This is a genomic window from Roseiflexus sp., assembly GCF_057785375.1.
Genome location: NZ_JBYNRX010000079.1, coordinates 57,672 through 105,711, shown reverse-complemented (window position 1 = coordinate 105,711; position 48,040 = coordinate 57,672). Strand labels below are relative to the sequence as shown.

Below are 48,040 nucleotides of genomic sequence, written 5' to 3'. Positions count from 1 at the left end.
CAGTTCCCCGTCGTTCAGGCGCTGGAGCAGGGCGCTGATCCGGCCCGGCAGCGCGCCGACGACGACGCGCATCTCGTCCAGTTCGCGGAGGACGCGCCGCATCTGCGCGTCGGGGCGGTTCAGTTCCGCCAGAGCGCGCATAGCGTATGGTCGGGCAATGCCGAACACATCGAGCTGCGGATCGATCTGCACGCCGATGCCTTCCATCATGATGATCGACTTCAACAGCAGCGCCAGCGGCGCCGGCAGACGCAGGCGATGACGTTGCAGGAGCGCCAGCAGTTCTTCGCCCATCTCACGCGCCGACAGTTCCTCCAGTGAACGGTCAACGACATGTTCAACGAAACGGTGCATATCCCGCCGCAGCGCTGGCGAGAGTTCATGCTGCGTCAGCATGCTGAGCTGCTGCAACACCCGCAGCGCGCCGTCAGCGTCGCGCTCCAGCAACGCCACCAGGAGCAACAAAAGATTCCCGGTGGTCTCACGGTCGAGGGTGATCGCTTGCCCGAAATCCACTGCGCCGATGACCTCGCCGGGCAACGCAAACAGATTGCCAGGGTGCGGGTCGCCCTGGAAGTATCCATCAACAAAGATTTCCTGAAGGATGAGTTCCAGACTGTGCCGCGCCAGGCGCTTGCGGTCCATACCTGCGGCGTCCATGCCTGCAATGTCGGTGATCTTGATGCCAAAGAGCCGCTCGGTTGTCAGCACACGCGCGCTGGTGTGGCTCCAGAAGACGCGCGGGATGCAGACGTGCGGATTCCCGGCAAAGTTGGCGCGAAATCGGTCTGCATTCCGCCCTTCACGGCGATAGTCAAGTTCAGCGCGCAGTGTCATGCCGAACTCCCACGCCAGTTCGACGAGGTCGTACTGTTCGCCGAAGGACGTATTGTGCTGCGCCAGCGCCGCCAACTCCGACAGGATCGCCAGGTCGATTGCCACGAGTCGTTGGATGTCGGGACGCTGTACCTTGACGACTACCGGTGTGCCGTCGGGGAGTTCGGCGCCGTGCACCTGACCGAGCGATGCCGCCGCCAGCGGTTCGCGTTCGAAGCAGCGAAAAAGGGCGTCAATCGGCTGATGGAGTTCCACCTCGATCGTTGCAATGGCGACATCGGCGGGAAACGGGGGAACGGTATCCTGAAGTTTATTCAGTTCTTCGATCCAGGTCGGCGGCAGCAGGTCCGGGCGTGTGCTCAACGTCTGCCCCAATTTGACGAACGTCGGGCCGAGGTCGGTCAGCGCCAGACGCAGGCGCTCCGGTCCGCTGATCGGATCGAGCGCCGGTTGGCGAACAATGCGGCGCGGCAGCGAAAGAAGCGTCGTCAAGCCTAGCTGGTCGAGCAGATAGCCGAAACCGTACTGCCAGAATACCTGAGCAATCTGGCGGTAGCGACCAAGATAACGTGCCTGACGGACAAGTGGCCACATATAAGAACCGAGAACTGAGAACTGAGAACCGAGAACTGAGAACTGAGAACTGAGAACTGAGAACTGAGAACTGAGAACTGAGAACTGAGAACCGAGAACCAGATGTGAGGGATCAAAGGTAGCGATTTAGGAGATAGAAAAACTCCCCTACTTTCAATCTGCAACCTGTTCACCTTTTCCAGCACCCCCGTTTGTGACCGTCACCGCCCGCACGACACGCTGCACTTGGCCGATTCGCCGCGCGGCACGCGAGCCGACTGATGGCCTGGTTTCAGTTGGTGACGGTCACCTCTGCTGCTACCTCGCCGCCTGCGCGCATCCCCGTTTGTGACCGTCACTGCCCGCACGACACGCTGCACCTGGCAGATTCGCCGCGCGGCACGCGAGCCGACTGATGGCCTGGTTTCAGTTGGTGACGGTCACCTCTGCTGCTACCTCGCCGCCTGCGCGCATCCCCGTTTGTGACCGTCACCGCCCGCACGACACGCTGCACTTGGCCGATTCGCCGCGCGGCACGCGAGCCGACTGATGGCCTGGTTTCAGTTGGTGACGGTCACCTCTGCTCTGCTGCTACCTCGCCGCTTACGCGCATCCCCGTTTGTGACCGTCACCGCCCGCACGACACGCTGCACCTGGCCGATTCGCCGCGCGGCACGCGAGCCGACTGAAGGCCTGGTTTCAGTTGGTGACGGTCACCTCTGCTGCGCCCCTACGTTGCCTCCCGCGCACCCGTGGGCGCCCACAGGGAGCGCCTCTACGTTGGCGATCCCACATTCACCGTGCAACGCGACCATTTGCACAGGTTCACATTCGTGTACCTCTCGCCTTTCTTTCCATGTGCGACGCTTTGGAGACGTTGCGGTGCAACATCTCTCCTTTCGCCGTCTCATCTGCAACCTTCAACCAAACCTTAACCTTCAACCTTCACCCTGACCAACCATTGTACCCGTTCTTCCCCAATCGCCGCGGCGACATGCTGCGCCAGACGGTCGAACGGGTCAATCGACGGGTGCGATTCCTCCCCCGGATGCCAGCCGAGGCGCTGTAACCATGCGCGTCGAAAATCGTCGTTGGCGAAGATGCCGTGCAGGTAACACCCCCATACGCGCCCATCTTCGCTGATATGTCCATCGCCTTCTTCCACTGCGTCGGCGCTGCGCTGCGTAATGGCAATGAGCGGGCGATCCGCGCCGGTGCTGCGTGTTCGCCCCATGTGGATTTCGTACCCCTGCAGATGCGCTCCCGGCGCCCACGGCGCGCGCGAGATGGCGCTTGCCTGCCCGGTACGTTTCTCTGCGCTGAACATCGTTTCAACCGGCAACAACCCCAGACCGGGTTCATCGCCTCCCTGACCTTCGACGCCGAGCGGATCGCTGATCCGTTCGCCGAGTAACTGATAGCCGCCGCAGATGCCCACGATGGCGCCTGAGAACCGGTGCAGCGCCGCATCAAACCCCCGCTCGCGCAACCAGCGCCGCGCCGCCAGCGTGTGTTTCGTGCCGGGAAGAATCACCGCAGCCGCGCCGGTCAGTTCGGCGGGATGGGTGACGTAACGCACCGTAACGCCTGGTTCACGCGCCAGCGGGTCGAAATCGTCGAAATTGGCGATTGCAGGCAGGTGGATGACTGCAATCGTCAGACCGCCATCCCTGGCGTGATTGCCGCGCTCCAGCGCAACCGCGTCTTCCTCCGGCAGGCGCACATCCTCGATCCACGGAATGACCCCCAGCACCGGCAGACCGCTGCGCTGCTCCAGGATACGCACCCCATCCTCAAAGAGCGCCGGGTCGCCGCGGAAACGATTGACGATCAGCCCCCTGATCAACGCGCGCTCCTCCGGTTCGAGCAGCATCAGGGTGCCAAGCAACTGCGCAAAAATTCCGCCGGTGTCGATGTCGCCCACGAGCACGCAGCGCGCCTGCGCATACCTGGCAACCCGCATATTGACGATGTCGCCCGCCTTGAGGTTCAGTTCCACCGGGCTGCCCGCTCCCTCGGCGATGATCAGGTCGTAGCGTGCGCGCAAAGCGTCGAGGTTGCGGGTGACGACCTCCCACAGCATTTCTTTGCGCTGCCAGAAATCGAGCGCGTCCAGAGTGCGCCAGGGACGCCCTTCGACAATGATCTGGCTGCGGCGCTGTCCCTCCGGCTTGATCAGGATCGGGTTCATTTCGACGGTCGGCTCGATCTGCGCCGCCGCCGCCTGTACTGCGGTGCTGCGCGCGATCTCGCCGCCATCGGCAGTCACCGCAGCGTTGTTGCTCATGTTCTGCGCCTTGAACGGCGCAACCCGCAACCCGTGTCGCCGCGCAATACGGCAGAGCGCCGTTACCAGGACGCTCTTGCCGACCGATGACGCCGTACCGAGCACCATGATCACCGGCGCAGTCATAGGATCTCCTTCCAGGCAGCAATCAGTCGCGCGTTCTCCGATGAGCGGCGTGGCGCGACCCGCACCCATTCCGGCAACCCGAACGATGCGCAATCGCGCACAACATGGCCGCGTTGAAGCAACCTTGCCCGCACTGCTGCGCCATCCCCGCAGCGCACGAGCATGAACGGCAGCGTCGCGCGCCAGACATGCAGCCCCAACCGGCACAACCCGGCAAAGAGGTCGTCGCTGGCGCTCCACAGAAGTGGCAGTGTCGTGGGAAGGAAGGCGGCATCGGCAAGTGCGGCGAGACCTGCCGCCTGCGCCGCGCTGTTGACGCTCCACGCCGGCTGAAAGCGCCCGATGCGCGCCGCGATCTCCGGTTGCGCAATCAGGTAGCCAAGACGCAACCCCGCCAGCGCGTAACTCTTGGTCAACGAGTAGAGACGAATGAGGTTGGGGGCGGCTGTCACATCCAGCGGATCACGCGGGCCAGACAGGTCGCGCTGAAAAGCGTGGTACGCCCGGTCAATCACCAGAAAACCGTCGCACGCGGCAGCCAGATCGCCGATGACAGCCGGGGAAAGCGCTGCGCCGGTCGGGTTGTTCGGCGCGCACAGCCATGTCAGGCGCGGACGAATACGCCGGACGGCGTCGATAAGCGTCTGATCGTCGAGGCGGAACCCATCGCTCGCCTGCGCGCGCACCTCGACGACCCGCATCTGCGCCAGGCGACCGGCATGCGCATATTCGCCATAGGTGGGTGCGATGATCAGCGATGTCGCGCCCGGCTCGCCAAGCGCCTGCACAATCAGGTGGATTAGCTCATTTGCGCCATTACCGGCAAGCACCTGATCCGGCGCGCAGCCATGTCGCTCTGCCAGAACCATGCGCAGACGCAGACAACTCCGGTCGGGGTAGGGCGCCGGGTCGAGCGACGCCAGCGCCGCGCGCACCGCCGACGGCGGACCGAACGGGTTCAGGTTGCTGCTGAAGTCGATCACCTGATCCGGCGCAATGCCAAGCGCCGCGAGTTCGGTATGGTCGAGCGCGCCGTGTGCTACGTGATCGAGCGTGCCCATGTCGCCTCCAGTGCATGCAGTTCGACCGGAATGCCGCACACAACCAGATAGACCTCGTCGGCTGCGGCAGCAACCTGTTGATTGGCGCGCCCCAGCAGATCGCGGTACTGCCGTCCAAGCGGGTACTCCGGCACAATCCCCATGCCGACTTCATTCGTCACGACGATCAGGGTCAACCCTTGCGCACCTGCTGCTTCCAGAATCGCCGCTACTTCCCGTTCGACGACCGGCGCCGGGTCCGCTTCGTGCGCCAGCAGCAGATTGCTGACCAGGAGCGAGAGACAATCGAGCAGCACGATTGAACCGGGCGCAAGCGACGTCAGGACAGCCGCGACATCACGCGGCGCTTCGATGGTTTGCCAGGCAGACGGACGACGACGGCGATGGCGGGCGATCCGTTCGCGCATTTCGTCGTCCCCCGCCTCGGCGGTCGCCAGGTAGACGACGCATTCGCTCAGGCGCGCTGCGTACTGTTCGGCGCGCATACTTTTACCGCTGCGCGCGCCGCCGGTGAAGAGCACAATGCGACTCATACCGGCGCTCCCTTCTGCCAGGTTCCGGCTGCGGCGACGAAACGCTGCGCCGCCTGCGGGCATGCCAGAAAGTGGACATGGATGTACGACGCAAGCGTATTGTTGATCACCGCGCCTTCTGCAAACGTCGCCGGACGCAAGGCGTCGGGCAGGCAGGAGTAAAGCCAGGGCAGGCGTTCTGGGCGACTTTCCCATGCGGAATAGTGAAACTCGTGCCCGCGCAGCGTCTCACCCTTGCGCCAGAGCCAGGTGTCGCACTCAGCGCGCGCCGTGCGATACCCCAGCGTCAGGCGCGGCGTCATCACCGAGCGCCCGGCAAGCGCACCGACCATCGGGAAGGTCTGGCCTGCTGCATCGGTGATCGCTTCTGTCAGATACATCAACCCGCCACACTCGGCGTACACCGGCATGCCGGCGTCAACCGCCGCGCGAATGGCGCGCATCAAGGCGCGGTTGGCGCTGAGCGGTTCGGCGTAGAGTTCGGGGAAGCCGCCACACAGATAGATTGCTGCCGTTCCCTCGGGCAACATGGTATCGCGCAGCGGGCTGAAGAAGGCGATCGTCGCACCCGCCGCGCGCAGCAAGTCGAGATTATCTTCATAGAGGAAACTGAACGCCTCATCACGCGCAACGGCGATCACCGGCGCCATGCTGCGCGCTGCGTTTTCCAGCAGCGGCAAGGTGATTACGCTTGCGTCGAGCGGCGGCGCGGTATGCGCCAGCGCCATCACCCGCTCCAGATCGATGGTCGCTTCGATGCGCGCACGCGCCTCATGCAGCCACGCCTGCCAGCGTCCTGGTTCCGCCACCGGGATCAGCCCCAGATGTCGCTCCGGCAGCGTGAGCGTTTCATCGCGTGTCAGAAAGCCAAGCACCGGCACGCCGACGCTCCCCTCGATAGCGTCCTGCACCATGCGCGCATGGCGCGGGCTGCCAACGCGATTGAGGATCACCCCTGCAATCGTGAGCCGCCGGTCGAAATCGCGCAACCCGGCGACGAGTGCAGCAGCAGTGCGCGCCATTGCCCGCGCATCGAGCACGATCACGACCGGCGTGGCGGTCAGGCGCGCAACATGCGCGCTACTGCCGGTGTCATCGTCGCCGGAGTACCCATCGAACAGCCCCATCACCCCCTCGATGATCGCCAGGTCGGCGCCGGCGCTGCGCCGCGCCAGGATACCGGCAATCTGATCCGGCGGCGTCAGCCAGGCGTCGAGGTTGAAACAGGCGCGTCCGGCAGCGAGCGCGTGGTACCCCGGATCGATGTAATCCGGTCCACACTTGAACGGTGCAATCGTCAGACCACGCGCCGTCAGTGCGGCGATCAACCCGGCAGTGATCGTCGTTTTGCCGCTGCCGCTCATCGGCGCGGCAAGCAGCAAACGCGGCAGAGCGGGCATTATTCGTCCTCCCAGAACATGTGGTGTACCGGCGCGTCCGCCGGATCGAACCAGGCGAGGGTATCGGTCAGCGCGGCAACGGCGCCGACGACCAGGACGGCAGGCGGCGGCAGTTCGGCGCGCAGTTGCGCATCAGGAAGGGTTGTCAGCGTTGCGCGAAGCACACGCTGCTGTGCCGTCGTTCCGCGACTGATCAGCGCTGCCGGGGTGTGCGGGTCGCGCCCGGCGGCGATGAGTTTCGCACAGACCACGTCGAGACGGGTGAGCGCCATGAGCACGACGAGCGTTGGCATAGCAGCAAGCGCGCTCCAGTCGATGCCGCTGGCGTGCTCCGACGCCTCGTGCGCAGTGACCACCGCAAATGCCGACGCCACGCCGCGCCGGGTCAGCGGGATGCCAGCATACGCAGGCACGCCGATGGCTGAGGACACACCGGGCACGATTTCATACGGCACCCCGGCGGCGGCGAGCGCTGCCGCCTCCTCCGCCACGTGCCCGAAGACGCACGGATCACCGCCCTTCAGCCGGACGACCTGCAACCCATCGCGCACCAGACGCACCAGCAGATCATTGATCCCCTCCTGGCGCAGCGCGTGATGACCGGGACGCTTGCCAACGAAGATGCGCTCGGCGCAGGGCGGCGCTTCGTCGAGCAGTTCGGGCGCGATCAGGCGATCATAGAGCACCGCATCCGCCTGACGCAGCACGGTCAGGCCCCGCGCCGTGATCAGATCGGCGCGACCGGGACCGGCGCCGACCAGGTATGCTTTGCCCACCATAGGATGTCTTTCTGTCGTTCAGGTTCCATGAGTAATGATCGTGCGCATGATGCGATTTTGCGAGCGCCCCGACAAACGCCACCGTTATTGTCGGGGCAGGTCCCCATGCCTGCCCGCGCAGGGCGCCCACAAGGGGCGCCCCGACAACGCCCGCCACCGTTGTAGGGGCAGGCCCCCGTGCCTGCCCCCGCAGGGCGCCCCCACAGGGGGGCGCCCTGACGACGAACCATCGGGCGCCCACAAGGGGCGCCCCGACAACGCCCGCCACCGTTGTCGGGGCAGGTCCCCGTGCCTGCCCCCGCAGGCCCCCGTGCCTGCCCCCGCAGGGCGCCCCGACACCGGCGATTGTGTGGGCGGCCCGACGACGCCTGCCCTTCACGTTCAACCTTCATTCTTCCCCCAGCCAGCGGGCAATCGCGTCGCGCAGGGCGACGGCGCGGGCAGGCGCGGCGCCGCCGCTGCTCACGGCAATCGTGATACCGCCGGAGCGATGGACGGCGGGCACGTGGAACTGCCCTTCCTCCGGCGCGTCGGCCACGTTGCAGAGGATGCCCGCAGCCGTAGCATCGCGCGCGATCTGTGCGTTGACGCTGCGCTCGCCGGTGGCGGCGAATGCGAGCAACGCCCCCGTGAGATCGCCTGACTCGTAGATGCGTTGCACCCACGTGATCCGCCCTTCCTCCGCCCATGCCGCCAGTTGCGGCGTGGCAGTGGGGCTAACGAGGCGCACCGCTGCTCCGGCTTCGAGTAACCCGCGCACCTTGCGCTCGCCGACTGCGCCACCGCCGATGACGACGGCGGATAGCCTGTTGGCGTCGGTTAGCACGATAGGATATTCGGGCAGCGACTGATCCGACGTGGGCAGCGAACCGTTTCGGGGCGCCGCCGGCTTCGCTCTGGCAGCATATCCGCGCGGCGTCACCATTCGCCCTCCCACAACGTAGCTCTGACTGTTCCCCACCAGCACCACGGTGAACATGTCGGCGCACGACGGGTCTGCCGCTGTGAGGGTTGTCAGCGTCACATGCTCATTGGCGCGGGAGACGTTGCGCCCAAAGGCGACCGGCGTGGTCGGCGGACGGTGTTCCTGCAGGATGCGCAGCGCAGCGTCGAGTTGCCAATCGCGCCCGCGTGAGCGCGGATTGTACAGCGCGACGACAAAATCTGCCTGCGCCGCTGCCCGCAATCGACGTTCGATCACCGCCCACGATGTCAGTAGGTCGCTCAGGCTGATGATGCAGAAATCGTGGCTGACCGGCGCGCCAAGCCGTGCAGCAAGCGCCTGAAACGCGCTGATGCCCGGCAGCGCCTCGACCGTCGGATCGTCTCCCGTCCAGCCGTCGTCGTGCAGCGCCTCGAATACCGGCGCAGCCATAGCGTACACGCCGATGTCGCCGCTGCTGATCAGCGCCACCCGCCGACCGGCGCGCGCCAGATCGATAGCCTGCCGCGCACGTCCGGCTTCATCTCCCATTGCTGGCGTGACCAGCACCTCCTGATGCGGTTGCAGCAGATCACGGATCAGGTCGATATACACCCGGTACCCGGCCACGATCTCGGCACGGCGCAACGCTTCGCGCGCAGCGACGGTGAGGTGCTGCGGATCGCCGGGACCGATGCTGACAAGGGTAAGCATGCTCGACGACCGGCCAGATTCGGGTGAAGTCTGCCTCGAAGGGACCATGGACTCGCGCGGATGCACCGGATTCTCACGGGTCTGCGTTGAATGAGAAGCGATCGATCCGTGTGAATCCGTCCCGACCGGCGTAAATCCATCTTCTCCCATGTGCCAGGTCAACTGGGACTTGCGATGTTTTACCGATCCATGACCGCCCCCCAGGGCAACAGCAACAGTACAGCGCGGAAAGGCGCGTTTCGGCGCGATGAGCGGACCGCCGCCAACGATGACTGCGCACGGCTCAGCGACGCCGGGCAGGTCGAAGTGCGCGGTTGCGGCGCTGCGGCTGAACTGTGTTGCATCGAGTGCGGCAAGTTCGGCGGTCGGAACGACTCGCAGCGGAACGCCGAGCGCATCGGCGAGGGCGATCAGCCCTGGTTCTTCCGCTTTGATCTCGGCGGTGGCAAGCGCCGTCACGCAACGCTCATCGAGACCGGCGTCAGCGAGCGTCGCCCGAAGCGCATCACGCAGTTCATCAACCGGCACGCCGCGCCGGCACCCGATGCCGGCAACCAGAACCGGCGGCAGGTAACGCACACTCTTTGCGCGCAGAGCGCGCCAGAGATCGTCAATCCGGCGATGAGTCGCCAGCAGCGCCGCAGCATACCGGGCATCCGTCAGATCGGCGGCGTTGTCGACGAACTCGACGTTTGGGCAGGGCGCCAGGAGGTCTTCCATCAAACGATGGGCATCGGGCAGATCGGGGTCAACCCAGCATCCGAGCAGATCACCGTTGACCAGGCACGCCATTGCATGGGTCAGCGCCGAGTCACCGGCGATCCGCCACCCCTCGTCACGCCCGATCAGGTCAAGCGCGGGCAGCTCCTGCGTGTCGCTAGCAGTGGTGATGACCGCCTGACCGCCGGTGAGCGCGGCAATCCGGCGCGCCAGAGCGTTCGCGCCCGCCTGATGCCCGCCGATCAGGGGAATGACGAACCTGCCGGTCTCATCGAGGCAGACGACTGCCGGATCGGTTGTTTTGTCGGCGATAAGCGGCGCAATCGCGCGCACAGCGATGCCGCTCGCCATGATCAGCGCCAGTGCGCGGCTATGCTCCCACCAGTGACGCACTTCATCGAACAACGCGGCAGTGTACGGCGTTGCAACGGTTCCTTCACCGGCAAACTTCGCCGGTACCCGCGCAACGGCGTTCAATCCCCGCGCCAGACGCTCCGCCAGGCGCGCACCGGTGCGGGTGACGGCAATGATCGTGATGCTCACGCCTGCTCTCCGCTCTGCTCTCCACGGCGAAAACGGTGCGTATACGTGCGATCATACAGGCGGCTCGTCGCCCGATCCGTTCGTTTCAGCGCCGGATCGAGCGCCGGGCTGACCAGGATGAGCGCCTGGCGCGTAAAGCCGACCGATCTGACCTTTGCCACAATATCACCCAGCGTCCCGTGGATGATCGTCTCATCGGGCCAGCTCACACGGTGCAGTACGGCAACCGGCGTATCACGGGCGTATGCGCCGCCTGCCAGCAGTTCGTCCACCACGCGCTGGATGCGGGTGATGCTCAGGTAGATCGCCAGCGACGCACCGTGCGCCGCCAGGCGATGCAGTTCTTCACCGGCAGGCATCGGCGTGCGCCCGGAAGCGCGAGTGAAAATGACCGTCTGCACCACTTCGGGAACCGTCAGTTCGACGCCGAGACGGGCAGCCGCTGCAAATGCCGCAGTCACACCAGGGACGATCTCATAGGGAATGCCAAGCTCATCGAGCGCCGCCATCTGCTCGTGAATAGCGCCATACAGCGAGGGGTCGCCGCTGTGGAGCCGGGCGACGACCTGACCGGCGTGAGCAGCGTCCTGCATCAGGGAAACGATCTGCTCCAGATGCATATCGGCAGTGCCGATGATCCGCGCATCGGCGCGCGCCCACGATGCCGGCAGCCCGTCGTCCACCAGGCTATCAGCGTAGAGGATCAGGTCCGCCTGCGCCAGAATATCGCGTCCCCGCACCGTAATCAAGTCGGGGGCGCCGGGTCCTGCGCCGATAAAGTACACCATTCCAGCAGCAACAGGGTAGGTCATAGCATGTCTCCACGGCGAACGATGACCAGCGAGAGGTACGGACGGCGCTGCGGATCGAGCGAGCGCAGGTCGCGCGCGATCAACTCCTCCGGCATCCCGACGCGCTCGGCGTAGAGCGCGTGGTCAAGCAGGTCGAGTTCTTCGAGCGTCGCCGTGATTGCCGGCAACGCCGCCCCTGCCTTCATCAGCACGACGGTGTCGAAATCGCGCAGCAACTGTCGCAGGGTTGTCGTATCGGTTTCATAACTGGCAGGCACAACAATCAACCGTTCGTTGCTCATCGCCAGAGGTATGCCGCCAGCCGCAGCCGCTGCTGCAAATGACGTCACACCAGGAATGATGCGCACCGTTACCGGCGCCTGAAGCGCCGTCAACTCGCGCCAGAGGTAAACGAAAGTGCCGTAGAGCAAGGGGTCGCCAAGCAGCACATAGGCGCCATGGCGATCCGCGCCCAGTTCCGCCACAATCGTTTCGGCGGCGGCGCGCCATGCCGGGCGCAACTGACCGGCGTCGCGCGTCATCGGCAGCGGCAACGCCACAACCGTCTGGCGCGCGCGGTCGATCCACGGTTCAGCGATGCGCAGCGCCAGGCTCTGGTCACCGTCGCGGCTCTGCGGGACGAACAGCACATCCGCCGCCTGAAGCGCGCGCAACCCCTTGAGCGTGATCAATTCAGGATCGCCAGGACCAAGACCAATAGCAGTTAATGTGGCAGTTCTGGTCATTCGCTCGTTCTTTCCTGACTCATGCTCGCTCCTGGCGACTGACGCCGGCTGAGTCTGCCGAAGCCAGAGCCAATTGGTTCAAGTGTAGTGAAAATCACCCTCATTCCAAAACCCTTCGAGTAAGAGCCTATCCGAAACATCGCTGACTGAAGTGCGACCAGGTAGACGAAGGCAATGCCTTCGCCTGCCCAACTCATGCGCAGTCATTTACTGCCGGGGCGCTGCGGGCGAACGCCCGCGCTGAGCACGCGGTTCGACGGTGCTCACCGCACGTGAAAGCCCCATCGGGGCTGCTGACGCCACTGCGCAGTCATGCGTCCACGACCGCCAACGCGCCTTGTGGATCGTTATGCCTTGCGAACATCTGGTCTGACTGTAAGAAAGGCGATCACCAGCAGCGAATCCAGACACGGAGTCTTTGCGCCTTTGTGCGCGCTTATCTGAAAAGTATCGGCTCTACGTCTCCTTCCGCCAGACAACGATAAACACGGGATTGAGCGCTTCGAGGCGTCGCAGCGACTGGATCGGCATACCGCGATTGATCTGCGCCTGGATCATGCGTGCATCGGGCAGGAGCGCCGCTGCCTGCTGCACGTGGTCAAGCGTCACCAGATTCAACACCAGACGGCCCTGCGGTTGAAGACGGTGCTGCGCCACGCGAATAATCTCCTCCAGGCGTCCGCCGCTGCCGCCGACGAAGACGGCGTGCGGATCGGGACAATCGTTGCAGGCTTCCGGCGCTTCACCGTGGATGACGTGCACGTTTGGCGCCGGGAAGCGCCGCAGGTTCTCGTGGATATGCCTCACAAACTGTTCACGTCGCTCAATCGCATACACCCTGGCAGTCGGGCAGGCGCGCGCCGCCTCGATGCCGACCGACCCGCTCCCCGCGCCGATATCCCACAGCACATCCCCCGCATGCAACGCGAGTTCCGCCAGGCTGAGCAAACGCACCTCGCGTTTGGTGATCTGACCGGCGATGGTGCTGAATGCGGCATCGGGCAGACCGGGAGGGATGGGCTTATGGTTTACGCCATAGTCGTTCCAGACGACAAACACATTGAGTGGCGCAAATGTCTGTTCCACCGCTTCGGCGAGCGTTGTGCGCACGATGCGCTGCGCAGGACCTCCCAGATGTTCACAGACTGCGCAGCGCGTCGTTGGCGGCAAGCCGGCTTCCAGCAAGGCGGCGGCAATTCGGGCAGGCGTATTCTGCTGATCGGTCAGAAGAGCCGCTTTTGGCGCTGCCAGCACATGTGTCATTACCGCATCGAGCGGACGACCGTGAGCGCTGAGGATCGCGGCGTCGTTCCAGGGTTCCGCCAGCGCTGCGAACGCCAGTTGCGCCGAGGTTGGCGCCGGAAAGATGTCGAGCGCCTCTGGCGGCAATACGCGGCGCAGCGCAACGCCGATCCCGTACCAGAGCGGATCGCCCGACGCGAGAACCGCTGCCGACTCACCGCGTTCCCACGCCCGTTTCAGCCGCTCCAGCGCTGGTTCGGCTGAGGCGCCGATCATCAATCGTTCGCCGGTGAAACCGGGAAATGCCGCAAGATGACGCCGCCCGCCGACCAGCAGCGAGGCGCGCATGATGCGATCACGCAACGCAACCGATATTCCCACCGCGCCAGCGTCGGTCAATCCCACAACCAGGATGGGAGGGCGCGTTGTCATGGCGCTTCCTCTAGCGGCTCATCATCGCCGTCTGTATCGAACGGTTCGCTGACCAGGCGCTCGATCAGCGGGCGCGAGTCGCCAACCGGCGTTGCCGCACGCACCGGTTTGGACGCACCGGCGCGGGCAAGAACAGCGCCATCGAAATCGACCAGAATGGTCTCGAACCCCATGGCGCCCCCCTGCGCCTCGATGAAGCGCAGGCAATGCGCAAGCGCCAGATCGACAATCCGCTGGAGCGGCGCTGTCTGCCCGTACTGCTGACAGAGTTCGAGAAAGTGGCGCCCGGTGTTGGCGCCGGCAACCGCGTCGATCAGCGCCTGCGGCGCGCCAACCTCTCGACAGACCTGCGCCAGAAACGCAAAATCGACCTGATTGCCGGCGACGTGGGTCTGCATATGTCCCTGAGCAGTCTTGATCATTTTGCCGATCATGCCGACAAATACGGCTTCCTCAACGCCGCACGCAACACAGGTTTTCAGGGCGTCGCCGGTGAAGACGCTCAACTCCACGAACGCCAGTTCCGGCAGTTCGGGGAAGAGACGCATGGCGAACTTCTCCGAGCGTCCGCCGGTGCAGAGCACCAGCTTTGCGACATGGTTGCGCGCCGCCATCTCGACTGCCTGAATGACACTGGCGCGCCACGATGCGGTGCTGTACGGAAAGACCTTGCCGGTTGTGCCGAGGATGCTGATCCCGCCAACAATCCCCAGGCGCGGGTTGAGCGTCTTCTGCGCCAGGCGTTCGCCGTCCGGCACGCTGATGATCACTTCCAGCCCGTTGTGCGCGAGGAAGGCTTCGCCATCGGGCGCACACTCGCGCACCGCATCGCGCACATTGTCGGTGATCTGCCGGCGCGGCACAGGATTGATCGCCGGACCGCCGACCGGCAGCCCTAATCCCGGCAGCGTGACCCGCCCCACCCCAACGCCGCCGTCGAGCGTAATGCCGGCGCCGTCCACCCGCCGCACCCGCGCACAGATCAACGCGCCGTGGGTGACATCCGGGTCATCGCCGGCGTCCTTGACCATGCAACAGTACGCCCAATCCTCACCGCGCTGCGTGTTCACCGGCGTCATCGTCGCCGTTTCGCCGCAGTGCGCTGAGCCTGCCGAAGCGATAGGCAGCGTAATTGTGACCTGTTCGGGCCAGATGCCCGTCAGGAGCGCGATGGTCGCGGCTTTGGCGGCGGCCGCGGCATTGCTTCCTGTGGTATAACCGGTGCGGAGACCGCGCTTATTGCGGGGTGGAACGGAATTGCTCATCAGGATCAGTAGACTGCCGTATTATCGACTCCAGCCGCCAGGCGCAGAAGCGCATTCACGATCGCCACGGCAACTGTCGAGCCGCCCTTCCGCCCGACCGTCACAATCCAGTGCACATCGGTGCGCGCCATGAGCGCCTCTTTACTCTCGACGGCGTGCACAAACCCGACCGGCACGCCAATCACCAGCGCCGGACGCGCGCCGCCGTTGATCAGGCGCAACAGTTCATACAGCGCAGTCGGCGCATTGCCGATTGCCACGACTGCGCCATCGAGCAAGCCGCTCGTCTGCGCCACGCGAATGCCGGCTGCGCTGCGGGTCAACCCATCGTCATCGGCAATCGACAGCGCCTCGCGCGAGTCGTTCAGACAGTGTACCGCGCCGCCAAATTCGCGCACCCGGCGCTCGTTGATGCCGGCGCGCACCATCTGCACATCGGCGAGCACATGGCAGCCGTGCCGCAGCGCATCAATGCCCGCCTCGACAGCGCCAGGGCTGGCGCGGGTGATCGCGGCGAACTCGAAGTCCGCCGTGCTGTGAATGACCCGTTCGACTACTGCGTTGAGCGGCGCTTCGAGATGAAAACCGCGCTCCTCGAGTTCAGCACGGATAATCGCAAATGAGCGCGCCGCAATCTTGGCAGCAGTGAGCGTCTCAGCAGGAAACTCAGCCATGATCCCCCTCCTCTCGTTTCAGGCGCGACGCAACCTGTGCGACACGGCGTCCCAACTCGCGCGCCTGCGCCAGGTCCTCGTCGGTCAGAACACCGACAGCCGTCGCGCCATAGTACGAACCGGCGCGTTCCATGACCGGACTCCAGGGCAGCCCCACGACGATCATCCCCGCGCCCAGGAACCAGTGCAGCACGTTCAGCAGCGTAAACTCGGTGCCGGAATGTCGCCCGGCGCTGCTGGTGAACGCCGCGCCCACTTTCCCCGCCAGGCTCCCCTCTTCCCACAGATCGCCAGTGGTGTCGAGCCAGCGTTTCAACGTTCCCTTGATCCCCGTCCAGTTCGGCGTCCCGATGATAATCGCGTCCGCCGCCAGCAGATCCGACTTTTCGGCTTTGATCGGCTGTTTGATGTCAACCGTGACGCCTGGAACGCTGGCGGCGCCCTCGGCGATCGCCTGCGCCAGCGCTGCCACCTGGTTCCCGGTGTCATGCAGAATAAACACGCGACAGGGCGAGGTCATGTCAGCCTCCCTGAAAGTGCGAACCATTGCGTCAGCCACGCGACTGATATTCAGTATTGTAGATCATCTGTGAGAGTCTGGCATGGTCATACGCGCTTATCTCTGCACATGCTCCTTCCAGTAGTGATACGTTTTCGCCACTGCCGTGACGACATTTTTGATCTCCCCGTCCACACAGAAGTCGGGACCGGCGGGGAGAAAGAGGGTGCATCCCTCGCGGCGCACGCTCACATTTTCGACGACAATCGCCCGTAGCAGCCAGAGCGCCATTTCTTCGCTTTCGCACACAAGGCCGATCCATCCGGGGGCGCTCTCCGTCACGACCGGCAGGCCTGTCACCATATGCAGACCGCGCGCCAGTTCCGCGACCACGCGCGCGTATTCCTCCCGATCAGTAGCGACAACCTCCGGCGACACCGGTTCGAGCAGGGTCCCCCGGTGCGGTGGTCCGCCCGCCAGCGCCAGTTCGCAAAACGGGTTGTCCGGATCATCCCCGCCCCAGACCCGATCCCATGCCACCCGTCCGTCTTCGTCGTAAACGAGCGGCGCGGCGCTCATCGGCGCGGCGCTGACGGGCCTGCCATTGCGGTAGCGCGGCGGCAGAATGGCGTCGAGCGCAGCAGTTCCGTGACGGTGCGCGCCGCGCAGCCCGTGATGATGATCGCTCTCCTGAGGACGACCGTAGTCCTCCTCGAACCCCGGCATCACGCGCCGGTACTTGCACAGGTCGCAGTTCACTGCGGCGACGCCGTTCATCGCTTCTTCGTAACGCTGCACGATGGCGGTGAGGACGCCATCGTGCAAGCCCAGATGCTCCGCCATCAGAATAGGAGTTGCGGGATGCTGCTGCCGGGCGGCATCGACCTGCTGCGCCATCCATTGCAGGATGCGTCCGGTGAAGAGGAGATACGGCACGACAATGATCTGCGCTGCGCCAAAGGCGACACAGTGACGAATGGTGGCGGCGACGTCAGGACGGGTGATGCTGTAGAAACCATACGCTATCCAGCCAAATCCGCTCCCTTCCCACAGCAGACGCGCCATTCGCGCGACATCCGAGTTGCTATCGGGGTCGCTGCTGCCCCGCCCGATGAGCGCGAGTGCAGTTTTGTCGCGCGGGATGCCCGCAGACGCGGCGGCATACGCCGCTTCCACGCGCTCTGCCAGCGCGCGCACCAGGGCATATTGAACCCCAAGCGGCGCCCCATAGCGAATGTCGAGATTGGGATGGCGCATACGCGCCTTGTTGAGCGCCACCGGAATGTCATTCTTCTGGTGACCGGCGGCGCCGAGGAGCAGCGGCAGGGCGACGATGCGCCGGTATCCGGCGCGCGCGCAATCGTCGATTGCCTGAGCGATTGGCGGATCGGCAAGTTCGAGGAAACAGGGTTGAACGAAGGTATGCAGCCGCTCGCCGACCAGTGCCGCCATCCGGTGGTACTCGTCCAGACCGGCAGGATCGTCGGTGCCGTGACCGATCAGCAGAAGTGCAGGTTGGTTGGATGCGTGTGTCATTGTATTCCTTTCCAGATGGAGATCGATGTGAGCAGCCTTGTGCCGGCGAGGGCGTTCCACGCGAGCATGGCGGACCCGCTTTCGACGGATTTGAATGCGCACGAAGGCGCAAAGGTTTTCGCCTCGTAAGCGGCTTTGTAGCGTGGAATGCGCCTGCTCCGCCGCACTCCCATCTCATCCTGTCGGCAACCTATGGGGGCGCCCCCTCCAATCCGGCGTCGGGCGCTCACCAGGGGCGGCCCGGCAATCCGGCGTCGGGCGCTCACCAGGGGCGGCCCTACTACGACCTTGTCCCCGCCAGCGCTGCCGCTCCTCCCGCCAGCAGTGCGAGCACGATGCGCGCAACGCGCCGCGCGTCGCCAATCATGGCTGCGTCGGGAAGGCGTGATCCATTCCCCAGCACATAGTGCCCGCGCTTTGTCAACGTTGTGTCGAGCGCACCCGCCATCGCCGCCATGGGCCAGCCCGCGTTCGGCGATGCAGTGCGACCGGCGTCACGACGCGCGACCCGCCACGCCTCGGCGCCCCGACCACACACGATCTGCGCAGCGACGGCAATCAGCGCCGCCGTCAGGCGCGCCGGCAGCAGGTTGAGCGCATCGTCGAGGCGCGCCGCCGCCTTGCCGAGATGTTCGTAGCGCTCGTTGCGGTATCCCCACATAGCGTCCGCCGTGTTCGACAGACGGTAGATCGCCGCGCCCGACAGACCGCCGAGCAGGAATGCCAGCGACGGCGCCACCAGGCTATCGCTCAGGTTCTCCGCCAGCGACTCGATTGCCGCGCCTGCCACTTCATCGGCGCGCAGATCGTCGGTCGGTCGGCTCACCAGGCTCCAGCCGAGCGCCCGCCGCGCTTCGAGCAGATCGCCGCATTCCAGCGCCGCCTGCACGTCGCCGACCGCTCGATCCAGTCCGCGGTATGCCAGCAGCATCGAGGTAATGCCGCCCTGAACAATCGGATGCTGCGGCGCGCGCGCCGCAACGAGACCGGTCAGCGCCGCGCCGCCTGCCAGCCACATTCCGCCCCACACGAGACGTCGTGCGGCATCCTGCGGCGCCAGCCGCTCCCCCAGCCGCATCCAGCGCCCCATGAGCGCCACCGGATGCCAGGTATTCGGCGGGTCCCCGAAAAGGAGATCGAGGGTGAGGGCGAAAAGGAGCGTGCGACTTCGGCGTGAAAGCGACATAGCAAATGCGTCAACGAATGGCGTCAGCGAACAAACAGCATGCGCAGGCACATAAACCAACGCAAACAACGTTCAACCAACGTTCAGCGCTCCCCCACCGGACCCAACAACGACCGCAACTCAGGATCGCCGAATACCTGCGCCGACGGCGCGACGGCAATCACGCGCCCTTCGTTCATGACGACGACGGTATCCGCCCAGTGCCGTGCAGTGTCCAGGTCGTGCGTGGCAAGCACGACTGTTGCGCCGCGCTCTACCAGTCGATCGAAAATGTCGAAGACCTGCCGGCGCATCCAGGGGTCCAGCCCGGAAGTGGCTTCATCGACCAGCAGGATGTCCGGTCCCATCGCCAGCACCCCTGCGAGCGCCACGCGCGTTTTCTGCCCGCCGCTCAACGCATGGGTCGGGCGTTCGAGCAGATCGCTGACGCCGCACAGGTCCGCTGCCTCCGCCACGCGGTGACGAACCTCATCAGTGCTCAAACCCAGGTTCAGCGGACCAAAACTGATGTCCTGCAGAACGCTGGCGCTGAAGAGTTGATCGTCCGGGTTCTGGAACACCAGCCCTACCACACGGCGGACACGCAGCAGACTACGGCGGCTGTACTCCAGCAGAGCGCCGTTCAGCCGCACCTGACCCGCCGTGGGGCGCAGGATGCCATTGCCGTGCAGGAGGAGCGTGCTCTTGCCGGCGCCATTGCGCCCCAGCAGCACGATCCGGCGTCCCGCCTCGATCCGCAGCGATGCGCCGCGCAACGCCGGCATATCGCTTCCGGGAAAAGTGTAGTGCAGGTTATCGAACTCAAGCACGGCGCTCATCCGACCATTCTCGCCAGCATCAGGCTCGCCGTCAGCCCGACGCTCGCCTGCCAGATGCGCGGACTCCGCCGATAGGTCAGCGGCAACACACGCAATGCGCCATCGAACCCCCGGCTTTCCAGCGCGATCTGAGTGCGCTGGCTGCGTCGGTAGGCGTCGAGAAACAACTGATTGGCAAGCAACGCGGCGCTGCGCATCGCCGTGCGCGCCGTCGCATACCCCAGGCGCGCGTCCTGCGCGGTCGCCATCCGCTCCAGACTGTCGAGCAGCACGAAGATTGCCCGATACGTCAGCGCCATGACATCGATCAAACTTTCCGGCAAGCGGATGCGACGCATCAGATCGATCAGGTCGATCAGCGGCGTTGTCAGGATCAGGAAGTTGAGCGCCGCTACACACCCCAGCGAGCGGGTCAGCACCAGCAGCGCCAGCGTGAGCGACTCGGGCGCGATGCTGATCCAGAGCGCGCCAACCTGCCATGCGACCACCGTCGTTTCCGGCGTCTCACGTCCAATACTGATCGCAACGCCGATGACCGAGAGACCCAGAAACACCCCTTCCGTCAGCAACACACGACCAAAGACTCGCACTGGTATCCTTGCCCACCACGTTGTGAGCGCCAGCATCCAGCCAAGCGCCAGCACACCGACGGCAGGACGATCCAGCGCCAGGCAGAAGATGATCGCCAGCAGCGCCAGCCCGCCTTTCTGCGCCGGATCGATCGAACGCAAGGCATTCCCAAACGCATACTGATCAATGACACGCATCACGGCTGGCGCTCATCGATCATGGCGCATGGCGCTGGCGCTGACCATGCTTGAAGCCAAAAAAGTACCCGATCAGCCCAGCGCCTAACCCCGCCTGAATGGCAAAAAGCAGACTCTCGGTTTCACCGCCCGGCGGCTCAAAAAGCGGCGCAAACCAGGGTTCGTAATCCGGCGCAACCTCCGTGATCGCCGTTTCGGCAATTGCGTCTGCACCCTCGAACTCCGAGTCGCGGATCATCAACAACGGGACAATTGCAAGCACGACGACGATCAGCAGCAGAACGAGCGAAGTAGTCCATCCAAAGGGTTTGCTGTTCATGCCTGCGCCCCTTTCAGCACACCGAGCGACTGCAACTCCGACTGAGCGTTCGCCTGTAATGCGTTGAAAATCAGAACCGTCAGAATGCCTTCGCTGATCGCCAGCGGAATCTGAGTGACCGCAAAGATCGCGCCGAATTTGGCGAACGACGCCGCAAACCCGCCGACTGCGTCCGGGTACGCCAGCGCCAGTTGGGTGGAGGTGACGACATAGGTGAACAGATCTGCCATTGCCGCCGCGAGGAAGACGGTCAACCAGATCGGTGCGCGGTCTTTCAACCCTTTCCAGATGAACCATGCCACGAACGGACCGACGACCGCCATACTGAACGCATTGGCGCCAAGCGTCGTCAGGCCGCCATGGGCGATGAGCAGCGCCTGGAACAGCAGAACGACGCTCCCCAGAATACTCATGACCAACGGACCAAAGAGGATCGTCCCCAGACCGGTGCCGGTCGGATGGCTGCTCGAACCGGTGAAGCTCGGTATCTTGAGCGCGCTCAGGACGAAGGCGAATGCAGCAGCGAAACCCAGAAGCAGGCGCGTCTCCGGCTTTTCGGCGATCAGCCGATTAATCTGGCGAATGCCGAGTATCCAGAACGGAAGAACGAGGACGAACCAGAGTCCGGCCCAGAACGGCGGCAGGAGCCCCTCCATGATGTGCATCGCATATGCCGCACGTGACTCAAAGGCGATGAGCAGTGCAGCGCCGATAACGACCAGCAGCCAGCGGTGAACCGATTTCATACGATGGACCTCCTTTGAAATCTTACGAACGATATGCCTGGAGCAAACGTTCGACATACTTCGCAATAATGTCCACCTCGATGTTGACAACGGCGCCCACGTCCTGACCTCCCATAATGACGGCTTCTTGCGTATAGGCGACGAGTGCAACCCCAAACGTGCTCTCGTCTACATCTGTCACCGTCAGACTGACGCCATCGACGGCGATGTACCCTTTCTCAACAATATAGGGCAACAGCCGCGCTGGCGGACGAATGCGCACCCTCTTGGAGTCGCCTTCAGGAGTCACGGCGACAATTTCGCCGACGCCGTCGATGTGGCCCTGCACATAGTGCCCGTCCATGCGACTGCCAAAGGCGAGGGAACGCTCCAGATTGACCGGATCATTGACGCGCAGGCGACCGAGGTTCGTGCGCTGCAACGTTTCCGGACTCAAGCCGAAGCGAAACCAGCCATCTCCGAGCTCAGTGACTGTCAGGCAGGCGCCGTTGACAGCGATGCTGTCGCCAATGCGCGCTCCCTCGTGTGCAATGCGACTCGCCACCTGCACAAAGTTGCCCTGTGGCAGATCGCTAGCGATGTCGATAACACGGCCCATCTCTTCAACAATGCCAGTAAACATATCGCACCCTCCGTCGAGCCGACTCCTGCTGTTTCCGATCAGAGCGCCCTGCGACGAGAATGTTGCCAGACGCGCCAGAGACGCTCTTTCCTGCCGTTCCCCCCGTGACTGTCGTCTTTGTCCCTGGTTCTCATACTCATACGCGGCCATTTGGACCATACTGCTGGTGCGCGCGGGACGCCGGGCCGCTGCGGGCTGAAGCCCTCGCTGAGGCAAGTGAAAGCCCCGCTGGAGCTGCTGCTGTCACTGCGCAGTCATGCGTCCACGACACGCCTGCCGCAGCGCGTTGACTGTTGCGCCTTGCCCAACGAACGCGCGAACATGTTGTCTGACTGACCGCAAGTTCGTATTGAGTCCACTGCAAAAAGGCTTAACCACAAAGGACACGAAGCGCACGAAGGTGAATAAAAATGAAAAGCATTTCCTTTGTGTCCCTTTGTGACCTTCGTGGTTTCGTGGTTACAGCTTTTTGCAGTGAAGTCAGTATTAGAATTAAATCCGGTATAGATTGCGCAGGCGGGCTTTGCACCTGTAGCCCGCAGCTTCAGCCGCCGGGCGGACTCATACCAAGGCGCAGTCTGCGTCCACGCCTGCCAGTGCGCATTGACCGTTGCGCCTTGCCCAACGAACGCGCGAACATGTTGTCTGACTGGAAGCCACTTGGCATCAGTTCTCAGTTCTCGGTTCTTGGTTCTTGGTTCTCAGTTCTTGGTTCTTGGTTCTCAGTTCTTGGTTCTCAGTTCTCAGCCCTCGACCTTCCCCGACACCCCCGCCTCACCGAAGGTTGCCATCTCGTCGAGGATTTTGCAGGCTGCCTGGCAGAGCGACATGCCCAGCGCCGCGCCCGTCCCCTCGCCGAGACGCATGCCCAGATCAAAGAGCGGCGTCAGATCGAGATGAGCGAACACGGCCTCGTGCCCCTGTTCTACCGAGCGGTGCGCGGCGATCAGATAGGATTGCGCGGCAGGCGCCAGGGTGCAGGCGATCAGCGCCGCTGCGCCGGAAATGAAGCCATCGACCACGACCGGCACGCGCCGCGCTGCTGCGCCCAGGATGACGCCTGCCAGCCCGCCGATCTCGAAGCCGCCGACCTTTGCCAGCACATCCAACCCGTCGCGCGGGTCGGGACGGTGCAGCGCCAGCGCCTGCTCAATCACCGCAATCTTGCGTGATAGTCCGGCATCGTCGATGCCCGAGCCGCGCCCGGTAACCTCAGCGACAGGACGACCGGTGATCGCAGCGACAACCGCGCTCGATGCCGTCGTATTGCCGATGCCCATATCGCCGGTCGCCAGCAGATCGACGCCGGAGTCGACAGCATCGTTGGCACACGCAATGCCGACTTCAATCGCCTGCTGCGCCTGCGCGCGGCTCATCGCCGGTTCAACCGAGAAATCCGCCGTTCCCATGCCGATTTTGCGGTCGATCAATTCGGGATGCGCCGGCAGATTGGCCGCCACGCCAATATCTACCACAATCACGCGCGCACCAACGTGACGGGCAAGAACATTGATCGCCGCGCCGCCGTTGAGGAAGTTCAGCACCATCTGTGGCGTCACTTCCGAGGGATACGCGCTGACCCCGCGCCGGGCAACGCCGTGATCGGCAGCCATGACGATCACCGCCGGATTGTTCAGCCGGGGACGCGGCTGCCCGGTAATTCCCGCAATCTGAATCGACAGCGTTTCCAGTCTTCCCAGCGCGCCCTGCGGCTTGGTCAGCACATCCTGCCGCGCCTGCGCTGCGGAAGCCGCCGCCTTGTCGAGCGAACCTATACCTGCAATGGTGCTGTTCAGTAGACTCATGTGGTTGCCTCCTTGTTTATGGGTTAGGAGTTAGAGAACCAGAGACCAAGAACCGGGAATGGGTCAGGGAGTAGGGAATGGGGACTCACCTTTCACCTTCCCACATGCAACCCTTCCGCCCCTCGCCTCCCCCTCTCGCCCCTCGCCTCTCGCCTCTCGCCTCTCGCCTCTCACCTCTCGCCTCTCGCCTCTCACCTCTCGCCTCTCGCCTCTCGCCTCTCCCCTCTCCCCTCTCCCCTCGCTCCACCTCTGGTATCCACGAGGGACGCGAAGGCGCACGAAGGGTCGATCATACGTATGATGTGTCACCTGGAACCTTCCCACCACTGTGATCAGCAGCGCAGACCTCAAGGGTCAGGTACGTTTCCACCTTCCCAACCTTCAACCTTCAACCTCCCACCTTCAACCCTCTCCCGCCACAGATCGCCCTGTTCCAGCAGCGTCTCCAGCATCTCGCGAGACTCGGGCGATGGATCGGACCACATGCCGCGACCGATTGCTTCGTACAGGCGCTCCGCCATTGCCTGGAGCGCCCAGGGGTTGACCTGTTCCAGCCATTGCCGCACCTCCGCGTCGCGCAGATAGCGTTCCGTCACCCGCTCGTACATCCAATCGTCGAGCACGTCGGCGGTTGCGTCGTAGCCGAAAAGATAATCGACAGTCGCCGCCAGTTCCAGGCCGCCTTTGTAGCCGTGACGCTGCATGCTGGCGATCCACTTCGGATTGACGACCCGCGCCCGGAAGACGCGCCGTGCCTCTTCGCGCAGATCGCGGGTGCGCGGACGCGCCGGGTCGCTGCTGTCGCCGAAATAGCGCGCCGGATTTTTGCCGGTCAACGCGCGAATGGTTGCGATCATACCGCCATGAAATTGAAGGTAATCATCGCTATCGAAGATGTCGTGCTCGTGGGTGTCCTGGTTTTTCGTGGCAACCTGCACCCTGCTCAGCGCAGCGGCAAACGCCTTCTCGGCAGGAACGCCCTGCTCGGCGGCGGTGTAGGCATATCCCCCCCAGGTGAGATAGACGCGAGCAAAGTCGGCGTCACGCTCCCAGTTCTGCGCATCGATGAGCGGGAGAATGCCCGCGCCATAACTCCCCGGTTTGTTGCCGAAGATGCGGTACGTCGCCTCTCGATGCGCTTCCGCTTCGGACCTCCCGGCGGACCGCAACGCCTGCGCCGCCTCCAGCGCGTGTTTGCGCGGGAAGTTCTGATCCGGCGGCTCGTCGAGCGCCACGACTGCCTGCACCGCCTGGTCGATCAAGGCAATCAGATGCGGGAAGGCATCGCGAAAAAATCCTGAGATACGACACACCACATCGATGCGCGGACGCCCCAACTCCTCCAGCGACACAATATCGATCCCGGTCACGCGCCGGTTCTCGCGCTGCCAGCGCGGACGCACGCCAAGCAGCGCCAGCGCCTGCGCAATATCGTCGCCAGCCGTGCGGATCGCGCTCGTTCCCCAGATGCTGATGCCGACACTTTCCGGCATATGCCCGTACTCGCGCTCATAGCGGGCAATCAGGTCGCGCGCCAACCCCTCGCCGGTCTGCCACGCAGCCGGACTCGGCAGCGCGCGCGGGTCCATGCTGTAGAAGTTTCGTCCGGTCGGCAGGACATGCGCCATGCCGCGGGTTGGTGCGCCGCTTGGTCCCGGCGGAACGAATCGCCCCTCCAGCGCCGCCAGGAGATGCGCGATCTCGTCCCCTGCGCTCCGGCGCAGGTTGGGCGCCAGTGTGTCGCAGGCGTACCGCAGCGCCTCCGCAATGCGAACGTTTGGCGGAACAGGCATGACATCGGCGATCACCTGCTCGACATCCTGGACGCGCCAATCGCGCGCTTCCAGACGCCGCAGCAACTCCTTGCTCAACCTCTCGATATGCTCAATCACATCGGCGTTGGTCTGGAAGGTCATAACGGCATGCTGCGCTTCGCCCGCGCCTGAACGACGCTCCCCAGGGCGCTCCCGCAGCGCCCTCCAGTCTTCGCCAAGCGCAGCCGCTACCGCCTCTGGAAGACTGGGAGCATCGAGATTCGGCAGGCGCAGCAGATGGTAGACCAGTTCCACCAGTTGTTCGCCGGTCGGCATCACACCGAGAATGTGCAGCCCATCGCGGATCTGTGCGCCGGTCAATTCACAAAGATATCCCTCGATATCTTCCAGCAAATGCGCGACTTCCCGACCTTCCAGTTCCGCCAGTGCAGTCGGTGTGCCATCCTCCAGAAAACTGCCGTCCCACTCGTGACGATGGTCGCCGTGGTCCGCCTGCCAGATATAGCGCAGATCGTCATCGAGATGCGAACGTTGCAAAACCTCCCAGATCTGACGCTGAAGCAACGGCAATTTACCGGGGTCGAGATGCTCGGTGCGATAATACTCATCCACCAGTTGGGCAAGTTCCGCCAGATCGCCATACGCGCCGGCGCTGGTTATCGGCGGCGTCAGGTGATCGACGATCACGGCGTGCGCCCGGCGCTTCGCCTGCGTTCCCTCGCCAGGGTCATTGATGATGAACGGATAGACGAGCGGCAGATCGCCGAGGAACTGATCGGGGAAACAGGTCGCACCCAATCCCACGCCCTTGCCCGGCAGCCACTCGAGGGTTCCGTGCTTCCCCAGGTGCACAATCGCGTCAGCCCTCCACTCATCGCGCAGCCAGCGGTAGAGCGCATAGTAGTTGTGCGGCGGCGGCAAATCGGGGCGATGGTAGATGGCGTTGGGGTCCATATCGTAACCGCGCGGCGGCTGGAGCGCCACGAAAACGTTGCCGAACTCCTCGCCGGCGAGCGCTAGGTCGCCATTGTGGACATACGCCCCGCCCGGCGGCGGACCCCACTGACGGATCACGGCATCCTGGAGCGCAGGCGGCAGATCGGCGAACCAATGGGCATACGTCGCGCCCGAAACACGGTATGCCCGCGCCAGTTGTTCGGTTGTCAGCCAGGTTTCGTCGTAGGAGCAGCGCGCAATCAGATCGGCGATCAGGCGGTCGCCGCTTTCGGGCAGGTCACCGACCTGATACCCTATCTCCTGCATTGCCTGGAGCAGGCGCATGAGCGACGCAGGCGCATCGAGACCGACCGCATTTCCGATCCGCTGCGCCTTGGCGCTGCTGTTGGTCAACACGAAAGCGATCCGCTTCGCCGCATTCGGTGTGCGTCGCAGCGCTGCCAGCCGTCGAGCGATTCCCGCCAGGCGCGCCATTCGCTCCTCATCGGGAACCGAACGCGCCGGCGCTTCGCCCTGCTGTTCCTTGAACGCCACTGGCACGCCGATGATCCGCCCGTCGAACTCCGGGATCGCCACATTCATTGCCGTATCGAGCGGACCAAGACCGCGACCGCTGCGCAGCCACTCATCGCGCGACGTACTGCTCACGAGCGCCTGAATCACCGGAACATCAAGGAGGCTGAACGGATGCGGATCACTCTCCCCAAGCGCAAAACTCAACGTGCTGATCACCACATCCACTTGCCCTGAGCGGCGCCGAACTGCCGCTCCCGCTTCGGTCAACACGCGCAGCGCGTCCGGTTCCTTCCCCTCCGCAGCGTCCTTGAGCGACTGCGTATACACTGCGCGGACGCGCAGCCCCTGCGCCTGAAGCGCTGCTATGAACGCATCGACGAACGCTGTGTTGCCGCTGAGCAGATGGGCGCGATAGAAGAGCAATCCGGCAAGAGGGCGGGTTTCATCAGCGGCGTCAGCGCAACACGACGACACCGGCGTATAGACGCCGTGCATCGGCAGTTCGACCGGCGGATCGTACCCCCAACCGCTCAGCAGCAGGTGATCACTGAGGCATTGCAGACCGTTGGCAAGGTTCGAGAGACCGCCATACTGGAAATAGGCGCTGACCAGCAACGCTAGCGGCACACCGACCGTCGAGCGCGCCATGAGGTCCGGGTCGAGGGTTTCGACGGCTGGCAGGCAGAGCAGGAAGCCGCCAGCGGCGCGCGCCCACTCCTGGAGGCGGTCCAGTCCATAGGCGAAGGCGGCGGCGCTGTGGAGACGCACGATCACCACTGCCACGCCGGGGAGCAGGTCGCGCAGCAGATGATCGACAGCAGCATCGTCCGGCAGGCGACCGATATGCGCAACCCGCAGCGGTGCAAATCCTTCCGGCAGCAGCGCACACGCCTGTTCGAGCGCCAGCAGATCGGTATCCGCCTGACTGAGCACCAGAATCCCATCGCCGATCATCGCGGGCAGCGGTTCGGAGCGCCGCTCGCCAGGCGCACTGCCATCCCACGCAAACCCATTGAAGAGGAGCGGCGCCAGCGCAGGCGGCGGCGGCAGGTCGTAGTCGGTCGCCAGCAGCGCTTCGATGTAATCGTACAGCACAGGGATGAGCGCCTCATCGTTGAGCGAATGGAACCAGTACGGTCGTCCATCGATCAGAAGGAGCGCGACGTTCGCCAGCGGGCATGGACCCAGGCACCCGCCCTGGCTCAGATGGACGCGGTTGCGCAGTTTGCGCCGCTCCCATTCCTCGTGGTAGATGTCGGTGCGAACCGGCGCAAAACCACGCTCTGTGTGACCACAGCAGCAACCGGTGGCGCAGACGATCAGCATCCCCCGACGCGCCCCGGCATTGACCAGGCGACCGTCGCTGCGCTGCACCATGTTGCGCTTCAGGCGTTCCACGACGTGCGTTCCTTTCAAAGACGCCGTTTGCCGTTCAGTACTCGATGCCTTTTTGCGCCCGAATGCCCTGATCGCGGAACGGATGCTTCACCTCGCGCATCTCCGTCACAAGATCGGCGAAGTCGATCAGCGCCTGGGGCGCATTGCGCCCAGTGATAATCAGGTGCAGCATCGGCGGCTTATGCTGGCGCAGCCACTCGATCACCTCTGCCGTCTCGATCCAGCCGTAGATTAGCGCATACGTAAACTCATCCAGCAAAAAGACATCGTACTCACCGCTGGCGATCCGCGCTTTTGCCGTCTCCCAGCCGTGAATCGCCTTCGCCTGCGTCTCATCGAGGTCACGGCTCGTCCAGGTAAACCCATCACCCATCGGCGTCAGATCGATACCCATGCGCTGAAGGGCGCGCAATTCGCCATAGTTGGCATTTTCGTGCTTCAGGAACTGAATGCCGCCGACCCACATATCACGCCCCCAGGCGCGGAGCAGGATACCGAGCGCTGCGGTGGTCTTCCCTTTGCCATTGCCGGTATTGACTATCACCAACCCCTTCTTCACCCGATTGGCGCGCGCCGCCTTGCGCCGCTCCTCGGCTTCCGCCGTCGAACCAGGGGGCGGCGCTGCATCGGTTTCCGCCGCGCTGTCTGGGATGTCATGTGCAGTTTTTGGGGTGTGTTGACTCGGATTTTCTTCCATCGAACAAACCTTTCGGTATGGCGGCGAATGAGCGAATAGGTCAACGGATCAACGAATAGGTCAACGGATAAACGTTCAACATGCAACGTGCAACGTTCAACCTCCGTCTTCCAGATACGAAAAGCCCCGGACTCTTTCGAGAACCGGGGCGACAGAGCATGACGCAATTCCTGACGGAACGCCAATTCTGTTCATCCTCCCTGGCTCGAGAAGGGCTGAACAACGGACATCGCGGCAGGCATCCTGGCTTCCGGCTGACAATTGCCGGTTACAGTTGCGGCACAGCGCTGGACTTGCACCAGCTTCCACCTTTACGCCCTGGCATCCGGGCCCTGCGGGTCACCGCAACGGTTGTTGCATTGAACAGGTGCAACCTCACGCCATCTAGCGTCCAGGAACACAAGTACGGGTGAAGGGAATAACATAGAGATTATAGCACAATTTGCAAGGCGGGAGATATGAAGGGCGCTGCGGTTCCACAAGGGTGCGACTGTCATCCTCCCGCCTCGCACCACGACCAGACCCCGCCAAGCGTCACTGAGCCGAATCGCTCATTTCCCCCTTCGTTGTACACCGTAAAACGATAGAGCCGGTCGTGATGGTCGTAGGCGTGCAGCATGGTTTCGTCGTAGACCGCTACGCTGAGAAGATACCGCCCCGCCAGTAGCGGCAGTGCCGCAATCCGCATCTCAACCACCCCTTCGCCCTGAACGGCGGGAATGTCGAGACCGGCGAACAACGAATTTGGCCCGGCAAGCACGAGACCGCTTTCATGATGAATTGCCAGACCGAACACCGGGCGCGGCACGGCTCGACAGGCGCGATAGCGGATACGAATGGTCAGCGGCGCACCGGTGTGCGCCACCACACGCGCAATACCGCTCGCATCGCACAATTCCACGCCGGTAATTTCAACCTCACGCGTGCCAAAGCGTCGGTTTGGGTCGGCAGTCAACGTGTCCTGCTGCATCAACGCCTCGCGCTCACGCCGGTTCACCTCGGCAAGGTAGGCATCGATCACCTCACCGGTTGTTCCAAGCACACGAACCGCGCCATGATCGAGCCATACCGCGCGATCACACAGCGTGCGCACAGTCTCGAGCGCGTGCGACACAAAAATAATCGTCTTCCCCATATGGCGAAAGGTCAAAATTCGATCCATGCATTTGCGCTGAAACGCCTCATCGCCAACCGCCAGCACTTCATCGGTAATCAGAATATCGGGGTCTACCGCCGTTGCAACGGCAAATGCCAGGCGCGTGTACATGCCCGAAGAATAGTACTTGACCTGTAGATCGAGAAAGTCGGCCATATCGGCAAACGCCACAATCTCTTCCAGCCGCGCCGTCATCTCGCGCCGGCTAAGCCCCATGAGCGACCCATACAGAAACACATTATCGCGACCGCTCAGTTCGGGATGAAAGCCGCTGCCAAGCTCAAGGAGCGCAGCCACACGTCCCCGCACCCGCACCCGCCCCGATGTCGGCTCGAGAATGCGGGTCATCAACTTGAGCGCAGTGCTTTTCCCGGCGCCATTGTGCCCGATCAGCCCAAAACTCTCACCACGCGCAACGCTGAAGCTCACGTTGCGCAGCGCCCAGAACTCATCCGCAGCCCTCCGCGGTCGAAAAACTCCCGATAGACGCTCGCTCAGGGTCACAGGGCGCTCGCGCTGGATCTGAAGCACAAATCGCTTGGAAACGTCCTCGAACTCGATCATTGCGCTCATCGCGCCTCTCCTGCATTTTCCTTCCATAGCCGAACCGACTCGGATCCAGCCAGGCAGCAGATAGTATAGCGAAGACGATCGTGTGTCAACGTCACTCTTCAGGCTGCTCCCAGGCGCGCAGGCTGCTCGCCCGCTCAAGAGACGCCCTGGGCTGGCGAGGCGCCTTGCGCTGGCGCCTGTTGAGGTCATTCCGCCATCGAGTTCTTCTCGATGTTCCTGCGACTTGCTTCAATTGACACGAGCTTATGGTACGATGAATACTCATGAGTCCACTGCACACAGGCTTCACCACCAAGGACACGAAGCGCACGAAGGTGAATAATGAAGCGCATTTCTTTCTTTGTGTCCTTTTGTGACCTTCGTGGTTACCGCTTTGTGCCGTGAAGTCGCTCATGCTTTCGCCGTTAGACCAGAATGAGGCGCACGTGGCTCTTCTCAACAAAAGACGACCGGTCCTCTTTGCCGGAGAAAACCACCTGATCACCCTGTATCGACCGGGAAGCGACGCAGCGATGGTCTGGACCAGTTGCTGGCATTGCACATACTCGGCTGACGGAGAGGGAACCGTTCTGTTCATGCGAGTCGACCAGGAGACAACCATCCGCCACGATCTTCCGCCGCTGGCGATCTACACCGACAATCCATCACTGGGACGCATGATAACCGAACGATTCAACCAGTACTTCGACGGGTTTCGCGACCTCGGTCTGGCAGCGCTGGCACTGCAATCCGCACAGTTCATTCAATACCCTAACGGCAGGCAGAGCCGACGCATCGTGTGTACGAGCCGTATGCACGTGATCGAACTGGTGTGGGAAGACATATTCGACGCGGCGATGGAACTGTTCTACAACACCAGCGGTCCCATCGCCTACGACGTATCGGCGGTCATCTGCCCGTGCGCCAGAGGGATCATCATGGTCAATGGCGTGCCGCTCCCTGGCGAAACCAGGGTTCCTGCCGGCGATTCGGCCAGCTCTGCTTTTCTGGCTTTCTCCGAAACCTGGGTTGGAATGCCGGAAGAGTCCACGACGACTCCGTGCGAGCGCTGAAATCATCGGCGGTTGACACAACCACACGCTGTATGCTACAGTGCAAAACCGCGCTGGTGTTAAGGATATAGTTCAATGACCCGTAACCGTCAGATCGACAGACTGCTCCTTGCAAACGCAGACGATGAACCGCTTTTCTCCAAACATGGACAGATCGTTGTCGCTCTGGCGCGCTCGCTCCTCGAACGAACGCCAGGCGACCGGATCACTCGTGTTCACGAATACGCTGCGCGTCTGGATGCCAGCGTCGGGACGGTGCAGGCCGGGTTGCAGTACCTGACATCGGTTGGCGCCGTGCACCTCGAAGCGCGGGGACGGCTTGGCACGTATGTCGCCGCCATCGATTATCCTCTTCTGTGGTCAATTGCGATGCACCGACCGCTGGTTGGGGCGCTTCCGCTCATCTACTCGCGCCGCCTGATCGGACTGGCCACCGGGCTGCGCACGCAGTTCGACCGCCTGCCAATCGACCTGGAACTGCGCTTCATTCGAGGCGCCGGGCAGCGCGTGCAGGCGCTGGCGGCGCAGCAGTGCGATTGGGCGCTGCTTTCACGCCGTGCTGCGATGCAATACCCGGAGATCGATATTGTGACAGAACTCGGTCCCGACACATTTATGGCGCAGCATGTGCTGATCCTGCGCGATGCTCCAGCAGCCGGCATTCAGGACGGCATGCGGATCGGCGTGGATCCGTCGTCCGCCGATCACACTCTCATTGTGCATACAATCTGCCGCGAACAGCGTGTCGAATTCGTTGAGATCGATTATGCTCAGGGATTACATCTGGTGATAAGCGGGGTTATCGATGGAACCGTCTGGAGTCGCGAGGATGTGCCCGCCGAAATCGCCAATCTGCAAGTCCTCCCATTGAGCGCGAATGATTACCCGGAACTTGTGGCGCTTGGCACGGCGGTGATGGTTGTCGATAAAGGAAACCGGCCCGTTGCAGCGGTGCTCAATGCTGCCATCGAGATCCATGAATTGCGCCTGATCCAGAACGAGGTGCTGGAACGACGCCGCACGCCAGCCTACTGAACATGAATGTGCTATGACAGAATTGACTATCGCCGCCGCCGCCGACGCCTGGGCCGCAGCGCAACGCTCACGCCGCAAGCCGCTGGCAGACTCCACCATTGCCACATACTGCGATGCATGGCGCTCATTCACATCCTGGGCGCAACGCCAAGGGCGGCGCACCGTTGCCGACATTGCCGCCCCCGATCTCGGCGCCTGGATCGACTCTCTGAAAGGGATGGCGGATGGCACGGTTCTGACGTATGGTCACGGCGCACTGGCAATCTGCAAGTTCCTCGCCGATCGCGGTCACTTGCGCTGCGATCTTGCGCTGGTTCGCCTGCACCTGCGCGATGCGCTGCCGCGCGCCTATGCCGGTCGCGCGCCCAACGTTCCCGATCTGCGCAAACTGGTGACGTTCTACGACGGCGAATTGCCCCCCGGCGAAGCAGGGCGCCGCACCGAACGCAACCGCCTGAATATGCTGCGCAACGCTGCACTGCTGCACACTCTCTTTTCCACCGGTGCGCGGATCTCCGAGGTATTGAGCCTGAATGTCGTTGATGTTCGCGCTGACGATAGCAGCATTCTTCCGCGCGCTTTCGTGGTTGGCAAAGGGCAGCGCCGTCGCGCCGTCTTTCTGCGCACGCACGCGCAGCAGGCAATCCTGCATTACCTGCACGCGCGGCACACCACATTTCCGCACGCCGATGCGCTCTTCATTTCCCACGGTCCACGCAGCGCCGGCGGGCGATTGGGGCGTATCGCAGCGTGGGAGATTGTGACCGGCGCCGCTCAACGTGTGGCGGATCAGATTGAGCGCGAAGGGCGTGCCCGCGAAGCGCACGCGCTGCGGACCGTCACCCCGCATACTTTCCGCCACTTCGTCGCCACCTGGCTGCTCAACGAAGGCGCCCAACTCTCCGAGGTTTCGGCGATTCTGGGGCACGCCAACACCCGCATTACCGAACAGTACTATGCGCGCCACACCGATGAACGGCTGCAAGAACTGCACGACCAGTTTGCGCCCGATCCGGAATCGCAATGATTTTACTCGCCCTTAATGCGTTCTTGATATTCGCGCGTTATGATTGTGTATCGCCTGTGGTATACTCAGGAGAAAGCACCCGCTCACCCGAAATCTAAGGAGAGTTTTCCGTATGCGCATTCTCGTCCTTGGCGGCGACGGCTACCTTGGCTGGCCGACCGCATTGCACCTCTCGCAGCGCGGCCACGAGGTGGCTGTCCTCGACAACTTCTCACGGCGACTCTGGGATCACGAACTCGGCGCCGAAAGCCTGACGCCGATCGAGACGCTCCAGCAACGGGTCGCAGTCTGGCGTCAGATCACCGGTAAAATCATCACCCCCTTCATTGGCGATCTGTGCGATTATACCTTCCTCGAGCCGGTGATCCGTGATTTCCAGCCGGAGGCGGTTGTCCATTTCGGTGAGCAGCGTAGCGCCCCCTACTCGATGATCGACCGCCAGCACGCTGTGTTCACCCATGTCAACAATGTTATCGGCACACTGAACCTGCTCTATGCGCTCGCCGACCATGCGCCGGATTGTCATCTGGTCAAACTGGGAACAATGGGAGAGTATGGCACCCCAAATATCGACATCGAAGAGGGGTACATCACCATTACCCATAAGGGACGCACCGATACCCTCCCCTACCCAAAACAACCCGGCAGCTGGTACCACGCCACCAAAGTGCACGATAGCACCAACATCCTGTTTGCCTGCCGCATCTGGGGGTTACGCGCCACCGACCTGAACCAGGGGGTGGTCTATGGCGTCGAAACGCCTGAAACCACAATGGACCCGCGCCTGGCGACGCGCTTCGACTATGATGGCGTCTTTGGAACAGCGCTCAATCGCTTCCTGGTGCAGGCGGTCGTCGGTCTGCCGCTGACCGTCTATGGCAAGGGCGGGCAGACGCGCGGCTTCCTCGACATTCGCGACACGCTGGCGTGCGTCGAACTCGCCATCCTCAACCCGGCACCGCGTGGCGAGCTACGCGTGTTCAATCAGTTCACCGAACAGTTCAACGTCGCCGGCCTCGCCGAAGCAGTGCGCGAAGCGGCACAGGAGTTCGGTCTCGATGTCGTTATTCACCACCTGCCCAACCCGCGCGTCGAGAAAGAAGAGCACTACTATAATGCCGCAAATACGCGCCTGCTCGATCTGGGTCTGAAGCCGCATTACCTGAGCGAGACGCTGCTCGAATCGGTGATGCGCGTGGTGATGCACCACCGCGACCGGGTGCGGCCCGAACTGATCATGCCCGCCGTCAACTGGCGCCGCACGCACAACCCGGTTATTCCGGCGGAGGAACCGGCCATTCGGCCCTCGTAAACGCGCCCCCATCGCCGCCCCGCCCCACGCACAGGCAACATCGTCGGGGCGCGGCGGCGACGCGCCCACACCGCCGCCGCTGCGCCCCACACTGCCACCGCGCCGCTACGACGATCCACTCACATATGCCCGGACCTCGGACGCTGGCATGCGCACCTGCTGCATCGTATCACGGTCACGCACGGTCACCGTTCCATCGTCGAGTGATTGAAAATCGACGGTGACACAGTACGGCGTGCCGATTTCGTCCTGGCGACGGTAGAGTTTGCCGATAGCGCCAGTGTCGTCGTACACGGTGCGGAAGAAACTGCCGGCCTGGATCGAACGGCGCAGGTCCTGCGCCATGGCGACCAACCCTTCGTGGTTGCGTTTGAGCGGAAAGACCGCGACGCGGATCGGCGCCAGGTGCGGTTTCAGGTGCAGCACCGTGCGGAAGTATTCATCGATGGGTCCCTGCGCCTGCCCGCGCAGTTTCTTCCCCAACTCGATCTGATCGGCGCCAGGCATTGCCAGAAGTGTCTCGATCTGCGGCATCGTTTCGGGCATGCCTGCCAGGATTGCCTGCCCGCGCTCGAGAAGCGCGTCGCGCGTTTCGAGGGCCAGTTTGTCGCTCCTGCCGGCCGATTTGAGGAACGCTTCGAGTGCATCGGTCACTGCGCTGATCCGTTCGGAAGGCGGCGCTTTGACCATCTGCTCGTCGTAGGCTTCGGCGAGCACCGCCAGGAAACAGCGTCCAACCCCGGCTGACGGCTCGATCACGAAGGGCACGATATGCCGTTTGCTCTCCGCGTCGTAGTAGGTCAACCTGGCGACGCTATCGCGGTTCGGGTTGACGCGCGCCGTCAGGTTTAGCATCTCCTGGTCACGACTATGCGAGCCAAGGTCATAGTCGGAGCGGCTGGCAATTCCCTCGACCTCCTCATACCCCAGGGTGGGGTAGTTGTACATGAGATCAAACGTGCGTTTCGAGTAATGCGCCAGTTCGTCGGCAGGCACATCGTAGATCCTGATCCGTTCACGGGGAACGCCGATGCTCTCCCACCAGACGAGCCGGTCTTCCAGCCAGCGCTGGTGCCATTCGTCCTCGGTTCCGGGCATAACGAAATACTCGATCTCCATCTGCTCAAATTCACGCACACGGAAGAGGAAATTGCGCGGATTGATCTCGTTGCGGAACGCTTTGCCGACCTGCGCAATTCCGAATGGCAGCTTCCGGTTGCTGGTCGCCAGCACATTGCCAAAATTCACGAAAATGCCCTGAGCGGTTTCCGGGCGCAGGTACGCAAACGAGTCGGCATCCGCCACCGGACCGACCGCAGTCTTGAACATCATGTTGAACGGTCGCGGTTCGGTCAGATTGGTCGATCCACAGTTTGGGCAGCGCCCTTTGATATGATCGGCGCGCCAGCGACTTTTGCAGTCGCGGCAATCGACCAGCGGATCGTTGAAGGTTTCTTCGTGCCCGGAGTAGCGCCAGGTCAGGCGATTCATGAGAATAGCGGCGTCCAGCCCCTCCATATCATCGCGTTCATACACATTCGTGCGCCACCAGGAAGCGATGATATTGTTCTTCAGTTCGACGCCGAGCGGTCCCCAATCGAAGACGCCTTGCAGTCCGCCATAGATTTCGGAACTGGGAAACACAAAGCCGCGCCGCTTACAGAGCGACACCAAATGATCCAGAGTTGTTGCTGGCATATTCACGACTCCTGTTCAACAAAAACCCCAGGCGAACATCGTCGCCTGGGGACGCATTGCACGGCAACACGCGGTTCCACCCCAGTTACCGCACACGGCTTGCGCCCAACGCGGTCACTCGAAGGAGAAGCGGCTCCCCAGCGCCCTTCCCCGCACTCCTGCCGCCGGGCTTCCACCCTCCCCGGCTCGCTGAGCGCAGGGTATGCGAGTACTCCTCTGGTTCAACGCCGCATGCTTTACTTTTCTTCCGGGACAAGCGCCCGATCGCTCAAGACGCCGTTGACTTCGCTGGCGCGCGGCGCAGCACGCTCGGGTTGGAGCGCCGGCGTTGCGTGATTGATATGGGTATAGATTTGCGTCGTCGAAATCGACGTGTGCCCCAACAATTCCTGCACTTTGCGCAGATCGGCTCCGGCATTGAGCATATGCACTGCAAACGAATGCCGCAGCATATGAGGCGTGAGATCGCTCAGCCCCAATTCCTCGGCATACTGTTTGAGGATCAACCAGAAGCCCTGTCGTGTCAGGCGCTTGCCGCGATGATTGAGGAACAGCGCCTCGCTCGACGCCCCGCTCCCACGGGCAAGCTGGCTGCGGCTGATATCAAAGTATTCCTCCAGTGCTGTGACTACCGACCCAAAGATCGGCAGAACGCGCACTCGCCCATTTTTACCGATGCACTGAACTTCGTTACGCTCGAGATCGACATCGCTCACATTCAATGCCACCAGTTCGCTGACGCGCACGCCGGTGGCGTAGATGAACTCAAGCATCGCCTTGTCGCGGATGCGTTCCGGCGTTGGCGAGCGCAACGGCAATTCCAGCAGTTCATCGACCTGGTGCGGCGTCAGCGCCCGCGGCAGGTCGCGATCCACCTTGGGCGAGTCGATGCGCTCAGTTGGATCGTGGTGCACGACGCCATTCTTTTGCAGGAAGGCGAAGAATGATTTGATCGCAGCGACCCTGCGCGCAACGGTTGAGCTGGCATACCGGCGTTCACGAAGATCGATCATAAATGCCAGCACATCATCGTGCGTCACCTCACACCACGCGGATTGACGCCTTCCGTGCAGGAACGCACAAAACTGCTCCAGATCGGTGCGATACGCTGCTATCGTATTGGCGGAAAGATTGCGTTCATCCGCAAGATGGCGCAGAAACGCTTCGACCTGTTCGTTCATGAGTGTCTCCAGCGCACAGCATGACCACTGATGCCTGGACTGTGCCAGACGTGCGTTTGTTTCGTATCGCCTTCAGCATAGACAGCGTACAACGATGTAGCAGAGCGCTCAACGTCGAGGCATGGTACCGCAAGGCGCCTTGAGTGTCAACCGGTTACTGCCACTTCAACGTACTGCGCGAAGAATCGCTCCAGATGGTCGCGCGCCTCAACGACGCCGGATGAATGGTGTATGGCGCTGCGCAATGCTGCGGCCCCCGGCAACTCGATGCCGAACTGCCCAATGATCTGTTTCAGTTTGTTCAGCGCAAGGCGCTCCGGCAGATCGTCACAGCACATCTCCAGGTAGCGCATCAGAAACTCGTACTTGTCGCCAGGCGTCACAACCATCGGCTGCATTCCTGCACGCAATTGAGCAATCTGACGAAAGATCCACGGATTGTGCATTGCCGCCCGACCGATCATGACGCCGTCGGCGGCGCTCTCGCGCAGGCGACGCAGTGCATCGGCGGCATCACGCACATCACCCGATCCAATGACGGGGATGTTCACGGCACGCTTGACTTCAGCGACACGGCGCCAGTCGGCGACGCCGCCGTACCCCTGCGCGCGTGTTCGCGGATGCAGCGTCAACGCCGCAATGCCCGCCTGCTCCGCCATTTTTGCGGTATCCAGATAATTCAGGCTCGTTTCATCCCAGCCGGCGCGAAACTTGAGCGTGACCGGAATCTGGACGGCATTGCAGACCGCTTTGAGCAACTGTTCCATTTTCGGCAGGTCGCGCAGGAGCGCTGAGCCATGCCCGCCGCCGGTCACTTTTGGCGAGGGGCAACCACAATTGAGATCGAGAATATCTGCGCCCAACGCTTCGACCACGCGCGCAGCCGCCGCAACCAGGTCCGGCTCGTTGCCGCTCAACTGCATCGCAATCGGGCGCTCTTCCGGCAAATAATCGAGCTGGCGGTGGCGGCTGCGCGCGCGTGGGCTGACGGCTGAGGCATTGGTCATTTCGCTGCACACCAGGCCACATCCGCCCAGGCTGAGAATCATGCGGCGAAAGATGCTGTCGGTGACGCCAACCATCGGCGCAAGCACAATATTGGGCTGAATGGTAAGAGAGCCGATTTGATACTGTGTCGGAAGATCGTCGTACATATGCCTGCTCACCCGGGAGCGCAGGCGTCTCGCCTGCATTAGTGTTCGTGGGCAAGATGCCCTCATTCCCAGGAGAAGTGTGAACACATGCCTGTCTTTTTCGTAGCACTCTTTTGAATTATACCAGAGTTATGCCGTTGGAGGGTGATGCATCGGCGCGCAGGCGCTGATCTGGCGCTCCTCCCTGCCAACTTGACAATTTTCCAATACTGGCTACAATCGCGCCCTATATCGAAGGTGGTACGACACTCTTTCGTGCACGCTATCGTATCGTGCCAGGGTTTGCGCATGACGCGCTGCGCTGGTGGCAGCCTGCGCAGCATGCTCGCGTGCTGTTCGACAGTATGCAGTGCGTGCCCGTTTAAACGTCAGGAGTAAGGATGTTATCAGCTCAACGCCTTTTGATAGTTGCCGCGCTTGTCGCTATCTTCACATCGTTTCCGCCTGTTGATCGCGCTTACGCCGAAGAGCCGTCGCCGCCTCCCGCTTCAGATGCTTCGTTTGCAACCTCACCTGTCGCTCCAACATACCGGGTGTTCGCCACACGCCAGGGGCGCGTTGGCCGTCGCACTGCCAATGGGCACATTATTCAACCGCGCGACCGATTCGTGGCGCTCCCGTCATGGAACGTTCTCTCGAGCCGCGGCGGCTCAGAATATCAGGTGCGCGTCACCTACCGCAATCGCAGCGTGGTTTTGCCGGTATGGGACGTTGGTCCCTGGAACACGCGCGACGATTACTGGGCGCCAAACCGGCGGTATGGCGATCTCCCCGTCGGTTTGCCGATGGCGCAGGCAGCCCGTCAGCAGGGGTACAACAACGGTCGCGACGAGTTTGGGCGCCGTATTCGTCAACCTAACGGCATTGATATTGCCGATGGCGCGTTCTGGGATGATCTCGGTATGACTGATAGCGATTGGGTCGAAGTGACGTTTTTGTGGCTTGGCGCTGACCCGTTCGTCGTGGCAGGCGGTGATGCGCCCTCAATCACCGATCGCACGGTGGTTGAACCAGAGGCGATTGTCGTGGATGATAGCGCACCAGGATACGTTGCCCAGAATGGACGGAACTGGCAGCGCGCCGACTGCGGTGTTGGCGGCGGTCATGCCTGGAGTTACGATACGCCGCAAGCAACAGCGCGCTCACAGCATCGCGCCGTCTGGTCGCCCGATCTGCCGGGAGAAGGCTTCTACGAGGTGATGGCATTCATTCCAACCTGCGGTCCAACGCCGACGAATCAGGCGCGGTATTCGGTCGCGCATAGCGGCGCTGTGTCCGAAGTCGTTGTCGATCAAGCGGCAGCTTCCGGCGGATGGGTCTCGCTGGGGGTCTTTCATATGGGTCCGGGCGCGTCGGTCATGCTGACCAATCAGACCGGCGTCGATGGTCGCGCTGTGCACTTTGATGCGCTCAAGTGGATTCCGCGCAGCGATCAGACATCACCAGACGCTTCGGTGACTGAGGCGGCGCTTCTGCCCGAAGGCGGCATTCTGGTACGCTGGGATGGCCAGGATGACGTCAGCGGCATTGCGTCGTTCGATGTGCAGGTGCGTCGTGTCCCCGACGGTGAATGGATAGACTGGCAGGTGCAGGCGACCGGGCGCGAAGCCGTCTTCGTGCCTGCTGAACCCGGCGCATACGCCTTCCGCGCTCGCGCCCGCGACTGGACCGGAAAAGAACAACCCTGGCCCGATCTGGACGACGTTCAGATTGTTGTGCCGTCGTGACCGTCTGTTCCGAATGACGCTGTGCTGCTGTCATTGCGAAGCGCGCCGGCGCTGCTTGTCGTGAGCGTAGCGCCTGCCCCGCTCGGTTCTGGATAGCCAATGACTACTTGATCCGAACGTCTCCACTCGTGGTGGCGATGTTCAGCGCATAGGCGCCGTCGCCGATCGTCGTGCGCCATTCGCGTGGTGCATCTTTCTTGTGTACGCCAGGCGCCTCAATGTCACCGCTCAAGGTTCTGATGAACAGGCGATAGCCGGTCTGCGACGGGAGTTTTATCCTGACATCGCCAGAGATGCTGGTGACCTCGAGGTCGCCGGAGAGCGCCCCATTCACGCTGATATTCCCGCTTGCGGTTTGCAGCAGAACCGGACCGCTGGTAACGTCGCGCACCTTGATCCTGCCGGAAATCGTTGTGACCGCAAGCGGGCCGTTGACGCCGCTGAGATCAACATCGCCGCCGTTCGTCCCGACTCTCGCGCCTGAGACCCGTCCATTACGCAGAGTGACCTCGCCGCTGACTGTATCGACCGCCAGAGAACCGCCGACGCTGTTGAGCCAGACATCGCCGCCGGTCGTGTTGACCGTCGTCTTGCCGTCAATCGCGTCTATCCGCACATCGCCGCTCGTCGTCGTCACACTCACGTCCGCTGAAGCGGGTGCAGCGATCTGATAATGCAACCTGCCGCAGAACAGCCAGCAACCGGACTGATGAGAAACCCGCACGGTGTCGCCATCGGCGCGCACGACGATATCGAAGCCGCCCATCGACCACCCGACCTGCTGCGCCTGAACGCGAAACTCAGGGCGATCCCAGCGTATAATGGTAACATCGGCGCTCCCTGCGGCAATCTCGATCCGCCGTCCGCCGACCGTTTGATCGAATGGCATTGGACTGCCAGGGTACCGCAGGTCGCCGCCAAATCGAATCAGGAGCTATGCCAGTCCAAGCGTCAGCAATGTCACTCCTGCGATCAGGGCGCCGTTGCGCCGCTGATAATACAGTTCATCAGGCGGATGCGACAATGGTGGCGCGTTATCCGGTGAAGACGACCGATTTCCGGTTATGTACCGTTCGTGGTCTTGAGCATCCATCGCATCCTCCGGGTCGTACCAAAGCCAAAATATGTGGCTCTCCCTGCTACGACGTTTACCAGGAGGCGCCGGTTGCGCCCCACGTAACGCCTGTCGTATGAGGTGCGCCGATGCCGTTGCTGATCGATGGACACAATCTGATCGCACAGATGCCCGGCCTGCACCTGTCCGATGCCGATGATGAAGCTCAACTGGTTCTGCTCTTGAGGAAATATGCAGCGCAGCGCCGCGGACGCACAATCGTCGTGGTGTTCGATCACGGCGTCTACGGTCATCCGCAGCGCCTCGACGGATACGGTGTCACCTGCATTTTTGCGCATTCACCGCAGGATGCCGACGCCCACCTGATCCGGCGGATCAAAGCCGTTACCCGTCCGCGTCAGTGGACGGTCGTCACGGCAGATCGTGAGATAGCGCAGGCTGCCGCCGTCCGTGGCATCAAGGTTGTCGACTCCCGCACATTTGCTCAGACATTACTCGGAAGTGCGAATCCGCCCCGGCGCCAACAGCGTGCAGATGTCGAAAAACCGGAACAGGCGGAGCGCTCGGAAGTCGAAGAATGGCTGCGCCTGTTCGGGGGAGAGGAAGGAGAGCATCTCCACTAAGCAAGGGCGGCTGTTATTGCTGACACCGCACCACTGTCTGCACCGTATCGGTATGATAGAAATAGAGATCGCTGCCAACGACCAGTGTAATTCGATATCCTGGTGTGATGACCTGCTGGTATGTCATACCGGGCTGCGGGCAACCGAGGCTGGCGTCGCTCCAGTACGTTGGATCCGCGTTGACAACCTTTATCTGATCAACCGAGATCTCCAGTTCTTCCGCCAGTTTCTGGCGCGCCAGCTCGCTCATTGCCTGCATCGTCGCCTCGTTGATCTCACTGGTCGGCTCAGGCGTCGGTTGCCCTGGCGCCGGATAGGCGCCGTTTTCCGGAGCGGGCGTGAGGGCGGGGGCGGGATACGGTGTGCCAACCGGCACGGTTGGCATATCGATAATGACCGTCGTCGGTTCCGGGGTTGCCGGCGCAGTCGGCTGGGTGACAGCGGGTGTCCCGCTGCACGCAGCCAGGGTGATCGCCGATGCAACTGCCCATACTATCATCGACTTGCGCATTGCTTCCTCCCTGATACAATGACGGCGACAGGCATTGCGTTGGGGTGATGTGAAGGTGAGCCGGTGCGCCGATAGTCGAACGATGAAAGTTTCACAGGATAGACGCAGCCAGCGTCCTGCCTGTTCCATTGACGCAACCCGATATATTGTACACGATGATGCCTATGCTCTCTTTTGCCATCGAAACCGCACGACGCGCCGGCGCATTGCTGCTCGATGGGCTTGCACGCCGCCGCACTGTGGAATTGAAGAGCGCCTACGAAGTGGTGACCGAAGTGGATCGGGCCAGCGAAGAGTTGATTGTCGCCGCCATCCGCCGCACCTTCCCTGATCATGCTCTGCTTGCCGAAGAAGGGGGCGGTGTGGAGCGGGCATCCCCCTTCCTCTGGCTTATCGATCCACTCGACGGCACGAACAACTATGCGCACGGATTTCCCTTCTTCTCGGTGTCGATCGCTCTCCTGGAGAACGATACCCTGATCCTTGGCGTTGTATTCGACCCGTTGCGCGACGAACTGTTTGCTGCTGAACGCGGCGCAGGGGCGTGGTGCAACGAGCAGCGCCTGCACGTTTCGGAAACGCCAACCCTCGCCGCATCGCTGGTATCGACCGGGTTCCCCTACGATTATGCGACCACCGCCGACAATAACACCCGGCAGTTTACCCGCATTCAGGCGCGCACGCAGGGAGTCCGGCGCGCAGGCTCCGCTGCGCTCGATCTGGCATATGTGGCGGCAGGACGCCTCGATGCACACTGGGAACTGCGCCTGAAACCGTGGGACACGGCGGCTGGCGCATTGCTCGTACTCGAAGCCGGCGGGCGCCTGTCCGACTGGCGCGGCGCGCCCTGGAATCCGTGGAACGACCGGTTGGTCGCATCCAATGGTCGCATCCACGATGAGTTGCTCGCGGCGCTCGCCGAATAATAGACACGGCTTATGGCGTATTACGTCGAAGAGCAGATCACAGGACCGGTCATCGGTCCACGACGACCCATCATCAACGAGTACTTTCTCTCGTCGTACACGATGGCAATCTACGGCGGCTGTGAGTTTGGCTGTCCATACTGTGACGGCTGGGCTGTTCAGCAGCGTCCGCTGAACGAGCGGGTGCGCGTGCCGGTCAATCTGCCTGAGCGGGTTCAGCGCGACCTCGATGGAGTGGACCGCGGCGATCTGGTTGGAATTACCGCGCTGAGCGATCCGTATCAGCCCGCCGAATTGACCTATCGCCTGACACGCCAGACGTTGCGCGCATTCGCGGAACATGGGCAACCGGTGCTGATCCTGACCAAAAGCCCGACGGTTGTGGAAGACCTTGCGATCCTGGAACGCATCCACGCGACCAGTCTGGCGATTGTGATGTTTACCCTGCTCACCATCGACCTGCATCTGGCGGAAAAGATCGAGGATCGAGCGCCAGCCCCGGCCTTGCGTCTTGATGCCATCACAACCCTCAAACGTGCCAGCATCCCTGTCGGAGTGGCGCTCATACCGATTCTGCCGTATGTCAACGACACCGACCTGATTCTCCACGCAACGCTCAATGCCATCGCCGATGCCGGCGCCGATTTTGTCGTCTGGGATTATCTGCTCATTCCAGACGAGCGCCACCGCGGGCGCATCAACGAGATGCTGACGCGCATCGGCCGCTATCCGCCTTCCTACTATCGCGACCTGTACCGTGGTCGCGCTCTGCCCGACCTGACGTATCGCAACGAGCGCGACCAGGCGCTGCTGGAACGGTGCGATGCGCTCAATCTGCCGGTGCGCGCTCCCCACGCGCTCTACGCCGGTCGACTGCGCCCGCAGAATGAAGCTGCGTTGCTCCTGAAGCATACCGCGTTTCGTGACAGTGTTCAGGGACGTGCGCACCTGGCGCGTCAGGGGCGTGAACTTGCCGACCTGATCTACACTGGTCGGGCAACCGATATTCAGTTGCGCGCCAGTCCGTTGTACGATGAGCTGAATGCGATTCTGCGGCGCGCGCGCCGCTAACGCCTGATTGTGCTACAATGCGGCGCAATCAGAGAGGGGGATGTATGCTGACCGTCGAACAGATTCTGGAATATCTGGAGCGCCGGATCGCCGAGCATCACCTTGCCGGCGACCGCCTGGCGCTCAAGCGCGATCAGGACGTGGCCGGGTTTCTCATGAGTGCAGCGCGCGACTCTGGCGACAAACCGCTTGCGCTGCGCTTTCAGGTGCTTGCGGCGCGCGCCGCCGATTTGCGTGAGCAACTGGAACCCGACGCAAAATAGTTCGAAGATGACCGTCGTTCGACGATGAACGCGAGGAGAAGAATGCCGATCACCCTTGACGACATTCGCGCCGCCCGTGCAGCGTTGCACGGTATTATCATCGAGACGCCGCTGCTCCCCGATGAGCGTCTCTCGCAGGAACTCAACGCATCAATCTGGCTCAAAGCGGAATGCACCCAACGAAGCGGTTCGTTCAAGGTGCGCGGGGCATACACAATGATCAGCCGCCTGCCCGATGCCGTGAGGCAAGCGGGGGTTATTGCGCCGTCGGCGGGCAACCATGCGCAGGGGGTTGCGCTGGCAGCGCGGTTGCTCGGGTTGCCCGCAACGATTGTGATGCCTGAGCGCGCGCCGTTGACGAAAATCATGGCTACTCGACGCCTCGGCGCAGAGGTCATCCTGCATGGCATAACCTTTGACGATGCTCAAATGTACGCTCGACGTCTCGAATTGGAACGCGGCATGGCGTATGTACCGGCGTTCGACCACGAACACGTGATTACCGGGCAGGGCACGCTTGGTCTGGAAATCGCCGAGGCGTTGCCCGATCTGAGCCTGATTATCGTCCCAATCGGCGGCGGCGGTCTGATCAGCGGGATTGCGCTGGCGCTCAAGGCCATCCTGCCCCACGTGCGGATCATCGGCGTTCAGGCCGCCGGTTGCGCGCCGGTACCGCGCTCACTCGCCGCCGGGCAACCTGTCGCCGTCTCCAGCGCGCACACGATTGCCGACGGCATTGCCGTGAAGCGACCGGGAGCATTGACCCTTCCGATCATTCGCAATCTGGTCGATGATGTGGTGACCGTCGATGATGACTCCATCGCGCGCGCCATTGCGCACGCCGTTCAGCACGACCATCTGGTGGTCGAAGGCGCCGGCGCCGCCGGACTGGCGGCATTGATCAGTAGACAGGTGACGCCCCGCGCCGGAGAGACGGTGTGCGTGCCCCTGTGTGGCGGCAACATCGACAGCAACCTCTTGACCCGTGTGCTCGAACAGGTGGCTGTGCGGCAGGGGCGCTACGTGCTGCTCAAATTAACCCTCGAAGATCGCCCTGGCAACCTGGCGCCGCTCCTCACGCGCGTGGCCGAGTCAGGCGCGAATGTTATTGATATTTTTCATCGCCGCGCCGTCTGGCTGGCGCCGCTCGACCGGGTAGGCATCGAATTGGTGCTCGAAGTGCGCGATGAAGCGCACGGACAGCAGGTCATTCAGCACCTGCTCGCCTCCGGCTACCATGTGGAGCGCGAAGGCGTCGGCGGATGGCCCGAGTAGCCGAAAGGACGTTGAGCGATGATTATGTCCGGCAGGAAAGATGCCGTTCTGCATCATATCCAGCGGATCGACATCCACGGAACCCGCTTCTACGACATCATCTTCGCCCACACCGATACGCCCGACCAGATGCGTCGTGCCCGCATCGGCGTGGAAAACGCCTATCCCGATCCTCGTCCCGGCGATAACATCAGTGTCGCCTATGTGATGAACGTCGTCACCGGCATTGCGCGGCGGTAATAGAATGGTAATACCGCTCCGATAGACTGTGTTCGACACACTGATGCCTGATCACTGTTGCATCGTCGTTGGATGCAACGAGGAGGATAGTGGAATGAGCCAGCGGCGTACAGAGGCTTTTTTACTGCGTCTGGTCTTTCAAGATGACCAGACGGACCCGGAAATGTGGCATGGTCGAGTGCAGCACATCGGCAGCGGTGATGAGCGAATGTTTCGCACCTTGCAGGAAGCGCTGACGTTCATCCGCTATCGTTGCGAACGCCTCCAGGAACGCAACGCATCTCCCGACGACCTGCCGCCTCAGAAGTGACAGTCATCTCTCACCGCAGGTCGCGCAGCGCGTGATAGAGCGCAGTCGTTTTGGGCAATGGCGTAATGCCCAATTCATTCTGCAATACCGTGACGCACCGCGAATACAGCCGCAGCGCCGTGCTGCGCTCGCCAAGCGCAGCATGCGCGCGCATCAGCAGGCGATAGGCTTCTTCCTGGGTCTGATCGATCTCGATCACGCGCCATCCCAGACCAATCGCCTCGTGAACAGCGCCCTCTTCGAGGAGCAACGCGCCCAATCGCAGCGCCGCCTCGATAAACGCCAGCGCCAGCCGTTCACGTTCGACAACCGTCCAGTCTTCGTACATATTGTCCGGCAGGTAGGGACCGCCATACAACCGGATGGCGCGTCGATAGGCAGCGATCGCTGCGGCGCGCTGACCGCGCTGATCCGCGCGTCGTCCTTCGTCAATGGCATCGACGAATTCCACAACATCAATCCGATGGTCGCTCGCGGTGTTGAAGGCATACGTTTCGCCCTGCTGCACCAGATAGGCGGAAGGGGCGCCATCGGGTCGATCCGGC

General features: G+C 62.6%; 44 protein-coding genes and 1 riboswitch (1 of these 45 running past the window's edge). Of the genes, 12 read left to right on the top strand and 32 right to left on the bottom strand.

From position 1 onward, the window contains the following. The 25 genes from AC3EA7_RS14240 to AC3EA7_RS14120 all read right to left on the bottom strand — a co-directional run. Nucleotides 1-1,431 (bottom strand): ABC1 kinase family protein (locus AC3EA7_RS14240; protein ID WP_488614723.1); only part of this gene is annotated, 1,431 nt, incomplete at its 3' end. 910 nt (nt 1,432-2,341) lie between these two features. Then, nucleotides 2,342-3,823 (bottom strand): cobyric acid synthase, encoded by a 1,482-nt coding sequence (locus tag AC3EA7_RS14235; RefSeq protein WP_488614722.1) that lies wholly within the window; start codon nt 3,821-3,823, stop codon nt 2,342-2,344. After that, nucleotides 3,820-4,884: a pyridoxal phosphate-dependent aminotransferase gene (locus tag AC3EA7_RS14230; RefSeq protein WP_488614721.1), complete on the bottom strand. Its 1,065-nt coding sequence runs from the start codon at nt 4,882-4,884 to the stop codon at nt 3,820-3,822. Before AC3EA7_RS14230 ends, AC3EA7_RS14235 begins: the two co-directional genes overlap by 4 nt. Next, nucleotides 4,863-5,417 (bottom strand): bifunctional adenosylcobinamide kinase/adenosylcobinamide-phosphate guanylyltransferase, encoded by a 555-nt coding sequence (gene cobU, locus AC3EA7_RS14225; RefSeq protein WP_488614720.1) that lies wholly within the window; start codon nt 5,415-5,417, stop codon nt 4,863-4,865. The genes AC3EA7_RS14230 and cobU overlap by 22 nt, the downstream gene beginning before the upstream one ends. Then, the gene (locus AC3EA7_RS14220; RefSeq protein WP_488614719.1) at nt 5,414-6,817 is read right to left on the bottom strand and encodes a cobyrinic acid a,c-diamide synthase CobB; all 1,404 of its coding nucleotides are present in this window, start codon (nt 6,815-6,817) and stop codon (nt 5,414-5,416) included. The genes cobU and AC3EA7_RS14220 overlap by 4 nt, the downstream gene beginning before the upstream one ends. Continuing rightward, a complete protein-coding gene (gene cobA / locus AC3EA7_RS14215; RefSeq protein ID WP_488614718.1) occupies nt 6,817-7,596 on the bottom strand; it encodes a uroporphyrinogen-III C-methyltransferase in 780 nt (259 codons plus the stop codon). Before cobA ends, AC3EA7_RS14220 begins: the two co-directional genes overlap by 1 nt. 388 nt (nt 7,597-7,984) lie before the next feature. After that, complete coding sequence (gene cobJ / locus AC3EA7_RS14210; protein ID WP_488614717.1) at nt 7,985-10,495, bottom strand: precorrin-3B C(17)-methyltransferase; 2,511 nt, start codon at nt 10,493-10,495, stop codon at nt 7,985-7,987. Next, entirely contained in the window at nt 10,492-11,307 is an 816-nt protein-coding gene (gene cobM / locus AC3EA7_RS14205) for a precorrin-4 C(11)-methyltransferase (protein WP_488614716.1), read from the bottom strand. The genes cobJ and cobM overlap by 4 nt, the downstream gene beginning before the upstream one ends. Further along, a complete protein-coding gene (gene cobI, locus AC3EA7_RS14200; RefSeq protein WP_488614715.1) occupies nt 11,304-12,032 on the bottom strand; it encodes a precorrin-2 C(20)-methyltransferase in 729 nt (242 codons plus the stop codon). The genes cobM and cobI overlap by 4 nt, the downstream gene beginning before the upstream one ends. Before the next feature lie 456 nt (nt 12,033-12,488). Beyond that, nucleotides 12,489-13,706, bottom strand: coding sequence for a precorrin-6y C5,15-methyltransferase (decarboxylating) subunit CbiE (gene cbiE / locus AC3EA7_RS14195; RefSeq protein ID WP_488614714.1), 1,218 nt, complete (start codon nt 13,704-13,706; stop codon nt 12,489-12,491). After that, nucleotides 13,703-14,971 carry a cobalt-precorrin-5B (C(1))-methyltransferase gene (locus tag AC3EA7_RS14190; protein WP_488614713.1) on the bottom strand — a complete coding sequence of 423 codons (1,269 nt, stop codon included), beginning with the start codon at nt 14,969-14,971 and terminating at the stop codon, nt 13,703-13,705. The genes cbiE and AC3EA7_RS14190 overlap by 4 nt, the downstream gene beginning before the upstream one ends. 5 nt (nt 14,972-14,976) lie before the next feature. Then, nucleotides 14,977-15,645, bottom strand: a complete 669-nt coding sequence (locus tag AC3EA7_RS14185) for a precorrin-8X methylmutase (RefSeq protein ID WP_488614712.1) — start codon at nt 15,643-15,645, stop codon at nt 14,977-14,979. Next, entirely contained in the window at nt 15,638-16,165 is a 528-nt protein-coding gene (locus AC3EA7_RS14180) for an NAD(P)H-dependent oxidoreductase (RefSeq protein ID WP_488614711.1), read from the bottom strand. The genes AC3EA7_RS14185 and AC3EA7_RS14180 overlap by 8 nt, the downstream gene beginning before the upstream one ends. Before the next feature lie 96 nt (nt 16,166-16,261). Continuing rightward, complete coding sequence (locus AC3EA7_RS14175) at nt 16,262-17,680, bottom strand: sirohydrochlorin chelatase (RefSeq protein ID WP_488614710.1); 1,419 nt, start codon at nt 17,678-17,680, stop codon at nt 16,262-16,264. 280 nt (nt 17,681-17,960) lie between these two features. After that, nucleotides 17,961-18,866, bottom strand: a complete 906-nt coding sequence (gene cbiB / locus AC3EA7_RS14170; RefSeq protein WP_488614709.1) for an adenosylcobinamide-phosphate synthase CbiB — start codon at nt 18,864-18,866, stop codon at nt 17,961-17,963. An 83-nt stretch (nt 18,867-18,949) separates the two neighbouring features. Then, complete coding sequence (locus tag AC3EA7_RS14165; protein WP_488614708.1) at nt 18,950-19,684, bottom strand: energy-coupling factor ABC transporter ATP-binding protein; 735 nt, start codon at nt 19,682-19,684, stop codon at nt 18,950-18,952. Beyond that, a complete protein-coding gene (gene cbiQ, locus AC3EA7_RS14160; protein WP_488614728.1) occupies nt 19,681-20,451 on the bottom strand; it encodes a cobalt ECF transporter T component CbiQ in 771 nt (256 codons plus the stop codon). Before cbiQ ends, AC3EA7_RS14165 begins: the two co-directional genes overlap by 4 nt. A 19-nt stretch (nt 20,452-20,470) precedes the next feature. Continuing rightward, nucleotides 20,471-20,770, bottom strand: coding sequence for an energy-coupling factor ABC transporter substrate-binding protein (locus tag AC3EA7_RS14155; protein WP_488614707.1), 300 nt, complete (start codon nt 20,768-20,770; stop codon nt 20,471-20,473). Beyond that, on the bottom strand, nt 20,767-21,516 hold the full coding sequence (locus AC3EA7_RS14150) for an energy-coupling factor ABC transporter permease (protein WP_488614706.1): 750 nt from the start codon (nt 21,514-21,516) through the stop codon (nt 20,767-20,769). Before AC3EA7_RS14150 ends, AC3EA7_RS14155 begins: the two co-directional genes overlap by 4 nt. A gap of 22 nt (nt 21,517-21,538) precedes the next feature. Continuing rightward, complete coding sequence (locus AC3EA7_RS14145) at nt 21,539-22,138, bottom strand: riboflavin synthase (RefSeq protein WP_488614705.1); 600 nt, start codon at nt 22,136-22,138, stop codon at nt 21,539-21,541. Nucleotides 22,139-22,804: 666 nt separating this feature from the next. Next, a complete protein-coding gene (locus AC3EA7_RS14140; protein WP_488614727.1) occupies nt 22,805-22,885 on the bottom strand; it encodes a hypothetical protein in 81 nt (26 codons plus the stop codon). After that, complete coding sequence (gene cobT / locus AC3EA7_RS14135; RefSeq protein ID WP_488614704.1) at nt 22,882-23,943, bottom strand: nicotinate-nucleotide--dimethylbenzimidazole phosphoribosyltransferase; 1,062 nt, start codon at nt 23,941-23,943, stop codon at nt 22,882-22,884. Before cobT ends, AC3EA7_RS14140 begins: the two co-directional genes overlap by 4 nt. A gap of 347 nt (nt 23,944-24,290) precedes the next feature. Beyond that, on the bottom strand, nt 24,291-28,568 hold the full coding sequence (gene cobN, locus AC3EA7_RS14130) for a cobaltochelatase subunit CobN (RefSeq protein ID WP_488614726.1): 4,278 nt from the start codon (nt 28,566-28,568) through the stop codon (nt 24,291-24,293). A 55-nt stretch (nt 28,569-28,623) separates the two neighbouring features. Then, entirely contained in the window at nt 28,624-29,286 is a 663-nt protein-coding gene (gene cobO, locus AC3EA7_RS14125) for a cob(I)yrinic acid a,c-diamide adenosyltransferase (RefSeq protein WP_488614703.1), read from the bottom strand. A 216-nt stretch (nt 29,287-29,502) separates the two neighbouring features. After that, nucleotides 29,503-29,648, bottom strand: a riboswitch (cobalamin riboswitch). A 131-nt stretch (nt 29,649-29,779) separates the two neighbouring features. Then, entirely contained in the window at nt 29,780-31,015 is a 1,236-nt protein-coding gene (locus tag AC3EA7_RS14120; protein ID WP_488614702.1) for an ABC transporter ATP-binding protein, read from the bottom strand. Nucleotides 31,016-31,440: 425 nt separating this feature from the next. On the opposite strand from AC3EA7_RS14120, the gene AC3EA7_RS14115 reads away from it, so the two are divergent. From AC3EA7_RS14115 to AC3EA7_RS14100, 4 genes are all read left to right on the top strand, one after another. After that, the gene (locus tag AC3EA7_RS14115; protein ID WP_488614701.1) at nt 31,441-32,067 is read left to right on the top strand and encodes a hypothetical protein; all 627 of its coding nucleotides are present in this window, start codon (nt 31,441-31,443) and stop codon (nt 32,065-32,067) included. A 75-nt stretch (nt 32,068-32,142) separates the two neighbouring features. Then, a complete protein-coding gene (gene yhfZ, locus AC3EA7_RS14110) occupies nt 32,143-33,102 on the top strand; it encodes a GntR family transcriptional regulator YhfZ (RefSeq protein WP_488614700.1) in 960 nt (319 codons plus the stop codon). A gap of 13 nt (nt 33,103-33,115) precedes the next feature. After that, the gene (locus AC3EA7_RS14105; RefSeq protein WP_488614699.1) at nt 33,116-34,129 is read left to right on the top strand and encodes a tyrosine-type recombinase/integrase; all 1,014 of its coding nucleotides are present in this window, start codon (nt 33,116-33,118) and stop codon (nt 34,127-34,129) included. A gap of 112 nt (nt 34,130-34,241) precedes the next feature. Next, nucleotides 34,242-35,441: an NAD-dependent epimerase/dehydratase family protein gene (locus tag AC3EA7_RS14100; RefSeq protein WP_488614698.1), complete on the top strand. Its 1,200-nt coding sequence runs from the start codon at nt 34,242-34,244 to the stop codon at nt 35,439-35,441. A 105-nt stretch (nt 35,442-35,546) separates the two neighbouring features. On the opposite strand, the gene AC3EA7_RS14095 is transcribed toward AC3EA7_RS14100, so the two are convergent. From AC3EA7_RS14095 to dusB, 3 genes are all read right to left on the bottom strand, one after another. Continuing rightward, nucleotides 35,547-37,139, bottom strand: a complete 1,593-nt coding sequence (locus AC3EA7_RS14095; RefSeq protein ID WP_488614697.1) for a glycine--tRNA ligase — start codon at nt 37,137-37,139, stop codon at nt 35,547-35,549. Between the two features lie 236 nt (nt 37,140-37,375). Continuing rightward, nucleotides 37,376-38,320 carry a site-specific tyrosine recombinase/integron integrase gene (gene xerA / locus AC3EA7_RS14090; protein ID WP_488614696.1) on the bottom strand — a complete coding sequence of 315 codons (945 nt, stop codon included), beginning with the start codon at nt 38,318-38,320 and terminating at the stop codon, nt 37,376-37,378. A 146-nt stretch (nt 38,321-38,466) separates the two neighbouring features. Continuing rightward, entirely contained in the window at nt 38,467-39,474 is a 1,008-nt protein-coding gene (dusB, locus tag AC3EA7_RS14085; RefSeq protein ID WP_488614695.1) for a tRNA dihydrouridine synthase DusB, read from the bottom strand. 380 nt (nt 39,475-39,854) lie between these two features. Between dusB and AC3EA7_RS14080 the strand changes: the two genes are divergently transcribed. Beyond that, nucleotides 39,855-41,201 carry a golvesin C-terminal-like domain-containing protein gene (locus AC3EA7_RS14080; RefSeq protein WP_488614694.1) on the top strand — a complete coding sequence of 449 codons (1,347 nt, stop codon included), beginning with the start codon at nt 39,855-39,857 and terminating at the stop codon, nt 41,199-41,201. Between the two features lie 103 nt (nt 41,202-41,304). Here the strand turns inward: AC3EA7_RS14080 and AC3EA7_RS14075 are convergent, their stop codons facing one another. Both AC3EA7_RS14075 and AC3EA7_RS14070 read right to left on the bottom strand, forming a co-directional pair. Continuing rightward, a complete protein-coding gene (locus tag AC3EA7_RS14075) occupies nt 41,305-42,090 on the bottom strand; it encodes a DUF4097 family beta strand repeat-containing protein (RefSeq protein ID WP_488614693.1) in 786 nt (261 codons plus the stop codon). Between the two features lie 45 nt (nt 42,091-42,135). After that, on the bottom strand, nt 42,136-42,294 hold the full coding sequence (locus AC3EA7_RS14070) for a hypothetical protein (RefSeq protein ID WP_488614692.1): 159 nt from the start codon (nt 42,292-42,294) through the stop codon (nt 42,136-42,138). A 110-nt stretch (nt 42,295-42,404) separates the two neighbouring features. On the opposite strand from AC3EA7_RS14070, the gene AC3EA7_RS14065 reads away from it, so the two are divergent. Next, nucleotides 42,405-42,899 (top strand): NYN domain-containing protein, encoded by a 495-nt coding sequence (locus tag AC3EA7_RS14065; RefSeq protein WP_488614691.1) that lies wholly within the window; start codon nt 42,405-42,407, stop codon nt 42,897-42,899. Nucleotides 42,900-42,912: 13 nt separating this feature from the next. Here the strand turns inward: AC3EA7_RS14065 and AC3EA7_RS14060 are convergent, their stop codons facing one another. Then, nucleotides 42,913-43,410: a hypothetical protein gene (locus tag AC3EA7_RS14060; RefSeq protein ID WP_488614690.1), complete on the bottom strand. Its 498-nt coding sequence runs from the start codon at nt 43,408-43,410 to the stop codon at nt 42,913-42,915. 164 nt (nt 43,411-43,574) lie between these two features. Between AC3EA7_RS14060 and AC3EA7_RS14055 the strand changes: the two genes are divergently transcribed. From AC3EA7_RS14055 to AC3EA7_RS14030, 6 genes are all read left to right on the top strand, one after another. Continuing rightward, nucleotides 43,575-44,336, top strand: coding sequence for an inositol monophosphatase family protein (locus tag AC3EA7_RS14055; RefSeq protein WP_488614689.1), 762 nt, complete (start codon nt 43,575-43,577; stop codon nt 44,334-44,336). A 12-nt stretch (nt 44,337-44,348) separates the two neighbouring features. Next, a complete protein-coding gene (locus AC3EA7_RS14050; RefSeq protein WP_488614688.1) occupies nt 44,349-45,407 on the top strand; it encodes an SPL family radical SAM protein in 1,059 nt (352 codons plus the stop codon). A gap of 44 nt (nt 45,408-45,451) precedes the next feature. Further along, nucleotides 45,452-45,670: a hypothetical protein gene (locus AC3EA7_RS14045; protein WP_488614687.1), complete on the top strand. Its 219-nt coding sequence runs from the start codon at nt 45,452-45,454 to the stop codon at nt 45,668-45,670. A 42-nt stretch (nt 45,671-45,712) separates the two neighbouring features. After that, nucleotides 45,713-46,945, top strand: coding sequence for a threonine ammonia-lyase (gene ilvA, locus AC3EA7_RS14040; protein WP_488614686.1), 1,233 nt, complete (start codon nt 45,713-45,715; stop codon nt 46,943-46,945). A gap of 24 nt (nt 46,946-46,969) precedes the next feature. After that, nucleotides 46,970-47,185: a hypothetical protein gene (locus tag AC3EA7_RS14035; RefSeq protein WP_488614685.1), complete on the top strand. Its 216-nt coding sequence runs from the start codon at nt 46,970-46,972 to the stop codon at nt 47,183-47,185. A 94-nt stretch (nt 47,186-47,279) separates the two neighbouring features. Continuing rightward, complete coding sequence (locus AC3EA7_RS14030) at nt 47,280-47,495, top strand: hypothetical protein (protein WP_488614684.1); 216 nt, start codon at nt 47,280-47,282, stop codon at nt 47,493-47,495. Between the two features lie 10 nt (nt 47,496-47,505). Here AC3EA7_RS14030 and AC3EA7_RS14025 read toward each other — a convergent pair whose 3' ends face one another. Next, nucleotides 47,506-48,040, bottom strand: the final stretch of a protein-coding gene (locus AC3EA7_RS14025; RefSeq protein WP_488614683.1) for a BTAD domain-containing putative transcriptional regulator. The gene runs 2,903 nt beyond the window's last position; the window shows 535 of its 3,438 coding nt (coding positions 2,904-3,438); its start codon lies off the right edge, out of view; its stop codon occupies nt 47,506-47,508.

Bases quoted from the DNA above. Each gene is read 5' to 3' on its own strand.
- dusB (WP_488614695.1), bottom strand. From the start codon at position 39,474: ATGTACGACGATCTTCCGACACAGTATCAAATCGGCTCTCTTACCATT.
- AC3EA7_RS14180 (WP_488614711.1), bottom strand. From the start codon at position 16,165: ATGACCTCGCCCTGTCGCGTGTTTATTCTGCATGACACCGGGAACCAG.
- ilvA (WP_488614686.1), top strand. From the start codon at position 45,713: ATGCCGATCACCCTTGACGACATTCGCGCCGCCCGTGCAGCGTTGCAC.
- AC3EA7_RS14100 (WP_488614698.1), top strand. From the start codon at position 34,242: ATGCGCATTCTCGTCCTTGGCGGCGACGGCTACCTTGGCTGGCCGACC.
- cobM (WP_488614716.1), bottom strand. From the start codon at position 11,307: ATGACCTACCCTGTTGCTGCTGGAATGGTGTACTTTATCGGCGCAGGA.
- cbiE (WP_488614714.1), bottom strand. From the start codon at position 13,706: ATGACAACGCGCCCTCCCATCCTGGTTGTGGGATTGACCGACGCTGGC.
- AC3EA7_RS14045 (WP_488614687.1), top strand. From the start codon at position 45,452: ATGCTGACCGTCGAACAGATTCTGGAATATCTGGAGCGCCGGATCGCC.
- AC3EA7_RS14050 (WP_488614688.1), top strand. From the start codon at position 44,349: ATGGCGTATTACGTCGAAGAGCAGATCACAGGACCGGTCATCGGTCCA.
- cobA (WP_488614718.1), bottom strand. From the start codon at position 7,596: ATGGTGGGCAAAGCATACCTGGTCGGCGCCGGTCCCGGTCGCGCCGAT.
- cbiB (WP_488614709.1), bottom strand. From the start codon at position 18,866: ATGTCGCTTTCACGCCGAAGTCGCACGCTCCTTTTCGCCCTCACCCTC.
- cobT (WP_488614704.1), bottom strand. From the start codon at position 23,943: ATGAGTCTACTGAACAGCACCATTGCAGGTATAGGTTCGCTCGACAAG.
- AC3EA7_RS14080 (WP_488614694.1), top strand. From the start codon at position 39,855: ATGTTATCAGCTCAACGCCTTTTGATAGTTGCCGCGCTTGTCGCTATC.
- yhfZ (WP_488614700.1), top strand. From the start codon at position 32,143: ATGACCCGTAACCGTCAGATCGACAGACTGCTCCTTGCAAACGCAGAC.
- AC3EA7_RS14220 (WP_488614719.1), bottom strand. From the start codon at position 6,817: ATGCCCGCTCTGCCGCGTTTGCTGCTTGCCGCGCCGATGAGCGGCAGC.
- cobU (WP_488614720.1), bottom strand. From the start codon at position 5,417: ATGAGTCGCATTGTGCTCTTCACCGGCGGCGCGCGCAGCGGTAAAAGT.
- xerA (WP_488614696.1), bottom strand. From the start codon at position 38,320: ATGAACGAACAGGTCGAAGCGTTTCTGCGCCATCTTGCGGATGAACGC.
- AC3EA7_RS14055 (WP_488614689.1), top strand. From the start codon at position 43,575: ATGCTCTCTTTTGCCATCGAAACCGCACGACGCGCCGGCGCATTGCTG.
- AC3EA7_RS14095 (WP_488614697.1), bottom strand. From the start codon at position 37,139: ATGCCAGCAACAACTCTGGATCATTTGGTGTCGCTCTGTAAGCGGCGC.
- AC3EA7_RS14120 (WP_488614702.1), bottom strand. From the start codon at position 31,015: ATGAGCGCAATGATCGAGTTCGAGGACGTTTCCAAGCGATTTGTGCTT.
- AC3EA7_RS14105 (WP_488614699.1), top strand. From the start codon at position 33,116: ATGACAGAATTGACTATCGCCGCCGCCGCCGACGCCTGGGCCGCAGCG.
- cobI (WP_488614715.1), bottom strand. From the start codon at position 12,032: ATGACCAGAACTGCCACATTAACTGCTATTGGTCTTGGTCCTGGCGAT.
- AC3EA7_RS14070 (WP_488614692.1), bottom strand. From the start codon at position 42,294: ATGGATGCTCAAGACCACGAACGGTACATAACCGGAAATCGGTCGTCT.
- cobN (WP_488614726.1), bottom strand. From the start codon at position 28,568: ATGGTGCAGCGCAGCGACGGTCGCCTGGTCAATGCCGGGGCGCGTCGG.
- AC3EA7_RS14165 (WP_488614708.1), bottom strand. From the start codon at position 19,684: ATGAGCGCCGTGCTTGAGTTCGATAACCTGCACTACACTTTTCCCGGA.
- AC3EA7_RS14035 (WP_488614685.1), top strand. From the start codon at position 46,970: ATGTCCGGCAGGAAAGATGCCGTTCTGCATCATATCCAGCGGATCGAC.
- cbiQ (WP_488614728.1), bottom strand. From the start codon at position 20,451: ATGCGTGTCATTGATCAGTATGCGTTTGGGAATGCCTTGCGTTCGATC.
- AC3EA7_RS14075 (WP_488614693.1), bottom strand. From the start codon at position 42,090: ATGCCATTCGATCAAACGGTCGGCGGACGGCGGATCGAGATTGCCGCA.
- AC3EA7_RS14190 (WP_488614713.1), bottom strand. From the start codon at position 14,971: ATGAGCAATTCCGTTCCACCCCGCAATAAGCGCGGTCTCCGCACCGGT.
- AC3EA7_RS14175 (WP_488614710.1), bottom strand. From the start codon at position 17,680: ATGACACACGCATCCAACCAACCTGCACTTCTGCTGATCGGTCACGGC.
- AC3EA7_RS14065 (WP_488614691.1), top strand. From the start codon at position 42,405: ATGCCGTTGCTGATCGATGGACACAATCTGATCGCACAGATGCCCGGC.
- AC3EA7_RS14155 (WP_488614707.1), bottom strand. From the start codon at position 20,770: ATGAACAGCAAACCCTTTGGATGGACTACTTCGCTCGTTCTGCTGCTG.
- AC3EA7_RS14230 (WP_488614721.1), bottom strand. From the start codon at position 4,884: ATGGGCACGCTCGATCACGTAGCACACGGCGCGCTCGACCATACCGAA.
- AC3EA7_RS14060 (WP_488614690.1), bottom strand. From the start codon at position 43,410: ATGCGCAAGTCGATGATAGTATGGGCAGTTGCATCGGCGATCACCCTG.
- AC3EA7_RS14145 (WP_488614705.1), bottom strand. From the start codon at position 22,138: ATGTTTACTGGCATTGTTGAAGAGATGGGCCGTGTTATCGACATCGCT.
- AC3EA7_RS14235 (WP_488614722.1), bottom strand. From the start codon at position 3,823: ATGACTGCGCCGGTGATCATGGTGCTCGGTACGGCGTCATCGGTCGGC.
- AC3EA7_RS14185 (WP_488614712.1), bottom strand. From the start codon at position 15,645: ATGGCTGAGTTTCCTGCTGAGACGCTCACTGCTGCCAAGATTGCGGCG.
- AC3EA7_RS14030 (WP_488614684.1), top strand. From the start codon at position 47,280: ATGAGCCAGCGGCGTACAGAGGCTTTTTTACTGCGTCTGGTCTTTCAA.
- cobO (WP_488614703.1), bottom strand. From the start codon at position 29,286: ATGGAAGAAAATCCGAGTCAACACACCCCAAAAACTGCACATGACATC.
- AC3EA7_RS14150 (WP_488614706.1), bottom strand. From the start codon at position 21,516: ATGAAATCGGTTCACCGCTGGCTGCTGGTCGTTATCGGCGCTGCACTG.